This window comes from Massilia sp. KIM (assembly GCF_002007115.1).
In the GTDB taxonomy this organism is placed as follows: Bacteria; Pseudomonadota; Gammaproteobacteria; order Burkholderiales; family Burkholderiaceae_D; genus Telluria.
In genome coordinates this window covers 1,131,875-1,188,423 of record NZ_MVAD01000002.1, presented here as the reverse complement: position 1 = coordinate 1,188,423, position 56,549 = coordinate 1,131,875, and the positions used below count along the sequence as shown (strand labels likewise).

The 56,549-nt window shown below is 66.1% G+C and carries 53 protein-coding genes and 1 pseudogene (2 of these 54 running past the window's edge); 17 read left to right on the top strand and 37 right to left on the bottom strand.

Translation table 11 applies throughout. The features are described from left to right. From B0920_RS20060 to B0920_RS20045, 4 genes are all read right to left on the bottom strand, one after another. On the bottom strand, positions 1–2,643 hold the 5' portion of the coding sequence (locus tag B0920_RS20060) for a response regulator (RefSeq protein ID WP_078034394.1). Its footprint begins 852 nt before the window's first position; the window shows 2,643 of its 3,495 coding nt (coding positions 1–2,643); the start codon lies at positions 2,641–2,643; its stop codon lies off the left edge, out of view. Between the two features lie 141 nt (positions 2,644–2,784). Further along, positions 2,785–3,987: an MFS transporter gene (locus B0920_RS20055; RefSeq protein WP_078034393.1), complete on the bottom strand. Its 1,203-nt coding sequence runs from the start codon at positions 3,985–3,987 to the stop codon at positions 2,785–2,787. Between the two features lie 11 nt (positions 3,988–3,998). After that, a complete protein-coding gene (locus B0920_RS20050; RefSeq protein ID WP_078034392.1) occupies positions 3,999–4,598 on the bottom strand; it encodes an NADPH-dependent F420 reductase in 600 nt (199 codons plus the stop codon). A 28-nt stretch (positions 4,599–4,626) separates the two neighbouring features. Beyond that, the gene (locus tag B0920_RS20045; protein ID WP_078034391.1) at positions 4,627–5,376 is read right to left on the bottom strand and encodes a 3-oxoacyl-ACP reductase family protein; all 750 of its coding nucleotides are present in this window, start codon (positions 5,374–5,376) and stop codon (positions 4,627–4,629) included. Between the two features lie 112 nt (positions 5,377–5,488). On the opposite strand from B0920_RS20045, the gene B0920_RS20040 reads away from it, so the two are divergent. Beyond that, the gene (locus tag B0920_RS20040; RefSeq protein ID WP_078034390.1) at positions 5,489–6,412 is read left to right on the top strand and encodes a LysR family transcriptional regulator; all 924 of its coding nucleotides are present in this window, start codon (positions 5,489–5,491) and stop codon (positions 6,410–6,412) included. Positions 6,413–6,463: 51 nt separating this feature from the next. Here B0920_RS20040 and B0920_RS20035 read toward each other — a convergent pair whose 3' ends face one another. The 7 genes from B0920_RS20035 to B0920_RS20005 form a co-directional block, all read right to left on the bottom strand. Further along, a complete protein-coding gene (locus B0920_RS20035) occupies positions 6,464–9,034 on the bottom strand; it encodes an excinuclease ABC subunit UvrA (RefSeq protein ID WP_078034389.1) in 2,571 nt (856 codons plus the stop codon). Positions 9,035–9,134: 100 nt separating this feature from the next. After that, positions 9,135–10,379, bottom strand: coding sequence for a glycosyltransferase (locus B0920_RS20030; RefSeq protein ID WP_078034388.1), 1,245 nt, complete (start codon positions 10,377–10,379; stop codon positions 9,135–9,137). Continuing rightward, positions 10,379–10,915, bottom strand: a complete 537-nt coding sequence (locus B0920_RS20025; RefSeq protein ID WP_078034387.1) for a pyridoxamine 5'-phosphate oxidase family protein — start codon at positions 10,913–10,915, stop codon at positions 10,379–10,381. Before B0920_RS20025 ends, B0920_RS20030 begins: the two co-directional genes overlap by 1 nt. A 95-nt stretch (positions 10,916–11,010) precedes the next feature. Beyond that, the gene (locus B0920_RS20020; RefSeq protein ID WP_078034386.1) at positions 11,011–11,433 is read right to left on the bottom strand and encodes a MarR family winged helix-turn-helix transcriptional regulator; all 423 of its coding nucleotides are present in this window, start codon (positions 11,431–11,433) and stop codon (positions 11,011–11,013) included. Next, positions 11,426–12,304, bottom strand: a complete 879-nt coding sequence (locus tag B0920_RS20015; RefSeq protein ID WP_078034385.1) for an alpha/beta fold hydrolase — start codon at positions 12,302–12,304, stop codon at positions 11,426–11,428. Before B0920_RS20015 ends, B0920_RS20020 begins: the two co-directional genes overlap by 8 nt. Before the next feature lie 278 nt (positions 12,305–12,582). After that, a complete protein-coding gene (locus B0920_RS20010) occupies positions 12,583–13,053 on the bottom strand; it encodes a DUF1854 domain-containing protein (protein WP_078034384.1) in 471 nt (156 codons plus the stop codon). Continuing rightward, entirely contained in the window at positions 13,054–15,180 is a 2,127-nt protein-coding gene (locus B0920_RS20005) for an ABC transporter ATP-binding protein (protein ID WP_373887905.1), read from the bottom strand. A gap of 452 nt (positions 15,181–15,632) precedes the next feature. On the opposite strand from B0920_RS20005, the gene cphA (B0920_RS20000) reads away from it, so the two are divergent. The 3 genes from cphA (B0920_RS20000) (at position 15,633) to B0920_RS19990 (ending at position 21,349) form a co-directional block, all read left to right on the top strand. Continuing rightward, positions 15,633–17,810 (top strand): cyanophycin synthetase, encoded by a 2,178-nt coding sequence (cphA, locus tag B0920_RS20000; RefSeq protein ID WP_078034382.1) that lies wholly within the window; start codon positions 15,633–15,635, stop codon positions 17,808–17,810. 79 nt (positions 17,811–17,889) lie between these two features. Further along, a complete protein-coding gene (gene cphA, locus B0920_RS19995) occupies positions 17,890–20,472 on the top strand; it encodes a cyanophycin synthetase (protein ID WP_078034381.1) in 2,583 nt (860 codons plus the stop codon). Between the two features lie 49 nt (positions 20,473–20,521). Further along, positions 20,522–21,349 carry a MaoC/PaaZ C-terminal domain-containing protein gene (locus B0920_RS19990; protein WP_229455802.1) on the top strand — a complete coding sequence of 276 codons (828 nt, stop codon included), beginning with the start codon at positions 20,522–20,524 and terminating at the stop codon, positions 21,347–21,349. On the opposite strand, the gene B0920_RS19985 is transcribed toward B0920_RS19990, so the two are convergent. The 3 genes from B0920_RS19985 to B0920_RS19975 all read right to left on the bottom strand — a co-directional run bounded on the left by B0920_RS19985 (position 21,335) and on the right by B0920_RS19975 (position 24,206). Further along, positions 21,335–22,231, bottom strand: a complete 897-nt coding sequence (locus tag B0920_RS19985; RefSeq protein WP_078034379.1) for a pirin family protein — start codon at positions 22,229–22,231, stop codon at positions 21,335–21,337. The genes B0920_RS19990 and B0920_RS19985 overlap by 15 nt on opposite strands. 30 nt (positions 22,232–22,261) lie before the next feature. Continuing rightward, positions 22,262–23,176, bottom strand: coding sequence for a LysR family transcriptional regulator (locus B0920_RS19980; protein ID WP_078034378.1), 915 nt, complete (start codon positions 23,174–23,176; stop codon positions 22,262–22,264). A 391-nt stretch (positions 23,177–23,567) separates the two neighbouring features. Further along, positions 23,568–24,206, bottom strand: coding sequence for a hydrolase (locus tag B0920_RS19975; RefSeq protein WP_078034377.1), 639 nt, complete (start codon positions 24,204–24,206; stop codon positions 23,568–23,570). Positions 24,207–24,407: 201 nt separating this feature from the next. Here B0920_RS19975 and B0920_RS19970 point away from each other — a divergent pair, with 201 nt between their 5' ends. Together B0920_RS19970 and B0920_RS19965 are read left to right on the top strand one after the other, a co-directional pair. Next, positions 24,408–25,289 (top strand): helix-turn-helix domain-containing protein, encoded by an 882-nt coding sequence (locus tag B0920_RS19970; protein ID WP_078034376.1) that lies wholly within the window; start codon positions 24,408–24,410, stop codon positions 25,287–25,289. Between the two features lie 278 nt (positions 25,290–25,567). Next, positions 25,568–26,248, top strand: a complete 681-nt coding sequence (locus tag B0920_RS19965) for a PEP-CTERM sorting domain-containing protein (RefSeq protein WP_078034375.1) — start codon at positions 25,568–25,570, stop codon at positions 26,246–26,248. Between the two features lie 31 nt (positions 26,249–26,279). On the opposite strand, the gene B0920_RS19960 is transcribed toward B0920_RS19965, so the two are convergent. Beyond that, complete coding sequence (locus tag B0920_RS19960) at positions 26,280–26,933, bottom strand: PEP-CTERM sorting domain-containing protein (RefSeq protein WP_179119237.1); 654 nt, start codon at positions 26,931–26,933, stop codon at positions 26,280–26,282. 1,192 nt (positions 26,934–28,125) lie between these two features. Between B0920_RS19960 and B0920_RS19955 the strand changes: the two genes are divergently transcribed. Next, positions 28,126–28,365 (top strand): hypothetical protein, encoded by a 240-nt coding sequence (locus tag B0920_RS19955; protein WP_143745843.1) that lies wholly within the window; start codon positions 28,126–28,128, stop codon positions 28,363–28,365. Positions 28,366–28,800: 435 nt separating this feature from the next. On the opposite strand, the gene B0920_RS19945 is transcribed toward B0920_RS19955, so the two are convergent. The 5 genes and pseudogenes from B0920_RS19945 to B0920_RS26475 all read right to left on the bottom strand — a co-directional run. Then, positions 28,801–29,184 carry a hypothetical protein gene (locus B0920_RS19945; RefSeq protein WP_078034372.1) on the bottom strand — a complete coding sequence of 128 codons (384 nt, stop codon included), beginning with the start codon at positions 29,182–29,184 and terminating at the stop codon, positions 28,801–28,803. Between the two features lie 98 nt (positions 29,185–29,282). Continuing rightward, complete coding sequence (locus B0920_RS25700) at positions 29,283–29,945, bottom strand: hypothetical protein (protein WP_143745842.1); 663 nt, start codon at positions 29,943–29,945, stop codon at positions 29,283–29,285. A gap of 9 nt (positions 29,946–29,954) precedes the next feature. Then, positions 29,955–30,629 carry a hypothetical protein gene (locus tag B0920_RS19940; protein ID WP_078034371.1) on the bottom strand — a complete coding sequence of 225 codons (675 nt, stop codon included), beginning with the start codon at positions 30,627–30,629 and terminating at the stop codon, positions 29,955–29,957. A 158-nt stretch (positions 30,630–30,787) separates the two neighbouring features. After that, entirely contained in the window at positions 30,788–31,330 is a 543-nt protein-coding gene (locus B0920_RS26480) for a tyrosine-type recombinase/integrase (RefSeq protein WP_307188909.1), read from the bottom strand. Positions 31,331–31,510: 180 nt separating this feature from the next. Further along, a pseudogene (locus B0920_RS26475) lies at positions 31,511–31,984 on the bottom strand (alpha/beta hydrolase); the annotation flags it as partial. Positions 31,985–32,348: 364 nt separating this feature from the next. Here B0920_RS26475 and mutS point away from each other — a divergent pair. Beyond that, complete coding sequence (mutS, locus tag B0920_RS19930) at positions 32,349–34,952, top strand: DNA mismatch repair protein MutS (protein WP_229455797.1); 2,604 nt, start codon at positions 32,349–32,351, stop codon at positions 34,950–34,952. After that, on the top strand, positions 34,952–35,917 hold the full coding sequence (locus B0920_RS19925) for a hypothetical protein (protein ID WP_078034369.1): 966 nt from the start codon (positions 34,952–34,954) through the stop codon (positions 35,915–35,917). Before mutS ends, B0920_RS19925 begins: the two co-directional genes overlap by 1 nt. Before the next feature lie 76 nt (positions 35,918–35,993). On the opposite strand, the gene B0920_RS19920 is transcribed toward B0920_RS19925, so the two are convergent. Then, entirely contained in the window at positions 35,994–36,533 is a 540-nt protein-coding gene (locus B0920_RS19920; RefSeq protein ID WP_078034368.1) for a peptidylprolyl isomerase, read from the bottom strand. Between the two features lie 78 nt (positions 36,534–36,611). Here B0920_RS19920 and B0920_RS19915 point away from each other — a divergent pair, with 78 nt between their 5' ends. From B0920_RS19915 to B0920_RS26310, 3 genes are all read left to right on the top strand, one after another. After that, complete coding sequence (locus tag B0920_RS19915) at positions 36,612–37,733, top strand: cupin domain-containing protein (protein WP_078034367.1); 1,122 nt, start codon at positions 36,612–36,614, stop codon at positions 37,731–37,733. A 2-nt stretch (positions 37,734–37,735) separates the two neighbouring features. Next, on the top strand, positions 37,736–38,212 hold the full coding sequence (locus B0920_RS19910) for a hypothetical protein (protein ID WP_078034366.1): 477 nt from the start codon (positions 37,736–37,738) through the stop codon (positions 38,210–38,212). A gap of 280 nt (positions 38,213–38,492) precedes the next feature. Then, positions 38,493–38,774: a hypothetical protein gene (locus B0920_RS26310; RefSeq protein ID WP_078034365.1), complete on the top strand. Its 282-nt coding sequence runs from the start codon at positions 38,493–38,495 to the stop codon at positions 38,772–38,774. Positions 38,775–39,508: 734 nt separating this feature from the next. On the opposite strand, the gene bamC is transcribed toward B0920_RS26310, so the two are convergent. From bamC to B0920_RS19835, 14 genes are all read right to left on the bottom strand, one after another. Beyond that, complete coding sequence (gene bamC, locus B0920_RS19900; RefSeq protein WP_078034364.1) at positions 39,509–40,666, bottom strand: outer membrane protein assembly factor BamC; 1,158 nt, start codon at positions 40,664–40,666, stop codon at positions 39,509–39,511. 40 nt (positions 40,667–40,706) lie between these two features. After that, the gene (gene dapA, locus B0920_RS19895; RefSeq protein WP_078034363.1) at positions 40,707–41,591 is read right to left on the bottom strand and encodes a 4-hydroxy-tetrahydrodipicolinate synthase; all 885 of its coding nucleotides are present in this window, start codon (positions 41,589–41,591) and stop codon (positions 40,707–40,709) included. Between the two features lie 54 nt (positions 41,592–41,645). Further along, entirely contained in the window at positions 41,646–42,227 is a 582-nt protein-coding gene (locus B0920_RS19890; protein ID WP_229455792.1) for a bifunctional 2-polyprenyl-6-hydroxyphenol methylase/3-demethylubiquinol 3-O-methyltransferase UbiG, read from the bottom strand. Between the two features lie 14 nt (positions 42,228–42,241). Continuing rightward, positions 42,242–43,444 (bottom strand): tryptophan--tRNA ligase, encoded by a 1,203-nt coding sequence (locus B0920_RS19885; RefSeq protein WP_078034362.1) that lies wholly within the window; start codon positions 43,442–43,444, stop codon positions 42,242–42,244. Positions 43,445–43,450: 6 nt separating this feature from the next. Then, positions 43,451–44,107, bottom strand: a complete 657-nt coding sequence (locus B0920_RS19880; RefSeq protein WP_078034361.1) for a site-2 protease family protein — start codon at positions 44,105–44,107, stop codon at positions 43,451–43,453. A 112-nt stretch (positions 44,108–44,219) separates the two neighbouring features. Further along, positions 44,220–44,843, bottom strand: coding sequence for an L-threonylcarbamoyladenylate synthase (locus B0920_RS19875; RefSeq protein WP_078034360.1), 624 nt, complete (start codon positions 44,841–44,843; stop codon positions 44,220–44,222). Positions 44,844–44,875: 32 nt separating this feature from the next. Further along, complete coding sequence (gene htpX / locus B0920_RS19870) at positions 44,876–45,751, bottom strand: protease HtpX (protein ID WP_078034359.1); 876 nt, start codon at positions 45,749–45,751, stop codon at positions 44,876–44,878. Positions 45,752–45,858: 107 nt separating this feature from the next. Then, positions 45,859–46,962: a PHB depolymerase family esterase gene (locus B0920_RS19865; protein WP_078034358.1), complete on the bottom strand. Its 1,104-nt coding sequence runs from the start codon at positions 46,960–46,962 to the stop codon at positions 45,859–45,861. A 9-nt stretch (positions 46,963–46,971) separates the two neighbouring features. After that, positions 46,972–47,388 carry a CopG family transcriptional regulator gene (locus B0920_RS19860; RefSeq protein WP_078034357.1) on the bottom strand — a complete coding sequence of 139 codons (417 nt, stop codon included), beginning with the start codon at positions 47,386–47,388 and terminating at the stop codon, positions 46,972–46,974. Between the two features lie 172 nt (positions 47,389–47,560). Continuing rightward, entirely contained in the window at positions 47,561–47,770 is a 210-nt protein-coding gene (locus B0920_RS19855; protein WP_078034356.1) for a cold-shock protein, read from the bottom strand. A 239-nt stretch (positions 47,771–48,009) separates the two neighbouring features. Further along, positions 48,010–48,840: a 3',5'-nucleoside bisphosphate phosphatase gene (locus B0920_RS19850; protein WP_078034355.1), complete on the bottom strand. Its 831-nt coding sequence runs from the start codon at positions 48,838–48,840 to the stop codon at positions 48,010–48,012. A gap of 89 nt (positions 48,841–48,929) precedes the next feature. Next, complete coding sequence (locus B0920_RS19845; protein ID WP_078034498.1) at positions 48,930–49,478, bottom strand: FlgO family outer membrane protein; 549 nt, start codon at positions 49,476–49,478, stop codon at positions 48,930–48,932. 5 nt (positions 49,479–49,483) lie between these two features. Continuing rightward, on the bottom strand, positions 49,484–50,155 hold the full coding sequence (locus B0920_RS19840) for a hypothetical protein (protein WP_078034354.1): 672 nt from the start codon (positions 50,153–50,155) through the stop codon (positions 49,484–49,486). Positions 50,156–50,427: 272 nt separating this feature from the next. Further along, positions 50,428–51,306, bottom strand: a complete 879-nt coding sequence (locus B0920_RS19835) for an alpha/beta fold hydrolase (protein ID WP_078034353.1) — start codon at positions 51,304–51,306, stop codon at positions 50,428–50,430. 154 nt (positions 51,307–51,460) lie between these two features. Between B0920_RS19835 and B0920_RS19830 the strand changes: the two genes are divergently transcribed. Genes B0920_RS19830 through B0920_RS19820 form a run of 3 tightly spaced genes read left to right on the top strand, consistent with a single transcriptional unit; the run spans position 51,461 to position 53,394 of the window. Then, entirely contained in the window at positions 51,461–51,985 is a 525-nt protein-coding gene (locus B0920_RS19830; RefSeq protein ID WP_078034352.1) for a gamma carbonic anhydrase family protein, read from the top strand. A gap of 3 nt (positions 51,986–51,988) precedes the next feature. Continuing rightward, complete coding sequence (gene hslO, locus B0920_RS19825; protein WP_078034351.1) at positions 51,989–52,945, top strand: Hsp33 family molecular chaperone HslO; 957 nt, start codon at positions 51,989–51,991, stop codon at positions 52,943–52,945. A gap of 11 nt (positions 52,946–52,956) precedes the next feature. Continuing rightward, complete coding sequence (locus B0920_RS19820) at positions 52,957–53,394, top strand: thioesterase family protein (RefSeq protein ID WP_179119235.1); 438 nt, start codon at positions 52,957–52,959, stop codon at positions 53,392–53,394. Positions 53,395–53,554: 160 nt separating this feature from the next. Here B0920_RS19820 and B0920_RS19815 read toward each other — a convergent pair whose 3' ends face one another. Beyond that, on the bottom strand, positions 53,555–54,490 hold the full coding sequence (locus tag B0920_RS19815) for a LysR substrate-binding domain-containing protein (protein ID WP_179119234.1): 936 nt from the start codon (positions 54,488–54,490) through the stop codon (positions 53,555–53,557). Positions 54,491–54,558: 68 nt separating this feature from the next. Here B0920_RS19815 and B0920_RS19810 point away from each other — a divergent pair, with 68 nt between their 5' ends. Together B0920_RS19810 and B0920_RS19805 are read left to right on the top strand one after the other, a co-directional pair. Then, the gene (locus B0920_RS19810) at positions 54,559–55,269 is read left to right on the top strand and encodes an NADPH-dependent F420 reductase (RefSeq protein WP_078034349.1); all 711 of its coding nucleotides are present in this window, start codon (positions 54,559–54,561) and stop codon (positions 55,267–55,269) included. 355 nt (positions 55,270–55,624) lie between these two features. Beyond that, positions 55,625–56,131, top strand: coding sequence for a Dps family protein (locus B0920_RS19805; RefSeq protein ID WP_078034348.1), 507 nt, complete (start codon positions 55,625–55,627; stop codon positions 56,129–56,131). Positions 56,132–56,429: 298 nt separating this feature from the next. Here B0920_RS19805 and B0920_RS19800 read toward each other — a convergent pair whose 3' ends face one another. Beyond that, positions 56,430–56,549 carry the 3' portion of a hypothetical protein gene (locus tag B0920_RS19800; RefSeq protein ID WP_078034347.1) on the bottom strand. It continues 150 nt past the right edge of the window, so the window shows 120 of its 270 coding nt (coding positions 151–270); the start codon falls outside the window, past its right edge; it ends in the stop codon at positions 56,430–56,432.

Below are 56,549 nucleotides of genomic sequence, written 5' to 3'. Positions count from 1 at the left end.
CACCGCCTCCAGTTCCTCGCGCGAGGTCGGCTTGAGGGCGTAGCCGATCGCGCCCAGGTGCAGGGCTTCGCCGCCGTTCTCCATGCTCGACACCACGTGCACCGGGATGTGGCGGGTCGAGGGATTGTCCTTGAGCTGCTGGAGCAGGGTCAGGCCCGAACGGTCGGGCAGGCGCACGTCGAGCAGCACGGCGTCGGGCTTCTCCGACACCGCCAGCGCCAGGCCTTCCTCGGCCGTCAGCGCCACCAGGCAGCGGTAGTCCATCTCGCGCGCCAGGTCGTAGAGGATGCGCGCGAAGGGCGGCTCGTCCTCGACCACCAGCACGGTGCGCCTGCCCTCGGCCGCTTCCTGGCGGTCGTCCGGGAAGGACTCGGCCGGCTCGGTCTTGTCGCCCGGCTTGGCGGTTGCTGCGGGCGGCGCGGACGGCGCGGCCGGCGCCGTCGCCAGCGCGGGCGCGACCGGCGCGGCCATGGCGGCTTCGGACGCCGCCCGCGCCAGCGCCGGCATGCCGCCGCGCGGCAGGCTGAGGGTGAACACGCTGCCCTCGCCCGGCGTGCTGGTGACGGTGATGCCGCCGCCCAGCAGGCGGGTCAGGTCGCGCGAGATCGACAGGCCCAGGCCGGTGCCGCCGAAGCGGCGGCTGGTGGTGCCGTCGGCCTGGTGGAAGGCGTCGAAGATCTTTTCCTGCTGGTCGGGAGCGATGCCGATGCCGCTGTCCTGCACGCGGAAGGCCAGGGTATTGTCCGGCCCCAGGGCAACCGACAGGCTGACCGCGCCCCGGTCGGTGAACTTGACGGCGTTCGACAGCAGGTTCTTGAGGATCTGCTCGATGCGCTGGCGGTCGGTGTAGAGGGTGGCCGGCACGTCGGGCGCGATCGCCACCTTGAAGTCGAGCGACTTCTGGCGCGCCAGCGGCTCGAAGGTGCGCGCCAGGCCCTCGACCACGCGCCGCACCGGCACGTCTTCCGGCACCAGTTCCAGCTTGCCCGCCTCGACCTTCGAGATGTCGAGGATGTCGTTGATCAGCTGGAGCAGGTCGTTGCCGGCCGAGTAGATGGTCTGGGCAAAGCGCACCTGCTCCTCGCTCAGGTTGCCGGCGGCGTTATCGGCCAGCAGCTTGGCCAGGATCAGCGAGCTGTTGAGCGGCGTGCGCAGCTCGTGCGACATATTGGCCAGGAACTCGGACTTGTAGCGGCTGGCGCGCTCCAGCTCCAGCGCGCGCTGCTGCAGTTGCTCCTGGGCGGCGGTGAGCGCGGCGTTCTTCATGTCCAGCGCCAGCGCCTGCTCGGCCAGCTGGTCGTTGGTGGTGCGCAGCTCGGCCTGCTGGTTTTCCAGCGCGATCTGGGACTGCTCGAGCGCGCGCGACTGCTCCTCGAGTTCCTCGTTGGCGGTGCGCAGCTCTTCCTGCTGCACCTGGAGTTCCTCGTTGAGGGTCTGGCTTTCTTCCAGCGCGTGCTGCAGGCGCTGGCGGTAGAGCACCGCCGCCATCGAGGAGCCGACCGCGGGCGCGATCAGCTCCATGAATTCGCGGTCGCGCTCGGAGACGGGATGCAGGAAGCCGATCTCGATCACGCCCTTGACCTTGCCGTAGTTGTAGACCGGGGCGATGATCAGCTCGCGCGGCGGGGCTTCGCCCAGCGCGCTTGCCACCTTGATGTAGTCGGGCGGCAGCTCGCGCAGGACGGTGAGGCGGTTCTCGTTGGCGGCCTTGCTGGCCAGCGAGCCGGTCGGCTGGATCAGCTTCGCATGGTCCTCGCCGTCGTAGGCGAAACCGTAGGCGCCGATGCGGCGCAGCACGCCCTCCTCGCTGCGCACGTACATCGCCGCCACCGCGCCGTCCAGGTAGCGGGTGACGTAGTTGAGGACCGCGTCGGCCAGGGGCTCGAGGTTGTGGATGCCGGCGCTGGCGGCAGCCAGCTCGTTCTGGCCGGTGCGCAGCCAGGCCTGGTGGCGCAGCACCTCGTTGTGCTCGGCCTCATGGTCCAGCACTTCGCGGTAGGCGGTCGACAACGCCATCAGTTGGCGGCGGCCGAACATGGCCAGGCCCCCGCCCACCACCAGGCTGAAGGTCAGGAAGGAAAGCACCGACCAGAACACCACCCGCCGCGCCGATTCGTTCCGCTCCTGCAGCAGGCGCGACTCGGTGGCCAGGATGAAGTCGAAATTGCCGCGCATGTCGTCGGTGAGCACCTTGCCGCGCCCGCTGCGCACGGCGTCGACCACGTCGGCCCCCACCCTGCGCCGCGCGATCATCTCGCCGGCGAAGTTCTCCCACTGCTTCTGGGCCGACTGGATGCGGCGCACGCGGTCGAGCTGCACCGGATTGTCCTCGACCAGTTTGCCGAGGGAGGCCAGGCCGGACTGCATGCGCTGGGCCGCCAGCATATAGGGCGAGAGGAAGGCCTCGTCGCCGGCGATCAGGTAACCGCGCATGCCGGCCTCCATCTCGGCCGACAGCCGGTGCACCTGGTTGGCGTTGCCGATCACCCGTTCGGAGTGCTCCACCCAGTTCAGGATATTGATCAGGTAGGCGATGATCGCCACGAAGACGATCGCGCTCATCACGCTCATACCCAGGGGCAGTGCGACGTTGCGGGTCAGGATGCGGCGGAATTCGAGGTTGTCGATGGAAGGTGCGGCCATGCGCTTGGGCTTTTTTGTTAGAAAAAAAATATCCCAAATGTAACACGAACAACACAAAAGACCGCGCACGGCTGGCGTGCGCCTCTCATCCATACGGGGCGGCCGGCGCCGCCGCCCCGGTGCGGGAAACCGCCCGCCGGCCTAGGCGCGGCGGACCCTGCTGCGCCCCGCCGCGGCCATCAGCGCCGCGGTGGCCAGCGCCCCCGCCGCGCCCAGCCACATGGCGCTGTCCAGGCCGACCCGGTCGACCAGGGCGCCGCCGATGAGGGCGCCTGCCCCGATCGCCGCCTGGGCGCTCGAAACGAACACCGCCGACACGCTTTCCAGCCGGTCCGGCGCGGCGCTGAACAGCCAGCTCTGGACCGCGATCGGCAGCATGCCGAAGGCCAGGCCCCAGGCCAGCACCAGCGCCACCAGCACGGCGTGCCCGAAGCCGCCCGCAGCCATCAGGCCGACCGCCACGCCCATCAGGGCCGCGGTGCCGCCCAGGGTGGCGCGGGTGCTGCGCGCGGCGCACCAGCCGGCCAGCAGGTTGCCCACGAAGCCGGCCACGCCGTAGCCGAACAGGATGGGGCTGATGCTGGATCCGTCCACGCCGCGCTCGAGCAGCCAGGGCGCGATATAGGTGTAGGATCCGAACTGGGCCACGAAGATCAGCACGATCGCCGCCAGCCCGAGCTGCACCTTGGGCACGCGCAACACGCCGGCCACGTCGCCCAGGCGCTGGACGGACGCGGGGCGGATCGGCGGCAACGCGCGCACCAGCATGGCCAGCACCAGCACCGACACCAGGGTGGCCGCCCCGAAGGCAAGGCGCCAGCCGGCCATGCCGCCGAGCCAGGTGCCGACCGGGACCCCGGCCACGGTGCCGAGCGAGACGCCGGAAAAGATCAGCGAGGTGGCGCGCGCCCCTTGCGCCCCGGGCCGCAGGCGCGGGCCGAGCGAGCCGCCCACGGTCCAGAAGCCGCCCACGGCCACGCCCATCATCACGCGCCCGAGGATCACGACCGGGAAACTGTCGGCCAGGGCCACGGTCAGGTTGGACAGGGCCAGCAGGGCGAGCAGCGCCCACATCACGTGCCGGCGGTCGAAGCCGCCGGCGAAGGCCACCGTCAGCGGCGCCGCTAAGGCGGCCACGATGCCGGGCATGGTCACCATCAGCCCGGCCTGGCCCGGCGTCACGCCCAGGTCGCGCGCGATCTGGGGCAGCAGGCCGACCGGCAGGAACTCGCTGCTGACCAGGGCGAAGGCGCCGACGCCGATGGCGGCCACCGCCGTCCAGGGCGCGGCCTGCTGGGCCGGCGCGCTGACGGCGGCCGGCTTGTCGAGGAGTGCGGAATCCACGCTGGGCCCCTTTACACGAACTTGACCAGGTTGAGCGCGGTCAGCGGCCCGCCCGGGAACTGGGTCATGCGTCCGCCTTCGACCAGCCCGCCGAGGTCGATGGCGCCGAAGCCGATGCGCTCGACCAGCTGCGCGACCCGAGCCTTGGACGCGGCGTCGTCGCCGGCCAGGAACAGCAGGCGCTGGCCGCCTTCGGCGCGCGGATTGCCGGCCAGGAGGGCCGGGCGCAGGTGGTTGAAGCCCTTGACCAGGCGCGCCCCCGGCGCCATGCGCGCCACCACTTCGCTCGAGCTCAAGCCACCCAGGTCGAAGGGACGGAAGGCCGGCGCCTCGATCGGGTTGTTGGCGTCGACCAGGATGCGGCCCTCCCAGGGACCGAGGCCGTCGAGGGCGGCAGGGATCTTCGACCAGTTCACGGCCAGGAAGACCAGCTCGGCCTGGGCCGCCTCGCGCACCGTGCCGGCGCGCAGGTTGGGGCCGAGTTCCTCGACCAGGGCCGCGAGCGAGGCCGGGCCGCGGCTGTTGGCGATGGTCGCTTCGATGCCCGAGCGCGCCAGGGCGCGGGCGATGGCGGCGCCGATCGCGCCTGCTCCGATGATGCCGATGCTCATGATCTGCTCCTTGCGCGGTAGGGGGGACTCAGGCGGTGAAGCCGCCGTCGACCAGCAGCTCCGCGCCGGTGACGAAGGCCGCTTCCGGCGAGGCCAGGTAGGCCACGGCCGAGGCGATGTCGCTGCCGTGGCCGTAGCGGCCGACCGCGATGCCGGGCTTGACGAAGTCGGCGACGGCGCCGTCGGCCGGGTTCATGTCGCTGTCGGTCGGGCCGGGGTGGACGGTGTTGACGGTGATGCCTTTCGGGCCAAGGTCGCGCACTAGGCCGCGGGTGAAGCCGGCCACCGCGCCCTTGGTCAGGGTGTAGGCCGAGGCGGTCGGAAAGGCCGCGTACTGGACCATTGAGCTGCCGATGTGGATGACGCGGCCGCCCTGCCCCATGTGGCGCAGCGCCTCCTGGGTGGCCACGAACACGCCGGTGACGTTCACCGCCAGGATGCGCTCGAAGTCGGCGAAGGCGATGTCGGTCGGCGCGCCCAGCACGCTGATGCCGGCGTTGTTGACCAGGATGTCGATCCGGCCGAAGCGCTCGGCCACCTGGGTGACGGCGCGGCGCACCGCCTCCGGGTTGCCGGCATCGGCCTGCAGGGCGACGGCCTTGCCGCCTTCGGCCTCGATGGCGTCCACGACCTGTTGGGCCTTGTCGGGCGAAGCGTGGTAGGTGATGGCGACGGTGGCGCCCTCGCGCGCCAGGCGCTTGGCGATGGCGGCGCCGATCGAGCGGCTGCCGCCGGTGACGATGGCGATCTTGTCCTGCAGGGTGGTGGTGGTGTTCATGGTGCTTCCTTTCGTGGTGGGTGGTGGATGGAAGCAGTGTGCGCCGGCGCCGCTCCAAGCGGAACTCGCAAGCGGCTATAATCAGTTTCAAGCAAACGTTGAAAGTCCAGGCATGGAAACCCTGTCGAATCTCGAATCCTTCGTGCGTAGCGCCGAGTCCGCAAGTTTCTCCGCGGCGGCCCGGCGCCTGGCCCTGACGCCCGCCGCGGTGAGCCGCAACGTGGCCCAGCTCGAGCGCAACCTGGGCGTGCGCCTATTCCAGCGCAGCACCCGCGGCCTGACGCTGACCGAGGCCGGCGAGCGCTTCCTGGCTACGGTGGGCGCGGGGCTGGACACGATCCAGGGCGCGATCGCCGACCTCAGCTCCAAGGCAGGCCAGCCGGCGGGCGTGCTGAAGCTGAACGCCGCCCACCTCTTCGGCTGCCAGTACCTGCTGCCCCTGATGCCGGCCTTCCTGGAACGCTATCCGGCGGTGCAGCCGGACTGGCACTTCGACAACCGCCAGGTCGACCTGATCCGCGAAGGCTTCGACGCGGCCGTGGGCGGCGGCTTCGAACTGCGTCCAGGCCTGGTGGCGCGCGAGCTGGCGCGGGTGCACATCGTGGCGGTCGCCACGCCCGAGTTCATGCGCGGCCGCCGCGCCCCGGCCTCGCCCGGCGAGCTGCGCGACATCGAGTGCGTGGTGCAGCGCTCGGTGTTCAGCGGCCGGATCGTCCAGCGCACCCTGCGCCACACCTCCGGCAAGACCGAGCTGTGCGAACAGCAGGCGCGCATGACGGTCAACGATCCCGATGCCATGCTCAACAGCGTCCTGATGCACATGGGGATCGGCCTGATCGCGATGCCGCATGCGGTGAGCCACCTGGAAAGCGGCGCCCTGGTGCGGGTGCTGCCCGGCTGGCACGAGGATGCGGGCGCGATCTCGCTCTACTTCACCAGCCAGAAGCTGCTGCCGGCGAAGACGCGCGCTTTTGTGGATTTCGTCACCGAGCAGTTCCGCGCACGGAAACTGGCGCAGCGTTTCCTGGCGACCTAGCGCGAATGCGCGTGCGTCAGGCGCACCGGCCCGGCGCAATGCAGGCCGATGCTACCTGCTGGCGGCCCCGGTCGAGTTCCGCCCGGCCAGCGCGGCCGCCAGATAGGGCGCGGTCCGGCTTTCCCTGTTCTTCGCCACTTCCTGCGGCGGGCCGCAGGCCACCAGCCGGCCGCCCTGCTCGCCCGCGCCCGGCCCGATGTCGATCACCCAGTCGCTGCCGGCCACCACGCGCATGGTGTGCTCGACCACGATCACCGTGTTGCCGGCGTCGACCAGGCGGTTGAGCTGCACCATCAGGCGGTCGGCGTCGAAGGGATGCAGGCCGGTGGTGGGTTCGTCCAGCACGTACAGGGCCTTGCCGCGGGTGGCGCGCTGCAGCTCGGCGGCCAGCTTGATGCGCTGGGCCTCGCCGCCCGACAGTTCGGTGGCCGGCTGGCCCAGGCGCAGGTAGTCGAGGCCGACCTCGGCCAGCACTTCGAGCGAGCGCTCGACCAGGGGTTCGTCGCGGAAGAAATCGATCGCCTCGCCAACCGTCATGCCCAGCACCTCGGCGATGTTGCGGCCCCGGTAGCTGACTTCGAGGGTCTTGGCGTTGTAGCGCGCGCCGCCGCAGGTGGGGCAAGGCGCGTACACGCTGGGCAGGAACAGCAGCTCGACCATGACGAAGCCTTCGCCGGCGCAGTGCTCGCAGCGGCCCTTGGCGACGTTGAAGGAAAAGCGCCCGGCGTCGTAGCGCCGCCTGCGCGCGTCCGGGGTGGCGGCGAACAGCTTGCGCACCTGGTCGAACAGGCCGGTGTAGGTGGCGAGGTTGGAGCGCGGGGTGCGCCCGATCGGCTTCTGGTCGACCCGCACCAGGCGCCGCACGCCGGCCAGTCCGGCCGCGATGCGGCCCTCCAGCGGCAGCGCTTCCTCGCGCTCGAGGTCCGGCTCGCCCGCCGTCTCTTCCTCTTGCTCCGCGCCATGTCCGAGGGCGGCGCTCACCAGCTCGACCAGCACCTGGCTCACCAGGCTGGACTTGCCGGAGCCGGACACGCCGGTGACGCTGGTGAGCACGCCCAGCGGGAAGTCGACGTCCACGCCGTGCAGGTTGTTGCGCCTCACCCCTTCGAGCCTGAGCCAGCCGCTGGGCGTGCGCGGCGCGCGCGCCGGCGGCGGCGCCTCGCCGAACAGGTAGCGCCGCGTTTGCGAGGCCTCGACCCGGCGCAGGCCTTCGGGCTCGCCGCTGTAGAGGATCTGGCCGCCGCGTTCGCCGGCCAGGGGGCCGACGTCGACCAGCCAGTCGGCCTGGCGGATCACGTCCAGCGCGTGCTCGACCACGAACAGCGAATTGCCGGCCGCCTTGAGCTGGGCCAGCGCCTCGAGCAGGGCTTCGGTGTCGGCCGGGTGCAGGCCGGCGGAGGGCTCGTCCAGCACATAGACCACGCCGAACAGGCTGGAGCGCACCTGGGTCGCCAGGCGCAGGCGCTGCAGCTCGCCCGGCGACAGGGTCGGCGTGCTGCGCTCCAGCGCCAGGTAGCCCAGGCCCAGGCCCAGCAGCACTTCCAGGCGCGCGTGCAGGTCGGCGGCGATGCGGCGGCGCACGATCAGCTGCTCGGCGTGCAGCTGGCCGCCATCCTTGTCCCTGCCCTCGGCGTAGGGACGCAGCAGGCTGGCCAGGCGCTCGAGCGGCATGCGCGAGATCTCGGCGATGTCGACGCCGGCAAAGGTGACCGACAGCGATTCCTTGCGCAGGCGCTTGCCCCCGCACAGCGGGCAGGGCGTGCTCACCATGTAGCGCGCCACGCGCTTCTTCATGGAGGCGCTCTCGGTGTTGGCGAAGGTCTGCAGCACGTAGCGGCGCGCGCCGGTGAAGGTGCCCTGGTAGCTGGGCGGGTCCTTGCGCCGCAGGGCCGCCCGGGTCTCCTTGGGCGTCAGGCCGGCGTACACCGGCACCGTCGGGGTCTCTTCGGTGTACAGGATCCAGTCACGGTCCTTCTTCGGCAAGTCGCGCCAGGGCGTGTCGACGTCGTAGCCCATGGTGACCAGGATGTCGCGCAGGTTCTGGCCGTGCCAGGCCGGCGGCCAGGCCGCCACCGCGCGTTCGCGGATGCTCAGGCTGTCGTCCGGCACCATCGACTCCTCGGTGACGTCGAAGATGCGGCCCATGCCCGAGCAGCGCGGGCAGGCGCCCTGCGGGGTATTGGGCGAAAAGGATTCGGCGTACAGCAGCTCCTGGCCGGGCGGGTAGTCGCCAGCGCGCGAGTACAGCATGCGCAGCGAGTTCGACAGGGTGCTGACGCTGCCGACCGAGGAGCGCGCGGTGGGCGTGCCGCGCTGCTGCTGCAGGGCGACCGCCGGCGGCAGGCCTTCGATCTCGTCGACCTCGGGCACGGGCATCTGGTGGAACAGCCGGCGCGCGTAGGGCGAGACCGATTCCAGGTAGCGGCGCTGGGCTTCGGCGTACAGGGTGCCGAAGGCGAGCGAGGACTTGCCGGAACCGGACACCCCGGTGAAGACCACCAGGGCGCCGCGCGGAATGTCGAGGCTGACGTTCTTGAGGTTGTGTTCACGCGCGCCGCGCACGCGCACGCAGCCTTCGAGGGCGGGCTCGAGCGCGGGGGTGGTCTTCTTCTTGTTGGGCATATGCCCTCCGGCATTGTAACGGTGGCATATTACAGCGCGATCGGGGGAATCTGTCGGTGCGATCACCCACAGTGCCGGGTACCCGGTCGACGATGCGGCGTTAAGCGCTCAGCAGGAATTCCAGGCGCAGGCACAGCGCGGTGGCGTCGGGCGGCGCCGCCAGCCGGGCCGCGACTTCGCTCGCGCGGCGAGCCGGCGCTTCCCTGCCGAGCAGCTCGCGCAGGGCCTGCGTCAGTCGCGCCGCATTCAGGCGCCGGGCGTGCAGGCTCATGCCCACGCCGAGGGCCTCCACCCGCGCGGCGTTGTCGAACTGGTCGTGGGCCAGCGGCACCACCAGCTGCGGCGTGCCGGCCCGCAGCGCTTCCGCCGTGGTCCCGATGCCGCCGTGGTGCACCAGCGCCGCCGCTTGCGGCAACAGGCTGCGCAACGGAACATAGTCCTGCCACAGCGTTCCAGCCGGCAAGACCTCGGGCAACTGCTCCCGGTAAGGCGTCAGGAACACCGCGCGCAGGCCGAGCTCCCGGGCGGCGCTGGCGGCGTCCTCGAAGTAGCGCCGCGCCTGGCGGTTGCCGGTGCCCGGGGTAAATACCACGGGCCGCTCGCCGCTGGCCAGGAAGGCCTCCAGCGCCGGGCTGGGGGCGGCGTCCGGCGCCGGGTCGTAGAGCGGAAACCCGCAGCGCAGGAGCGGGCGCGGCCAGTCCGGCTGGGTCGGCGCGAACCATTCCGGGAACAGGGTGATGGAGAGGTCCGGGATATGGCTCAGGTAGCGGATCAGGTTCTTCACCGGCGGCTGGCCGGCGGCCGCGCGCGCCGCGTTGACGTCCGGCAGCGCCACCGGATCGATCAGGGCAGCCGCGAGACCGCGCCACAGCAGGCGCCGGACTGGGTGCGGCACCCAGGGCGGCACGCGCCAGGGGCCGAGCAGCAGCGGGTCGTGCACGGTCGGCAGGTTGGAGGGCGCCAGATAGGCCGCCGCGATCTTCATCAAAGGCTGGGTGTCGCGGCAGAGCTGGGCCTCGGGCAGGGCCAGCGGATGCACCAGCAGGATGCGCGGCTCGTCCGGATCGAGGGCGTCGACGAAAGTCGGGACTTCGATCATCGCCGGCCGGGTCGCCTTCCAGACCACGGCCAGTCCGCGGGTCGGGTGCCAGAGGTCGGGGTGATCCAGCACCGCCGGGTCGGCCGGCAGGCCGTGGAAGTCCAGACCGGCCTGGCGGACCCAGGGTTCGTGCTGGACCGGCGCCAGGAAGTCGACACGGTGGCCGCGCGCGCGCAGCGTCCTCCCCATCCAGAGGAAGGGAAACAGGTCCCCGGCGGAACCGATCGTGACGACGACAACGTGCATCAGAAAGTCAGGCGGCCCTCGATCGAGTCGTCGAGCGTCTTGCCGACGATGGCGCCCACCGCGACCTTGGCGCCCGCCACCGCGTCGCCGTGCTTGTTGTCCCAGTAGTAGCCGCTGCGCGGGACCACCTTGAGCACGGTGATGCGCGGGTCGTCCTCGCCCTCGGTAAACCAGGTGCGCAGCATGAAGTTCCAGAGCTGCCTGATGCGCGCCTTGTCCTGCGAGACCTCGGCCTGGCCGTCGAGCTCCAGGAAACCGGAATGCTTGCCGGTCTGGAAGTAGAGCTTGACGTTGGGGTCGAGCGCGAGTTCCTGGTTCTTGTGGCTGTCTATGCTGCTGAGAAACCACAAGGCGCCGTTGTCGTCCGCCTCGCGCAGGCTCATGGGCCGCACGCCGCGGCTCGGACCGAGGCTGGCGGCGGTGCAAAAGAAGCAGGTGTCGGCGTCCTGCGCCATGTCCTTCAGGCGCGCGATGGCCTCGGCCCCGCTCAGGTCGCGGCGGTTCAGTTCCGGTTGATTGCGATTGATCGAATCCATGCTCCCGCCTCCCGTGGCCTATGTCCTTGCTTCGACTGTAACGGGAAACCGGTGTTCCGTATGTGCCCGGGCGAACGTTCACGCATGGATCGGGGTCAAAGCCGGGTCGCCTGCTCCAGCCAGCGCGCCACCACGGCCAGCTCCTCCCGGGTGAAGCCCTGGGTCAGGCGTGCGTTCAGTTGCGCCAGGGCGGCGGTCGCCTGGCGGCTGGCCTCCCTGCCCGCCTCGCTCAGCCGCAGACGGGTCAGGCGCGCGTCGTGGGCATCGGCCACCCGCTCGACCAGGCCGGCCGCCTGCATGCGCTTGGACAGGTTGGTGACCGCCGCCGGCGCCACGTCCAGGGCCTGGGCGATCTCGCCGATGGCGGCGTCCTCGCGCGCGCTGAGCAGGAACAGCAGGCCGGCCTGGGCGGCGCTGGCGCCTTCCCAGGCTTCTGGGCGGCCCTCGATCCAGCGCTGCATGACGCGCTGGGCGCGGTTGACCAGGGCGACGAAGCGCGGCTGCTTGTGTTCAGGCATGCTGCGCTTCCTGGCGCGCGGCGCAGTGGGCCAGCAGCCAGTCGGCCGCGTCGGGCCACAAGGCGGCGCTGCCGCGGCGGAACCAGCCCATGTGGCCGATGGCGCGCACGCCGGCGGCGCGCGGATCGACGTGGCGGCGCTCCAGCCGGGCGTTGACCAGGCGCGAGACCAGCATCTCGACCGCCACCGGGTTGGCCCAGGGGTCGTCCGCGAAGCTCAGCACCTGGAGCGGCAGGCGGTTGGCGGCCATGCGCCGGGCCGCGTCCATGGCCGGGTCGTCGAAGAAATAATTCGGGCGCTCGCACCAGCCGGCCCATTGCAGCATCACGCCGCTGGGCAGGTCTTCGCCCAGGCCGAGGCGGCTGCCGGGCATGTAGCCGAGCAGGCGGCACAGCAAGGGGCTGAGGACGCTCAGCACGAAGCGCACCCGCTGGCGCTCGCCCCAGCCGCGCACGGTGCGGGTGGCGCCGGCGTGGGAGGCGACCAGGATGGCGGCGCGCAGCCCGGCGCTGCTCGGGGACAGGGCCAGAGCGTGGCCGCCGATGCTGTGGCCGACGGCGAGCAGCGGCAGGCCGGGGAAGCGCTGCGCGGCCCAGGCGGTGACGGCGGGGACGTCGGCGTCGATCCAGTCGGCCATGGTCACGTCCAGGCCGCGCAGGCTGGACGGGCGCGAGCGGCCGGTGCCGCGGTAGTCGTAGGTGATCACCTGCAGGCCGCGGCTGGCCAGGTAGGTGGCGAAGGCGGTGTAGAAGCCCTGGGTGACGGCGGTGGCGGGGTGGACGATCACGACGCCCTGGGGGTCGGGGACGGTCCAGCAGGTGGCGCCGAGTTCAGAGCCGGCGACGGGGATGGTGATGTCGGTGGTTTGCATGGGCGGGCGCGTTGATCGTTAACGTGTTAACTAACTTAGCATGCGCCTGCGGGGTGGGCAAGTTGGGAATTAGAGGGAGTTGTCGGGTGGGAGGGTGCGTCGGGGTTGGTTGGGGAACTTGGATCCCCGCCTGCGCGGGGATGACGTTGTTTGAGGTGCGCACCGGATCAAGCTACCCGATCTAACCCACACCCACTTCACGTCCGCACCCACTGCACGTCATCCCCGCGCAGGCGGGGATCCAAGTTTGCACGCAGGCCAGCGGCCCGGACTCGACCTCAGAGAAAGCGATCCAGAATCTTCCTGCTGTGCTTGTCAATCCGATACATATCCCGCACCAGGAAATTGATGCCGTGGCTATCCGACACCAGCAGCGAGCTCTCGCCCACCCGCCGGATATCCTCGTCCACCTTGAGCACGAACTCGGTATCCCCCCTGTCCGTCTGCACGAACCAGGTGCAGGGCGTGGCGAAGCTCGATACGTCCTTGATGCGCAGGATCTCGGGAATGAATTCCCGGCCCTCGATCTCTTCCTGGATCAGCCCGCGCAGCTGCGCCGGCAGCGCGTCCAGGTCGTCGATCCAGGCCACTTCCTTGCCGCCGTCGCGCACCAAGGAGATGCCCTTGGTCGGCGCCTGGATCGGAAAGGCGCGCACCGGGATCACGCCCACGTGTTCCTCGCCCGAGTCCAGGGTGATCACCAGCTTGCCGAAGCTGTCGCGCCGCAGTTGAAAATCGATGCCGTTCATTTATGCGTCCTTGTCGTCCATGTCCTGGTCCACGTTGCGCGCCTGCGCTTCGTAGAGGCGGTGGTAAGCGCCTTCGCGCGCCATCAGCTCGTCGTGGCTGCCCTCTTCCACCACCACGCCGCGGTCGAGTACCACCAGGCGGTCGGCCCGGTGCAGGGTCGACAGGCGGTGCGCGATGGCGATCGTGGTGCGGCCCTGCACCAGGTTGTCGAGCGCCTTCTGGATTTCCTTCTCGGTCTCCGAGTCCACCGACGAGGTCGCTTCGTCCAGGATCAGGATCGGCGGGTCGATCAGCAGCGCCCGCGCGATCGAGATGCGCTGGCGCTCGCCGCCCGACAGGCCCTGGCCGCGCTCGCCCACCATCGAGTCATAGCCCTGCGGCAGGCGCAGGATGAACTCGTGGGCATGGGCCGCGCGCGCCGCCGCGATGATGTCTTCGCGGCTGGCGCCCGGCTTGCCGTAGGCGATGTTCTCGGCAATCGTGCCGAAGAACAGGAAGGGTTCCTGCAGCACCAGGCCGATGTGGCGGCGGTAGTCCGCCACCGCGAAGGAACGGATGTCCTTGCCGTCCAGCAGGATCGCGCCTTCGGCCACGTCGTAGAAGCGGCAGATCAGGTTGACCAGGGTCGACTTGCCCGAACCGCTGTGGCCCACCAGGCCGACCATCTCGCCGGCGCGGATCTTGAGCGAGATGCCGCGGTTCACCGCCCGGTTGCCGTAGCGGAAACCGACTTCGCGCAGCTCGATCTCGCCGCTCACCTTGTCCAGCTTGGCCGGGTTGGCCGGGTCGGGCACGCTCGAGACGTGGTCGAGGATGTCGAAGATGCGCTTGGCGGCCGAGGCCGACTTCTGGGTCACCGAGACGATGCGGCTCATCGAATCCAGGCGCACGTAGAAGCGGCTGCTGTAGGCGATAAATGCCGACAAGGTGCCGACGGTAATGTCACCGCGCGACACCTGCCAGATGCCGAAGCACCAGATCACCAGCAGGCCCAGCTCGGTCAGCAGCGAAACGGTGGGCGAGAACAGCGACCACACCTTGTTCAGCTTGTCGTTCACGGCCAGGTTGTGCTTGTTGGCGTCGCGGAAGCGGACCGCCTCGCGCTTTTCCTGGGCGAAGGCCTTGACCACCCTGATGCCGGGGATGGTGTCGGCCAGCACGTTGGTCACCTCGCCCCACACCCGGTCGATCTTCTCGAAGCCGGTGCGCAGCTTGTCGCGCACCACGTGGATCATCCAGGCGATGAAGGGCAGCGGCACCAGGGTCACCAGGGCCAGCCAGGGATTGATCGTGAACAGGATCACGCCCGTCATGATGATCATGAGCACGTCGGACAGGAAGTCGAGCAGGTGCAGCGAGAGGAAGACGCAGATCCGGTCGGAACCGCTGCCGATACGCGACATCAGGTCGCCCGTGCGCTTGCCGCCAAAGAACTCCAGCGACAGGCGCAGCAGGTGCTCGTAGGTGGTCGAGCGCAGGTCGGCGCCGATCCGTTCCGACACCAGGGCCAGCACATAAGTCTTGGCCCAGCCCAGCGCCCAGGCCAGCATGGCCGCGCCGAACAGCCCGCCCATGTACATGTAGACGAGATTGGTGTCGATGCGCTGGCCGTTCTGGTAAGGAATCAGGACATTGTCCAGCAACGGCATCGTCAGGTAGGGCGGAATCATGTGCGCGCCCGTCGAACCCAGCATCAGGATGAAGCCCAGCAGCAGCTGGCCCTGGTAAGGCTTGGCGAAGCGCCACAGGCGGAACAGGGTCCAGGTCGAGGGCGGCGTGTGCAGCACCTTCTCGCAGATCGGGCAGTCCTCCTGGTCCGCCTCCAGCGGGGCCTTGCAACTTGGACAAGTATGCTGCTCCGGCGGCTGCACCGGGATACCGCTGACCACGCTTTCGAGCTGGTCGGCGAAATGGTCGACTACGCGCATCGCGTGCAGGTTCTGGCCGAGGGTGAAGCGCCAGGCGGCCAGCAGGCCGTGCTCGTCCACCAGTTCCAGGTGGCCGACGCCGGCGTGGTCGTGGTGGCGCAGTGCCAGGCCGGCGCGCAGCGGCCAGTCGCGCCACTGGCTGTCGCCGGGGGCGCGGGCCAGCAGGCGGCGGTTGGTGACGGCCACCAGCCCCTTCATGAAACGTAATTTCGCGTCGAGGTCAACCTCGACGCTGGCTAAAACGTTTTCCCCTGGTGCAAGCTGTTTCGTAACGTCACTTTGCCAATGTTCAGGCAAAAAATTGGCAGCTACCGCCAGTGACGACGGACTAGCAAGTTGTTGAGTTGTCATGTATTGCGCCCGAGATCAGGCAAAGTTTCTGGTGAGGGGGAGCAGACGGCCGGCTCGCAAGGCACAAATAGGGCTGTCCAGTGCGTCGCTGCGTGAAACGCTCCACAGAGCGCTATAACGTTCTTGGGTATCCTTTGGATGACAAGGGGCGATACTGGCAGAAAAGGTTGCGGCGCGGTAATCTTCGTTACCGCAGAAGTATACATGATGCGCGCGGCGGACAGCGGCCGGTCGCGCGTTACAGGATAAGGCATTTGTCCAGGTACGCGAACGGGCGTGGCGGACTAAGATATTGTTAAATGACCAAGAAGAACGACATCAAGTTTCTCCGCGTGAGCTACCTGCGCGGACCGAACATCTGGACCTACCGCCCGGTGATCGAGGCCTGGATCGACATCGGCGAGCTCGAGGACTACCCCTCGAACAAGCTGCCCGGCTTCAACGGGCGCCTGACGGCCCTGCTGCCCGGCCTAATCGAGCACCATTGCGGCGTCGGCCACCGCGGCGGCTTCCTCGAGCGCCTGGAATCCGGCACCTGGGCCGGCCACATCCTCGAGCACATCGTTCTTGAACTGCAAAACCTGGCCGGCATGAAGACCGGCTTCGGCAAGACCCGCTCCACCGGCGAGCACGCGGTCTACAAGATGGCCTTCCGCACCCGCGACGAGACGGTCGGCCGCGCCGCCCTGGAAGCCGGCCACCGCCTGCTGATGGCGGCCATCAACGACACTCCCTTCGACCTGCCGGCCACCGTCGCCCACCTGACCGAGCTGGTGGACCGCTACTGCCTCGGCCCCTCGACCGCCCACATCGTGGACGCCGCCACCGAGCGCGGGATCCCGTCGATCCGCCTGACCGAGGGCAACCTGGTCCAGCTCGGCCATGGCGCCGCCCAGCGCCGCATCTGGACCGCCGAGACCGACCGCACCAGCGCCATCGGCGAAGGCATCGCCAGCGACAAGGACCTGACCAAGACCCTGCTCGCCTCCTGCGGCGTGCCGGTGCCGGAAGGCGCGATCGCGCGCAGCCCGGAAGACGCCTGGGACGAAGCCCAGGACATCGGCCTGCCGGTCGCGGTCAAGCCGATCGACGGCAACCATGGCCGCGGCGTCTCGCTCAACCTGATGACGGAAGCCGAAGTCAAGGCCGCCTATGCGATCGCCGCCGCCGAGGGCGACAGCAAGTCGGTGCTGGTCGAGCGCTTCATCACCGGCAACGAACACCGCCTGCTGGTGGTGGGCCGCGAGGTGGTGGCCGCCGCGCGCGGCGAATCGCTGTGGGTGACCGGCGACGGCAAGCAGACCGTGGTCCAGTTGTGCGAGACCCAGATCAACATCGACCCGCGCCGCGGCGAGAGCGAGGAGTTCCCGCTCGGCCTGGTCAAGCCCCAGGAAAGCGAAGAGATCCAGCTCGACCTCAAGCGCCAGGGCCTCACCCCGGACTCGGTGCCCCAGGCCGGCCAGAAGGTGCTGATCCAGCTGAACGGCAACGTCGCCGACGACGTCACCGACCTGGTGCACCCGGAAGTCGCCCACGCCGCCGCCCTGGCCGCGCGCGTGGTGGGCCTGGACATCGCCGGCATCGACCTGGTGTGCGAAGACATCTCGCGTCCGCTGCAGGAGCAGCGTGGCGCGATCATCGAAGTCAATTCCAGCCCCGGCCTGCTGGCCCACATCAAGCCGGCCAGCGGCACCCCGCGCAACGTGGGCAAGGCTATCGTCGCCCACCTGTTCGCGCCCGAGGAAGACGGCCGCATCCCCGTGGTGGGCGTGACCGGCACCAAGGGCGGCAGCCTGATCGCGCGCCTGATCGGCTGCCTGGTCCACATCACCGGCAAGCACGTGGGCGTGGCCAACGGCGAAGGCCTGTACCTGGATGCGCGCGCGGTGTCGAACCGCGATTCCACCGGCGTCGACGCCGGCCAGCGCCTCCTGATCAACCGCACCGTGCAGACCGCCGTGTTCGAGTCGAACGCGCGCTCGATCCTGGCCGAGGGCCTGCCCTACGACCGCTGCACCGTGGGCGTGGTCACCGACATGGACGGTATCGAGGACGTGCACGAGTTCCACATCCGCGACCAGGACGCGATGCGCAACGTGATCCGCAGCCAGGTCGACGTGATCCTGCCGCAGGGCGCGGCCGTGCTGAACGCCGCCGACGAGGCGGTGGCGGCGCTGGCCGAGCTGAGCGACGGCCGCGTGATCTTCTACGCGGAAGACGAGCGCAACGCCATCCTGGCGGCGCACCGCGCGAGCGGCGAGCGGGTGGTGTTCGCGCGTGAAGGCCGTATCGTGCTGGCCGAGGGCGAGCAGGAAACCCCGCTGCTGGAACTGGCGAAGATGAAGCCCTCCACCGTCAAGCACCCCGAAAACGTGCTGGCGGCGGTGGCCGCGGCCTGGGCGCTGGGCGTGCCCTCGGACCTGATCTGCGGCGGCCTGCGCGCTTTTGATGCCACCCCGAAGAAAGCGAATCACTGATAGAACAACGGCCCGGCGCGCCGGGCCATGGCCGGCCCCGCCCACCCGGCGGGGCGGCCCGCGAAAGGACTGACGGTTTATGGAAGTATCACGCGTACGGGCCCTGCGAGGCCCCAACCTCTGGAGCCACCACACTTCGGTGGAGGCGATCGTCTCCTGCACCCCGGAGGAAGAATCGGTCGGCGCCCTGCCCGACTTCGAAAAGCGCCTGCGCGCCCGCTTCCCCCAGATCGGCCACCTGCAGCCGATGGGCCATGACGACAAAATCCCGATGGCCCAGGTGCTGGAACTGGCGGCCCTGGCCCTGCAGGCCGAAGCCGGCTGCCCGGTCACCTTCAGCCGCACCACCGCCACCATCGACCGTGGCATCTACCAGGTGGTGGTCGAATACACCGAGGAAGACGTCGGCCGCCTGGCCCTGGACCTGGCTCAGGAGCTGATCAAGGCGACCCTGGCCGACCAGCCCTTCGACCTGGCCGGCGCCCTGGCCCGCCTGCGCGAACTCGACGAGGACGTGCGCCTCGGCCCCTCGACCGGCGCCATCGTGCAGGCCGCGCTGGCCCGCAACATCCCCTACCGCCGCCTGACCGAAGGCAGCCTGGTGATGTTCGGCTGGGGCAGCCGCCAGCGCCGCATCCAGGCCGCCGAGATCGACGCCACCGGCGCCATCGCCGAGTCGATCGCCCAGGACAAGGAACTGACCAAGAAGCTGCTCGACGCCGCCGGCGTGCCGGTGCCGCACGGCCGCACCGTGAGCGACCCCGAGGACGCCTGGCTGGCGGCCCAGGAGATCGGCCTGCCGGTCGTGATCAAGCCCAAGGACGGCAACCAGGGCAAGGGCGTGACGGTCAACGTCACCACCAAGGAGCAGCTCACCGCGGGCTTCCATGCCGCCAGCGAATTCCGCGACGAGATCATGGTCGAGCGCTACCTGCCGGGCCACGACTACCGCCTGCTGGTGATCGGCGACAAGCTGGTGGCCGCCGCGCGCCGCGATCCGCCCCAGGTGGTGGGCGACGGCAGGCAGACCGTGCGCCAGCTGGTGGAGCAGGTCAACCGCGACCCGCGCCGCGGCGACGGCCACGCGACCTCGCTGACCAAGATCCGCTTCGACGACATCGCCCTGGGCACCCTGGCCAAGCAGGGCCTGAACGCCGAGTCGGTGCCGGCCGTGGGCCAGCGCGTGGTCCTGCGCAACAACGCCAACCTGTCGACCGGCGGCTCGGCCACCGACGTCACCGACGACGTCCATCCGGAAGTCGCGGCGCGCGCCATCGCCGCCGCCCACATGGTGGGCCTGGACATCTGCGGCGTCGACCTGGTGTGCGACAGCGTGCTCAAGCCCATTGAGGAGCTGAACGGCGGCATCGTCGAAGTCAACGCCGCGCCCGGCCTGCGCATGCACCTCTCGCCCTCCTTCGGCAAGAGCCGTCCGATCGGCGAAGCCATCATCGACACCCTGTTCGAGGACGGCGACGACGGCCGCATCCCGGTGGTGGCGGTGACCGGCACCAACGGCAAGACCACCACCGTGCGCCTGATCGCCCACCTGCTCACCGCATCGGGCCTGCGCACCGGCATGACCAACACCGACGGCGTCTACATCGAAGGCCGCCGCATCGACAGCGGCGACTGCAGCGGCCCGCGCAGCGCGCGCAACGTGCTGCTGCACCCGGACGTGGACGCGGCCGTGTTCGAGACCGCGCGCGGCGGCCTGCTGCGCGAAGGCCTGGCCTTCGACCGCTGCCAGGTGGCGGTGGTGACCAACATCGGCGCCGGCGACCACCTCGGCCTGAACTACATCACCACGCTCGAGGACCTGGCGGTGCTCAAGCGCGTGATCGTCCAGAACGTGGCCGACAAGGGCATGGCCGTGCTGAACGCCGCCGACCCGGTGGTGGCGGCGATGGCCGAGGTCACCCGCGGCGACGTCACCTTCTTCGCCCAGGACGTCAACACCCCGGTGCTGTCGATGCACCGCGCCCAGGGCCGCCGCGTGGTGTTCGTGGAGGACGGCCACCTGGTGGCCGCCCAGGGCAAGTTCGAGATGCGCATCCCGCTGTCGGAAGTGCCGATCACCCGCAACGGCACGGTCGGCTTCCAGGTCGAGAACGTGATGGCCTCGGTGGCCGCCGCCTGGGGCGTGGGCACCGCCTGGGACACCATCCGCGCCGGCCTGCGCACCTTCGTGGGCGAAAGCGACAACGCGCCCGGCCGCTTCAACGTGTTCGACTATCGCGGCGCCACCGTGATCGCCGACTACGGCCACAACCCGGACGCCATCGCCGCCCTCAGCAACGCGGTGCAGGGCATGCCGGCCAAGCGCCGCTCGGTGGTGATCAGCGGCGCCGGCGACCGCCGCGACCAGGACATCACGCAGCAGACCGAGATCCTGGGCAAGGTGTTCGACGACGTGCTGCTCTACCAGGACCAATGCCAGCGCGGCCGCGAGGACGGCGAAGTGATCGCGCTGCTGCGCAAGGGCCTGGATGGCGCCACCCGCACCAGCCACGTCGAGGAGATCAACGGCGAGTTCGTCGCGATCGACCGCGCGCTCGAGCGCCTGCAGCCGGGCGACCTGTGCCTGATCCTGATCGACCAGGTCGACGAGGCCCTGGCCCACATCACCAAGCGCATCGCGGAGTCGAAGGCCGCGGCCTGACCCGCCTTCGCCTTTCCCGCCCGGGGCGGAAAGCGTTATCCTTGCGGGGATGAGCTTTCCGCCCCTTCCACATGTGGGCGCGCCCCTGCTGCTGCGCGCCCTGTTCAAGCGTCCTTCGCCCCAGGCCCAGGCCGGGTTCAGCGCCGGCTACCGGCTTGCGCGCATCGACGCCGGCCACGTGCGCCGCTATCGCGCCGCCTTCGGCATCAAGGGCGAGCACCTTCCCCTGCCCTACCTCTACCTGATCGCCCAGCGCGCCCAGCTGGCCGCGATGCTGGACCGTCCGCTGCCCTTCCGGATTCCCGGCCTGATCCACATCGACAACGACTTGCGCCTGCACGCCACGGTCGAGCCGGGGCAAGCGCTGGACCTGGTGACGGAGCTGCGCATGCAGGAGCCCGCGCCCAATGGCGCCGTCCACGCGCTGCTGGAGACGCGCGCGCTGGACCGCGAGCGGCTGGTGTTCAGCTGCGCCAGCACCTACCTGGTGCGGCGCGGCGCCCGCCGCGAAGGCGGCGCGCCCCAGCCCGCCGCGCCGCCCGGCCGCGAGATCGGCCGCTGGCTACTCGCCCCGGACGCGGGCCGGCGCTACGCCGCCCTGTCGGGCGACTGGAACCCGATCCACCTGTGGCCGTGGTCGGCGCGCCTGATGGGCATGCGCTCGCCGATCATCCACGGCGCCCACACGATGGCGGCGGCCTGTGCGCGGATCGAGGCCGAGACCGGGCGCGCGGTCGCGCGGCTGCGCTGCCGCTTCCGCCAGCCGGTCGCGCTCGGGTCCGAGCTGACACTGTTCCTGGACGCCGCGGACGGCGCCTTCGCCGCCGTCTGCGGCGAACGGATCGCCGTCGAGGGCGCGGCGCTAGACGGCGTGTGAGGCCACGGGCGGCGGCGGCGCGTCCGGCAGCGGCACGAACTCCTGGTCGTCCGCATCCGGCAGCTTCATCCGGCCAGCCTTCCAGTCCGCCGCCGCCTGCGCCAGCCGGTCCTTGGAGGACGACACGAAGTTCCAGTACAGGTGGCGCTCGCCGATCGGCTCCCCACCCAGCACCATGACGGTCGCATGCTCCAGCGCGCGCACGCGCGAGGCGCGCTCGCCCAGCACCAGCATGCGGCCGCTCTCGTGGCGCATGCCGCCCACCTCCACCGAACCGCTGGCGACGTAGAGCGCGCGCTCCTTGTGGCCGGCGGGGATGCCGGCGGTCGATCCCGGCTGCATGTCGAGGTGGGCGTAGAACAGCGGCGAATGGGTCGACACGCCCGCCGTCAGGCCGTAGGCGCTGCCGGCGATCAGCTGGCCGCTCACGCCGCCCTCCTGCCACTGCGGCAGGTCGGCGCCGGAGTGGTGCGAGAACGAAGGGGCGATCTCCTCCATCCCGTCGGGCAGCGCGACCCAGGCCTGGATCCCGTGCAGGTGGTCGCCGTGGGCGCGCGCATGCTCGAAGCGCTCGCTGTGCGTGATGCCGCTGCCGGCCGTCATCCAGTTGACCTCGTGCGGGCGCACCGGCAGTTCGTAGCCGAGGCTGTCGCGGTGCATGATCTCGCCGGAGAACAGGTAGGTCACGGTCGACAGGCCGATGTGCGGATGGGCGCGCACGTCGACCTCGCGGCCTACGCCCGGCGCCAGGTCGAGCGGCCCGATATGGTCGAAGAAGATGAAGGGGCCGACCATGCGCCGCTTCGCGTAGGGCAGCACGCGGCCGACCTCGAAACTGTTGCCGAGGCTGCGGCGTCGCTGCTCGATGACCATCTCAATCATGATGTCTTGTGCTCCGTGGTGTGATGAACGTTAAGCCCGGGCGGGCTGGGAATGCGGCCAGTTGCGGGACATGGGCGGATCGGACTCGAAGTAGGCGATCAGGAGCTCGGTCAGGACCCGGATCTTACGCGCCGGATGCTGGCTCGGGGCCCGCACCACATACACGCCCGCCTGTGGTATCGGATAGCGCGTCATGACGGGAACCAGGGCGCCCGAATCCAGGTGCTCGAGCATCAGGCCGACCGGCAGGTAGCCGACGCCCAGTCCCGCCACCGCGGCCGCCACCAGTGCGATGCCGTTGTCCGCCTTGAAGCGCCCCTGGGGGCGGATCGACACGATCCTGTCGCCATCCATGAAGTGCCAGGACTCGGCGGCCTGCATCAGGGCTTCGTGGGCGAGCAGCTGGTCCGGCGTCTCGGGGGCGCCGTGCGCCGCGATATAGGCGGGACTCGCGACCACGGCCCCATGCAGCGGCCCGACGCGCCGCGCCATCAGGTTGGAATCGTGCAGGAAGCCGAGCCGGATCGCGCAATCGTAGCCTTCGGTGACGAGATCGACCAGCCTGTCGCTGTAGCAGGTGTGGATGTGCAATTGAGGGTGGAGCCGCGCCATCTCGGCCAGCACGGGCGCGAAATGGGTCGGCCCGAAGGACAGCGGCACGGCCACGCGCAGGCGCCCGCACAGCTCTCCTTCGGGCACGATGGTTTCCTTGGCCTGGGCGATCTCGGCGCAGGCGCGCGCCGCGTAGTCGCGGAAGGCGGCGCCGGCTTCGGTCAGCGAGGCGCCTCGCGTGGTGCGCGACAGTAGCTGGATGCCCAGCTCCGCCTCGATCCGCGCCAGCCGCCGGCTGACGATGGATTTGGACACGCCCAGCCGGAGGGCGGCCGGCGAAATGCCCCCCGCGTCGGCGACTTCGACGAAGGTCTGCAACTCTTCGATATCCACTACGATGCTCCCGGTGGCGCGGCGCGGCGCGATGAACGATGCACGCCACTATACCGAAGGCCTGCCCAGACGCCGAGGCGCCTGGAGACGGGCGCGGTCACCACGGCCTCCCCCACCAGGACCACGGCGGGTCCCATCGTCCGTCCAGGCTTGCCTCCACCATCCGCTTTCCTTTTCAAGTCCCCGAACGCGCCGCACCGGCCGTCGGGGCGGCGGCGTTCCAGTTCGCGCAACACAGCAAGTCCAGCAACGCTACTAGCGCCTGCCTTGCCAAACCTGCAAAATCGATTGGGTGTTAGCGCTTATACAAGCTCGCTTCACACCCCCTAAACCATTCCGGGCTTCTTCGCCGACGATGATGATTATCCCCGCACGCGCCACCGGTTTTACCTCAGGCATGCGCATGGGTGGCGAGGAGCTGAAGCTCCCACGCGAGCGCGACGGACGCGCCGCCGCCGTTCTCGGCGACGACCCTGGCGATGCCCTCGCCCGTGGGCCGCGCATGGTCGCGCTGCCATTCCGACATCACCGCCATCCAGGTGATCGGCACGCATCCGGCCGCCACCATGCGGCGCACCGCCATGTCGTGGGCTTCCGCCGACACGCCGCCGGAGGCATCGGTGACGATGAAGACGTCGTAACCGTCGGCCAGCGCGTGGATGGCCGGCATCGCCAGGCAGATTTCGGTATAGAGCGCCGCGAGGATCAGTTGCTTGCGACCGCTCGTCCTCACGATCTCGGTCACGCGCGCATCTTCCCAAGTATTGATGAAGGTGCGATTGATCGGCTTTTGTTCAGGGAAGAGATCTTGCAATTCCTTGATGATGTATCCCCCGCGCTCTTCCAGGACCGTGGTCAGCACGGTGGGCACGCCGAAGACCTTGGCCGACTTGGCCAGGCCGACCACGTTATTGATCACCATCGTCGGTTCGTGGCTGTGCAGGGTCGCGAACTGGAAGGGCTGATGATCGATCAGCACCAGGATGCTGTCTTCGGGCCGGAGGAGCGCGTCGAGTCCGTTCTTGCTCATGTTGCTGTCCTTTGTCGTGGCGTGTGAGTGGAGAGGCGTCGAGACAGAACGATAGCAATGCGATATCGCAGCAACAATGTCCGTTCCTGCTGTTGATGGTCCGATCCTGCGCCCGGCTTGCCGGCGCCGGCGGGACTGCCCGAGGGAACACCGTCCGGCGCATGCCGGACGCATCTTGATGAACCAGAGAAGGAGAAGACCATGCGCGCCCAGCCCGCACCACCACGAGCCCTGTCCCCGAACGTCGTCGGCGTGGCGCAGTCGCAGCGCGCATGGCGCGGCGTCAAGCTCGCCGTCACGCGCTACGACTGCGTGGGCGAATGCGTCAGCCTGCTTCCGAATGGGGCCCACCCGCGCCTGAGCGTCGTGCTGGAGGAATCGGGCGGCGTCTGCGAGCCGCGCCTGCAGGCCAGCACGCCCTGCCCGGTCGCCCACGCGCCGCGCCATATGTATTTCGCCCCGGCCGGGCTGGACTTGTGGGGGCATTCGATGAACGCGCGGCGCATCGTCGACGCCGCCTTGGTGTTCGACTTCGATGTCCTGAGCGAATCGATGCAGATGACGATGGACGCCAACAGGGTGAGCGCGCCGCGGCTGCGCTTCACGAACGAGCGGATCTGGAACCTGACCAGGCTGCTGTCGGAAGCGGTCAACCATCCCGATCCGTCGATGCAGCTGTATGGAGACGGCATCATCACCGCCATTACCTCGCAATTGTTTTCGGTATCGCCGGTGAGCGATTACAAGCCCGGCGGCCTGGTGCCCTGGCAGTTGCGGCGGGTGGTCGACTACATGGAGGCGCATTTCCCGGACCGCATCGAGCTGGGAACGCTGGCGGGCATCGTCAACCTGTCGCAGGCCCATTTCAGCCGTGCCTTCAAGACGTCCACGGGACTGGCGCCCTATCAGTGGCAGCTCAATAGCCGGATCCGGCGCGCTCAGACGATGCTGGCCAGTTCCGATCTGTCGCTGGCCGATGTCGCGCAGGCGACTGGCTTTGCCGACACGGTCCATTTCGGACGCACTTTTCGGAAACTCGTGGGCGTTGCGCCCGGGGCATGGCGCGGCGACAGCCGGCGCTAGGAGAGCGAGTTGGATGGGATCGCGGCATCGGCAGGAGCGGCGCGCCGGCCCAGAATGTGGAGGCAAGTGTCGGAGAAATTTACATTCAGGCGAGAAAATGTGAAAGGCCAGGAACTAACTGTTTGTTTTTGTTAGATTATTTCCTAGGGGCACGCTTTGTGCTTGTCACACTCAGGCTCGCCACGCTTCTCCAGAACTGTAGCAGCGCAATATGCCGGCCCCATGCGAGTTCATCATAGGGCCGGGACTCATCCATGTTTTAGGTAAAGAACGACCTTATGAAAACCGTACTCCACGCGCTGCTGGCAGCGATCCTCACTCTCGCTGCGATGTGCCAGCAGGTGTCGGCCGCAGTCATCAACTTCGATTTCGAAAACCTGACCGGCTCGGAAAACCCGACTGCCAACCTTGTCATCGGCGACTTCGTATTTTCTGCGCGCTGCCATTTTCATGTTAATACCCAATACATGGGTGTGCCCTCGCCCTTCGGGAAGTCGCTCACCTTCGATAACAGCGGATGTTATGAAGGCTCGACGTTCGGCTATAACAAGGACTATCTGGGGAAGAGCGAGCTTTTGCCCGATGGCGTCTATTATCCGGGACTCATGTACGTGGCCCGGGTCGACGGTGCGAGCTTCAGCCTGAAGTCGCTGATGTTTACCGCAGGGCTTGACGGCGGCGCCTACTCCCTGAGCTCTTCCAAAGGTGGAACCGCCTATGCCGACTACTACAGCGATCTGTATCAGACGCTCGAGTTCCACGGCCCGCTCTGGACGAATGTCGATTGGCTCGTGTTCGAGACTTCTGGTGGAGACGACCCCGTTGGTTTCGACAACCTCAGCGTCGTTACCAGAGCGGTCCCGGAACCGGGCACCGTATCGCTGTTCGGAATCGCGCTGATTGCGCTCGCCAGCAGGGCCCGAAAAGCACGCCGCCATCGGACGACGGCGCTCAAGTAAGTCCCCGCAAACGCTGGCGGCGCCGCCGACGCTAACGCCGGCGGCGCGCGGCCAGCATACCGGCCAGGCCCAAGGCCAGCAGCCCGAGCGAAGCCGGTTCCGGCACCCGTCCGCCGGGCGTTTCCTCGCCTTCCTCTTCTTCGCCGGCGAAGGTGACGATCAGCTGGGAGAAATAATATTCGAGCGGATCGAGGCGCCTGGTGTCGCCGAGTTCCAGCGTCCACGCGCCGAAAGCGTCGAGCTTGTCGAAGGCGCTCAAGCTGCCGACCGGCTTGAAGCTGCCGCCCTGCACCTGGGTTCCGAGCGGCGCGCCTTCGTCATCGAAAATCAGGCTGACCTGGCCGGCGCCACTGCTGCCCAGGTTAAAGGTGTTCTCCAGCACGAGGTCGACCTTGACGCCGGTCGGGCTGGTCAAGCGCATCACGATCTCGTTCTCGTAGGGCGTGCCGGCGCCGGCGCAGGCTCCGCCAACCGCGCCCAGCACCGGATTGTCGCACTTGGAGAAGGACACCAGGATGTTCAGGTCGGCGATCGTGCCGTGGGTCTTCACGTCCAGGGTGCGGGTGCCGGTGTATTTGTCGAACACGCCGTAGGTATTGTCGCTGGCGATCACCCCGGCCTGCGCGCCGGCCGCGCCGAGGACCAGCGCCATTACCCCGATAGTCTTGCAAATGATGCGTTTCATGTTGTTCTCCCAGATAACCGGGATTGTAAGCAAGAATTGCACCACGGATACTAACATGTCGTCAAATCAATGACTTAGTTCAAGCGTGGTTTTCCGTCTGGCGTCGAGTGTAAAAAAAACCGACACTCAGGCGTGCTGGCTCGCGCGAACCCACCGTGTGCTTTTTGCAGCATCCAGCCGAGTCGATCGCGGTAAAATGGCAAGCCTTGGCTCCGCCGCTACCCGCCGTACCGAATCAACAAGAAATGAACGCTCCCAACGAGATCAAGGCCAGCGCGGTAGAAGAACACACCCCAATAGCCCACTCTGCACCATCGGACGCCCGCTAGATACCTCGGAAGAGCATGCGGGTCGAGCCCATCAAAACAACTCTCGCGTCAACTAACGCGGCCCGCACGCGCTGCATCGTCGTCGAATCGTTGGGTCGACAAAGCCGCAGCTCGTAGCTGGCGGCGACTGCCGCGAGCGAGATTTGCCCTTTCTCACCTCGTTCTGCCTGGATTTCGCAGTCAGACTCACACTTCCCGCAGGTACGCAGAGCTCTAACAATACTGTACATTTTTGCAATTTGTCATGCATATGTACGCAGCCTTTGAATTTGCCTATTACATGTGTTGGCAACGGGCAACACGCATGCAATCTGCGTTGTGTTATTCTAATCACGAGATATAATTGCCCTGATAAAACTTACCCAAGGGCAATTAATGTCATCTACTTTTTCATGCGGCCAATGCCACTTCGAGTGCAGCTATGGCGCCCACGTTTGCCGTGGTTGCGGCGGTGATATCGTCTATGGCGCAACCAGTGAGGAGAAAAAGCAGGGACTGATATTCGGCGCAATCGTCGGCATGGTCTCGGCAATGATCTTGCTGGAATGGCTCCCATCAAAACTAGCCGGCTTATTTGGAGCCACAGCGTCCTTGCTTAACGTTCCATCCGGACTTGCGTTCGTTGGCATCGGGGCTTTAGCTGGCGCGTACCTCGTCAGTCGTGGTGCGACCGGAAAGGTGCGAACGTTCCGCCAACGACGAGTCAGCTAAAAAGGAGTCCACTAAACGCCGGCACTGCCGGCGTTTTCTATTAGAAGAGCCCAGCCGGCTCGGTCACCCTGTCCAAGCTGTAAATAATCAGCTCGGAGCAATCGGCACCGCGGCCGCCGCCGTCGCAGATGTTCATGATGAGGACCGAGACGATGAGCGAGGTGATGCTTCGCGCGCTTCGAAATCTAATCGCGAACGATGGCTATGCGATGACGTTCCATTCGATGAATCAATATCGCGCTGCCCTGGTTCGTCACTTCGACAATGGGACTGACGCCCCCAAAGCGAAGTACAGCCGGCCAGCATTGCTCAGGGATGTGCGTTGTATTCATGCGCTGGCGGGGCGGATCTCGACGTGGATCGACAAGATCAGATCCAGACAAACTCGCTAATAACGGACATGAGCCTACAATGCGCTCGGAACTGATAACACGCTCCCCAGCTGTCTGTCTGGCTGTCGTGCCGCCAGCCACTCAGAGCCAAACACCTGTCGAAGTGCTTGCTAAGTCGATACACCGTCAGCACTTTTGAACGATAGGAGAAAACCGCGAAGCCGCTGTATGTTGAACTGGAAGTGGTTGCCGGTGCTGTAGCGCTAGCAGCAACAACCATTCAACGGTTGGTCCGAGAAAACAATTTCTCTCACCCCCGGCCGCTCTCCGGCCGCCGGGTTGCTTGATTAACAAGAGAAAAAGAGGAATGGGCTGATACTAGACCCGTTTCAGACTTACCCCCCCCCGCATCCAAACACGGGGAGGCGCCAATATACAGGAGCATGAGCACTGCAATAAAAGTTGCAGCTTTTGAAGGCTTAATGCTTAAGGCCCTTATAGCTTACTTGAAATTCCCTCCGCTAGCTCATTAGCTGAAAATCGATTGTTTGCGATCGCCTGCTTCAACATAGTTTTACACTGTCCGGCCGTAAGTCTTTTCGCCTTATCCTCAGACAAAAGCCGCTGTATTATCTTAGCTACGGTTTGCAGGCTATCTAGGTCTAAGTCTGCGATATCTCGGTGACGAGACTTCAGCGCCTCCGGTCCAACAGTCGGGAGGCTTTCCACGACCTTCAGTCCCGCCTCTTGAACAACAGAAAGGGGGATTTCAACGAAGTCGATAGTCGCCGGTTTGTTCGTCGCGGCGAGCATCGCAAGCCTGGCATCGTCAAGATCTTGCTCATCCTTCGCGTACCAAACAGACAGTTCGCTTGCCATAGGCCGAATGCACGATGCGACTACATCTGCTTTGATTCTTGCCCCAATTTTCTCAGATCCAGCCCACTTTGCACGCTCAATCTTTCGAACCAAATAACTCATGCGCCACCAAGATCCTGGATAACTTGATTTCTATATCGGTCCAGCCATGGCCATGGGCACTCGATATCTCGCAGTATCGAAATCCCCTCGGGATGTCCCCACGCTTCATAGACGCGAATCGCTGCTTCTTTAACCTCTACAGAGGGATTAGTTACTGCGGCCACCGCTGTAATTTGACCGAATGGCTTGACTGAGTCGTAACTCATCGCCCCAATTGCGTTTAGCAACGCGACTACCACTGTTGGCTCACCTGCCATTTTTAGGTAGATACTCTGAACAACATTCCCTAGCAACTCTGGATACTCTTTTGCGAAACTGCTCAAATAGCGCTCAGATGGAGGTGTATAACCGTATTCAAAGTGCTCAGATTTTGCAATTTCCGCAAATTTCACTTGGGCATCGACCGAAATCTTATTTCTTCGAAGCGCTGCTTCCGACACGAAACCGCTGCCTTCGTCAACCTCGGAATCAATATTGGAAGTTGCAGTTTGCTGCACACCATAGACATTGATGACTAGCCCAGTTCCGCCGCCAGCGTATCGAACCGGCTCGATCAATCGTATCCTTCTTACATCCGGCTTCAAAAGTCCAGGCGAGATGGTAGTTCCCGTCTTCGCGTCCCGTTGAAAACTATCCACTGAAAAGGATGTCATGTCCATTTTGATCCACTAAAACTGGAAGGAAAGTTTCTGTCGCTCAACAATTGCCGCCATTGCCGCAAGAGCCTCGGCTAAATTCTTCGAGTCGTAGCGTGCCCCAGGCGCGTTTTGCAGGGTGCTAACGTCGTGCATCACCTTGATGCCATTGATTGGGGTTACCTTGTTGTTTACGACCATGGCTAACCCTGGCGCAAGCATTGCTTCGAAACAGAGGTTGTAGTCCATCCCATCTACAGTGACAGGGTTTACCCAGCGAGCCGTCCACTCGATCGAATCTTCACCGCTTTCGGGCAAAAGTTTCCGTCGCACAGCCAGCGTCTTCTCCGGCGTCTCCGCTTGAACGTCTATTTCATGAACGAGGCCTAGACGAGTAAAGGTAAGCGAACTGTCCAACCGCTGTACGTAGGTGACTACTTCCGAAAGGAACGAGTTCAGGTTTTCACTCGACGGCAAAAAGCTAAAAACATCGATGCGGTCATTGCCGAAATGGATCTGATCAGTTCCTCGCACCAGGCTAATTTTCTGTGCAGACAGCCCGTTGGTTGGATCTACGGATGTCACAATCTGGGGGAGGAACCCTAGCGTCGCAAACGCATTGAGCAGCTTTATCGTGGTATCCGGAACGGCTGGGAAGCTGAAGCTACCAAATAGTGCAACCTGATTTTTGAGTGCAGTGCGTTGCATAGAATTTCGAAAATCTCTTAGAGGTTAGGAACGGTACAGTCAATCATCATACACTACGCACCGAACTCCCCTTCTAATGCGCCTCAAGTGGTGGACACAGTCACCCGGAGCCATGCTAGAAGCGAGCCCGATACTAAGCGCGCAACTCATCTAAACCGTTACGCAAGCGAACTGTCACTGCCGGCCAAGGCCTCGTAGTGCTTGCTTAGCCTGCCAAGCCAAAGGCGCCGCTCCTGATCATAGCGATGCAAGTTATACACGCCCTCAATCCCGGACGGCATGTGGCCGAGCACGGCTTCAGCGACATCTGAGTTGCATCCAAGCGCCGTCAGCTGGGTGCGACCAGTGCAACGTAAGTCGTGGACTGACCAGTGCGACACCGGCAGCCTGGCACGCTTATAGTCCGGCCGGGTGGACGCATAGGGCTGGTGCATCCACACCATCGCGCTCACGGTCTCCTGCTCCACGTGTCCACTCTTTCCGGTGGAGGGGAACAAATATCCTTCCCCTACCGCCTGCATCCGCCGGGGCACGATCGCCTCGGCCCGACCAACGAGCGGCACGCGCAGATCGACCGCCTGCTCCCGCCACGAGTTTTTTGTTTTCGCTTTCGGGACAGTCCACCACAGGCCGTCCTTCTCGCGCGTGATCTCTTTGACCTCCATTTCCAGAATCTCGCTGCCCCTCGTACAGGTCCACATGTAGAGAGAGCACGTCCTCAACCAGACGAGAGAAGTTCGGCAGCCAGGTGATCAGCGTTCCTATCTCGGCCGGGCTGAGCACGCGCTTCACTGTGCCGATGCGCTCGCCCTCGCGCACGCGGCCCTTGCTGCGAAGCTTGCCGCGCATAATCTGCCTCCACCAGTTCGGCACCTCGGGATCTAGCCGGCGGAGTCGTGCGCGTATTCCCAGGCAGCACCGAGCTCCATCCTGATCCGACCTGCCTGAACTGGCGTTTGGACATAGGACTGCAGGATGTCGAAGGCAACCGCACGCGTTACCTGGGCAGGATCCATGTTCGCGAAGTCTGGATGATCCGCGAAAACCTTATCGATTGTGCGCCCGGTCTCAGCGATGCCCTTCGGCTGACGGTTCACCGATACGTGCCCCTCAAAGTATGCGCCACACAAGGTCCGAACGGATGCGCGGCGCGCCGCAGCGGCGCGCGCTTGCTTGGCGGCCGCCCTGTCTTGCTCACGCGCTTGACGCCGCACTGCTCCGGGGTCAACGCCGGCCGCGCGAGCGTCCCTGAGCTTCTCCCATTCGACCTCGGCGCGCGCTGGCGACATCTCTGGCCAACTGCCGATCTTCACTTGGCGCATGCCTTGAGCGAGAGGGCTTTTGTAGCGGTAGGTCCACGCTCTACCCTTCGTTTAGACCTCGAGTCGCAAGCCCTGTCAGTCGGAAATGGTAAAGTGTTGACCTGGCTGTAGTAGCTTGGCAGCGCGTGCATCGAATTGCATGTGTGATCTCCGGCGTAACTTTGGCGTAGCTTTCAATGTCCCGCTGGCACGGAGATTGGAATTTTAGCGTAGGTTTCTTTCCGGAACATTGAAAACATACGCCAAACCGTGAAGTGCAGTGACATTTCCCGACACTTTATGACATCAGTAAAAACGCCATACAGTCAAGCGTTAAGCCCAACAAATCATGCACTTAGATAGAGAAATGCCGTTAGATCAACGAGTTACTAGAGAACAAAAAAGTACCCACACGCCAATGATGCAACAATATCTGCGCATCAAGGCCGACTACCCGACCATGCTGGTGTTCTACCGCATGGGCGACTTCTACGAACTCTTCTTCGACGACGCCGAAAAAGCGGCGCGCATCCTCGGCATCACGCTGACCGCGCGCGGCGCCTCGGGCGGCAATCCGATCAAGATGGCGGGTGTGCCCTTCCATTCGCTGGACGGCTACCTGGCCAAGCTGGTCAAGCTGGGCGAATCCTGCGCCATCTGCGAGCAGATCGGCGACCCGGCCCTGAGCAAGGGTCCGGTGGAGCGCAAGGTGGTGCGCGTGGTCACCCCGGGCACCCTGACCGATGCCGACCTGCTGCCGGAAAAGGCCGAGCGTCCGCTGCTGGCCCTGTGCCTGCTCAACGGGCGCAAGACCGTCACCGCCGGCCTGGCCTGGCTTTCTCTCGCGAGCGGCAACCTGCGCCTGATGGAATTCTCGGGCGAGCAGCGCCAGGTCGAGGGCCGCCTGCTGCATGAACTGGAACGCATCGCCCCGGCCGAGATCCTGCGCGCCGACGGCGCCGACCTGTTCGAGGGCGCGCCGGTGGCCCACACCCAGCGCGTGCCCGAGTGGCACTTCGACGTGGTGAAGGGCCACGCGGCCCTGCTCGAGCAACTGGGCGTGGCCACCCTCACCGGCTTCGGCGCGGACGGCCTGGGCGCGGCCTTCGGCGCGGCAGGCGCCCTGCTGCGCTATGCCCAGTCGACCCAGGGCCGCGGCCTGCAGCACGTCAAGAGCCTGGCCTGCGAGAACGAGAACGAATACATCGGCCTGGACGCCGCCACCCGCCGCAACCTGGAACTCACCGAGACCATCCGCGGCCAGGAGTCGCCGACCCTGTTCTCGCTGCTGGACGGCTGCCGCACCGCGATGGGTTCGCGCCTGCTGCGCCACTGGCTGCACCATGCGCGCCGCGACCAGCGCGTGGCCCGCGCGCGCCACGAGGCGATCGAGGCCTTGAGCCAGGCGGACGCCTGCGACAACCTCTCGGCCACCCTGGCCCAGGTGCCGGACATCGAACGCATCACTACCCGCATCGCCCTGCTGTCGGCGCGCCCGCGCGACCTGGCCAGCCTGCGCGACGGCCTCAAGGCGCTGCCGGAACTGCGCCGCCAGGTGGCGCGCTGCTTCATCCCGGGCGACACCTGCCTGCTGCGCGAGGTCCACGAGGACCTGGCCACGCCGGAAGCCTGCCTCGACCTGGTGACCCGCGCAATCATGGAAGAACCGGCCGCGATGGTGCGCGACGGCGGCGTGTTCGCACGCGGCTTCGACGCCGAGCTGGACGAGCTGCGCGCCCTGTCCGAGAACGCCGGCCAGTTCCTGGTCGACCTCGAGACCCGCGAACGCGCCCGCACCGGCATCGCCAACCTGCGCGTCGAGTACAACAAGGTGCACGGCTTTTACATCGAGGTCACCAACGGCCAGGCCGACAAGGTGCCGGACGACTACCGCCGCCGCCAGACCCTGAAGAACTGCGAACGCTACATCACGCCGGAACTGAAGGCCTTCGAGGACAAGGCCTTGTCGGCCCAGGACCGCGCGCTGGCGCGCGAGAAGATGCTGTACGACCAGCTGCTGGCCGACCTGGCCCCGCACATCGCCTGCCTGCAGACCATCGCGCGCGGCCTGGCCCAGATCGACACCCTGGTGGCCCTGGCCAGCCACGCGCAGCGCAACAACTGGTGCGCGCCGCAACTGGTGAGCGAGCCCTGCCTGACCATCGTCGAGGGCCGCCATCCGGTGGTCGAGAACCAGATCGAGCGCTTCATCGCCAACGACTGCCGCCTGTCCAACGAGCGCCGCCTGCTCCTGATCACCGGTCCGAACATGGGCGGTAAATCGACCTTCATGCGCCAGGTGGCCCTGATCACCCTGCTGGCCTACGTCGGCAGCTACGTCCCGGCCAGCGAGGCCGTCATCGGCCCCATCGACCGCATCTTCACCCGCATCGGCGCCAGCGACGACCTGGCCAACGGCCGCTCAACCTTCATGGTCGAGATGACCGAATCGGCCGCCATCCTCAACGGCGCCACCGAGCACTCGCTGGTGCTGATGGACGAAGTCGGCCGCGGCACCTCGACCTTCGACGGCCTGGCCCTGGCCTGGGCCATCGCGCGCCACCTGATCGAGACCAGCCGCAGCTTCACGCTGTTCGCGACCCACTACTTCGAGCTGACCCAGTTGCCCGAGAGCCACCCGAGCGCGGCCAACGTGCACCTGTCGGCGGTCGAGCACAAGGACAGCATCGTGTTCCTGCACGCGGTGCAGGAAGGCCCGGCCTCGCAAAGCTACGGCCTGCAGGTGGCCCAGCTGGCGGGCGTGCCGCCAGCCGTGATCAAGGCCGCGCGCAAGCACCTGGCGCGCCTGGAAGCGCAGGCGCTCGACGCTACGCCCCAGCTCGACCTGTTCGCTGCGCCCGGCGCCGATGCGCCCCAGCTCGAAGAAACGGCGCCGGCAGCCTACGCCTCCGAGCCGGCGGACGACGGCCTGCGCGACGCGCTGGCCGCGATCGATCCCGACGCGCTCACGCCGCGCGAGGCGCTCGAACGGCTCTACGAGCTCAAACGCTTCGCCGCCTGATGCGAACGCCGCGCCCGCCCCTGCTCCTGGCCGGCGCGCTCGCCGCGCTGCTGGCGGCGGCGCCGGCGGCCAGCCGCGAGAAGGACAAGGACAAGAACGACGAGCACGCGCACCGGTTCGCGGTGATCGGCAACGACGCCAAGGCCGGTGGCGAGGACCGCCTCGAGCAGGCGCTCAAGGAGACCTCGGCGAAATCGCTGTCCTTCGTGGTCCTCACCGGCATCAAGGGCGAGAAGGAAGGCTGCGGCGACCGCCTGTACCAGAAGCGGCGCGACCTGATCGAGCGTGCGCGCCGTCCGGTGATCGTCTCGCTGGCGGGCAGCGACTGGACCGCCTGCCGCAATTCGCTCGGCCGCACCAACGCCATCGAGCGCCTGAACCGGCTGCGCGAGCTCTTGTACGGCGAACCGTCCTCGCTCGGGAACGACAAGCTTTCCCTGACCCGGCTGTCGGCCAGTCCGCGCTTTCGCAGCTATGCGGAGAACGCGCACTGGCAAGTCGGGAAGGTCTTGTACGCCACCATCAACCTCCCTGCCGGGAACAACCACTACCTGCCGGCGGCGGGCCGCAACAGCGAGTTCGAGGACCGCACCGTGGCCAACCGCTTCTGGCTCAACCGCCTGTTCGCGATCGCGCGCAGCGACAAGGCGCAGGCGGTGGTGCTGTTCTCGGAAGGCGATGTGCAGCCCTTGCTGCAGGAGCAGAACGGTGGATTGAAAGGGCTGCTGCGGCGCCAGCCGGCGGTCTACGACGGCTTCCAGGAGACGCGCAAGCAGATCCGCACGCAGGCCGCGCGCTTCAAGGGCAAGGTGCTGCTGGTCGATAGCGGAGCCGTCGACGGCAAGCGGCCGAAGATCGCCTGGCGCGACAATATCGGGCAGCTATCGGTCGGCACGGAGGCCGTGGAGGTGAAGGTGAAGCTCGGGAAGGATGCCGAGTTCGAGCTCGGCGACGTCGAGAAGTGAGCGCGCGGCCACGCCGCCCGGCATGGCCGCGATGGGCAGACCGCGATCGCCGGCCGGCAATCGCGTTCGATCGGGATTACTGCAGCGGCTGGCTACGGAAATGGTCGCCCGGCTCGCTGTCTTCCGCGTCATGGCCGTGATGGTGACCGTGCGCGCCATGCACGTGACCGTGCGACACTTCCTCTGCGGTCGCTTCGCGCACGTCGATCACCGACAGCTCGAAGCGCAGCGCCATGCCCGCCAGCGGGTGATTGCCATCCAGCACAACCTTGTCATCCGCGATGTCGGTCACGGTGAAGATGGTCGGCTCTTCGTCGCTGCCCTCCGCCATGCCTTCGAACTGCATGCCGACTTCGATCGGTTCCGGCAGGCGGTTGCGGTCCTCGACCTTCACCAGCGCCGGGTCATAGTCGCCAAAGGCATCGTCCGGCTCGACCTGGATGGTCGACGAATAGCCCGGTTCCTTGCCGTCGAGTTCTTCCTCGATTTTCGGCAGGGTATTTTCGTAGCCGCCGTGCAGGTAAACCATCGGCTGGGCGCCTTCCTCGATCAGGTTGTTCTGGGCGTCCGACAGCTTGTAGTTAACCGTCACGACCGTATTTTTGGCAATCTTCATCGCACATCCTTTCGTTGTAAGGTGCGGATTATACCCCCGATGGAAAGAGCGGCTCGCCCGGGATGGTTATAATGGCGCATGAAAAAAATACAGCTTCTTGGGGATATTACTCCCGCTCAGTTCTTGCGCGATTACTGGCACAAGAAACCGCTTTTGATCCGTCAGGCCATTCCCGGCTTCAAGCCTTTACTCAAGTTCGACAAGCTGGCCGAGCTTGCCAAACTTAATTATGTCGAGTCGCGCCTGGTCACCCAGCGTAATGGCCAGTGGGACATGCAGCACGGCCCGCTCGAGCAATTACCGTCGCGCAGCGAACCCGGCTGGACCATGCTGGTGCAAGGCGTCAACCTGCACGACGAGCGCGCCGACGAACTGCTGCGCCAGTTCCGCTTTGCTCCGGACGCCCGCCTGGACGACCTGATGATCAGCTACGCCAGCGACGGCGGCGGCGTCGGTCCCCACTTCGATTCCTACGACGTGTTCCTGCTCCAGGCCCACGGCAAGCGCCGCTGGAAGATCGGCTCGCAGCAGGACCTGAGCCTGGTCGATGGCCTGCCGCTGAAGATCCTGGCCAACTTCGAGCCGGAAGAGGAATTCGTGCTCGAGCCGGGCGACATGCTCTACCTGCCGCCCCACTACGCCCACGACGGCATCGCCGAGGGCGAGTGCATGACTTATTCGATCGGTTTCCGCTCGCCCTCGTTCCAGGAACTGGGCGAAGCCTTCCTGCAGTTCATGGCCGACTCGATCGACCTGCCGGGCCGCTACGCCGACCCGGGCCTGCAGCCGGCCAAGAACCCGGCCGAGATCCCGAAGGACATGCTGGCCACCGTCACCGAGGAACTCAACAAGGTGCGCTGGGACGAGGAAGACGTGACCGTCTTCCTGGGCGAATACCTGTCCGAGCCCAAGCACAATGTGTTCTTCACCGGCCCGGCCAAGCCGCTCACGGTGGGCCGCTTCATGGAGACGGCGGCCAAGCGCGGCCTCAAGCTGTCGAGCAAGACCCTGATGCTCTACCGCGGCAAGCACGTCTTCATCAATGGCGAGTCCTTCGCCGTCGGCCGCGCCGACAAGGCGGTGCTGGACGTGCTGGCCAATGAACGCCGCCTCGACGGCGCGCAGCTGGCCGATGCCACCGACGACGTGCTGGAAGCCCTGTACACCTGGTACCAGGACGGCTGGGTCGAGCTGGGCTGAGCATGGAAACGGGCGCGATCCGCTTCGATACCCGGGCCGCCCTGGACGAGCAGTTCCGGGCCTGCCTGGCCGCGTCCAGCGTCCGCCTGGACCTGTTCGATCCGGATTTCGCCGTCTTTCCCCTCGGCGCCTCGGAGGTGGACGCGCTGCTGCGCGCCTTCCTGAAGCGCGGCGGCAGCCTGCGCCTGGCCTTGCACGACAGCGCGCACATCGAGCGCCACTATCCGCGCTTCCTGCGCCTGCTGCGCGACTACAGCCACCAGTGCGAATGCCGGCAGACCCCGCGCGCCCTGCGCGAGCTGCGCGATTCATTCTGCATCGGGGACGACAGGCATGTGGTGCGCCGTTTTCACAGCGATCATATGCGCGGCGAAGCGGCCTTCGACGCGCTGGGCGCATGTGAGCTGCCGGGTCAGCGGTTTCTTGCCATTTGGGAAGAGTCGCGGGTGGTACTTCAGGCCACGACGACCGGCCTGTGAGCCAGCTTATCAGTGAAAAATTGCTTTAGAAACAGGGATTTCGGCTTCAGTTGCATCTTGTAACAATATGAAGCTTGGTTCTTCACAAAATACTTTCACTGAGGAATGAGTTCGCTATTGCGATTCAGTAAATTTGGCTATAATATCAGGTCAGGAAGGTTCCGTTGCCGATCTGGCAGTATTGCTATTTCTGAAAGCACGAGAATTCCGCCGAGCAATAATTACCGGTAATTATTATTCGCAACAAGCAGTAATACTTTTGTAAATACTAAGGAAAATCATGAAAAAATCCCTGCTGATCGTTTCCCTGATGGCTGTTGCTCTGGCTGCTTGCAGCAAGAAAGAAGAAGCCGCTCCGGCCGCTCCGGCTGCTACCGAAGCTCCGGCTGCTGCTCCGGCTGCTGACGCTGCTGCTCCGGCCGCTCCGGCTGCTGACGCTGCTGCTGCTCCGGCTGCTGACGCTGCCGCTGCTGCTTCGCAAGCTGCTTCGACCGCTGCTGACGCTGCTGCTGCCGCTTCGGCTGCTGCTTCGGAAGCTGCTTCGGCTGCTGCTACCAAGTAATCAGATTTTTTCTGGTTCGAAGAACCGGCCTGCGGGCCGGTTTTTTTTCGCCTGTACGATTCGTGCTCCACGATGGGCCCGGCGCCTTGTTCCAGCGCTAGCCTTCGAGTCGTGGCCGACGATGGGTTCGGCACCTTATTCCAGCGATAGCCTTGGATACGTGGCCGAGGACGGATTCGGCACCTTATTCCAGCGCTAGCCTTTGATACGTGGCCGAGGACGGATTCGGCACCTTATTCCAGCGATAGCCTTTGATTCGTGGCCGACGACGGGTTCAGCACCTTATTCCAGCGATAGCCTTTGATACGTGGCCGACGACGGGTTCGGCACCTTATTCCAGCGATAGCCTTTGATACGTGGCCGACGACGGGTTCGGCACCTTATTCCAGCGATAGCCTTAATTCGTCATTCCCGCGAAGGCGGGAATCCAAGTTGTTTGCGCTGTCGAGACGCGTGCGCACTTGGATTCCCGCCTTCGCGGGAATGACGTACTGGGGCTGCGGGACTGACGTTTTGGGGCTGCGGGACTGACGTTTTGGGGCCGTGGGACTGACGTTTTGGGACCGTAGGACCGACGTTTTGGGGCCGTGGGACTGACGTCTCTAGGCCGCGTGGATGACGTGTTGAGGGTCCGGGAATGAGGTTTTCGGGTCGTGCGACCCAGGATTCGCGCCAAGGGACCAGGCATAAAAAAACCGGCCCGCAGGCCGGTTTCTCATCGCATCACGCCGCGATCACTTGAGCTCGTCGTTCAGCAGCTTCAGGATCTTGGCCGCGGTCGCCGAGCTGTCCGGCTGACCAGCATTGGTCTGCACCGTCACCTCGCTCACGCTCGCACCCTGCGCGGTCTTGACCAGCACGCGGTAGCGCTGCGCTTCCTTGGCCTTCTCTTCCGAGCTGCCGAAGGTGAACAGGCGCTTGAAGAAGCCATCCTTGTTCTGCGCATCCGGATCGACGTAACGCACGAAGTAGATGCCCTGCACGCGATCGCGGTCCTCGACCGTGAAGCCGACGCGGTCCAGCGCCAGGCCGACGCGGCGCCATGCGCGGTCGAAGCCTTCGTCCACTTCCACCTTGTCGCCCACCAGCTTGGCCTTCTGCGGCGTCAGCGGCGCGTTGGCGACCGTCGCCTCGGCGGTCTTGACGTCCTTGCTGCCGGTCAGGTGCGCCACCATGCGGCTCAAGAACTGCGATTCCAGGCCCGGATCGTTCGGACGCACGGTCCAGACCGTGGTTTCCTTCTGGGCGCCGGTCAGCACCTCTTCGGCGCCACGGTGGCTCACGTAGATCTCGGTCGAGCCATCCGGCAGACGCTCCAGGCGGGTGCGGAACTTGTCGCGCTCGCCGGTCGAATAGGCGCGGTCGAACACCCGGCCCAGGGTGTTGCGCAGGAAGTCCTGCGGGATCTTGGAGCGGTTCTCGACCCAGTTGGTCTCCATCGTGCCAGTGGTCGCCGATTCGCTCTCGATGGCGAAGCCATTGTCTTCCCAGAACTGGCGCAGTTGCGGCCAGAGCTGTTCCGGAGTCTGCTTGACCACCAGCCAGCGCTGGTCGCCGGCGCGCTCGACGCGGATGCCTTCGAGGGTCAGCGGGCCGATCTGCTCGGCGCCGGCAGCCACCGGCGCCACGGTGGCGCCCTGGCTACGCTGCTGCTGGAAGCCCGATGCGGTGGCCACGCCCTTTGCGTCCGGCACCGCGTAGCGGTTGTCGCGTTCCAGCTTGGTCAGGTCGGGCGGCACGTCCAGCGGCGCGGCTTTCTTGGCGCCCCGGTAGTCCACACGGTCCGATTCGAACACGGTGGTGCAGGCCGCCAGGCTGAGCGCGAGCGCGGTGAGCGTCAGCGCGCGAGCGGCGGGAGCGGAAACCAGGGTCGTTTTCTTGCAAATAGTCATGTCGTTCGATGTCTTTACTAGGAAGCCGAAACCTTGCGGCTCAGGACTGCGGGAGAAGGCCGGCGCCGGTCAGGGCGGCGCGCACGGTCTCGTGGAATTGGGCGGACAGCGGGGCCAGCGGCAGGCGCAGGCCTGCAGGCATCTTGCCCATTTCGGCCAGCGCCCATTTGACGGGAACCGGGTTCGGTTCGACAAACAGCTTGGCGTGCAGGTCCAGCACGCGGTCGTTGATCTCGACCGCGCGCGCGATGTCGCCGGCCATGGCGGCCGCGCACAGCTCGTGCATGGCGCGCGGCGCCACGTTGGCGGTGACGGAAATGTTGCCGGCGCCGCCGCAGAACATCAGGGCCATCGCGGTCGGATCGTCGCCCGAGTACACGGCGAAGGACTTGTCCACCGCGCGCAGCAGCTCGATGCCGCGGCCGATGTTGCCGGTCGCATCCTTGATGCCCACGATGTTGTCGATCGCGGACAGGCGCACCACGGTGTCGTTGGCCATGTCGGCGACGGTGCGGCCCGGCACGTTGTACAGGATGATCGGCAGCTCGACGCTTTCCGCGATGGCGCGGAAGTGGCGGTACATGCCTTCCTGGGTCGGACGGTTATAGTAGGGCACGACCTGGAGCGAAGCGTCCGCGCCGACTTCCTTGGCGTGGCGGGTCAGCGCGATGGCCTCGGCGGTCGAATTGCCGCCGGTGCCGGCGATGACCGGGATGCGCTTGGCGACGTGGTCGACCGCCAGCTTCACCAGTTCGCAGTGCTCTTCCGGGGAAACGGTTGCGGACTCGCCCGTCGTGCCGACGATGACGACGCCGTCGGTGCCTTCCGCGATGTGCCAGTCCAGCAGCTTGCGCAGAGAGTCGCGGTCAAGACTGCCGTCTTCGAACATCGGGGTGACGATTGCTACGATGCTGCCCTTAATCATAATCTTTGGACCGTGCCAGTAAATAAAAGCCTGATTGTAGCGGATCGCCCGCCGCTATGGTTCATTCCTGACCACAATATGGTCGAGCCGTGCCTCGGTTTTGGCGTAGGCCGGACCCGCGGCGCATAGGCGCTGCACCTGGGCGGGATGGGGACGCTCGACGTGGCCGTCCTCGTAGGCCAGCACCTGCAGGCCGCCGTGCGCCGCCAGCGCCAGCAGCTCGCCCGGCGCGAGCAGGAAATCCGGATTCGACGGTTTCCCGTAGATCTGGTTCCCCTGGGCGAAGGTTTCGTAGATCAGGATGCCGTCCGGGCGCAGGCTGGCCGCCAGGTGGGCGAACAGCGGCCGGTACAGGTAATTGGTGACCACGATCGCGGCGAAGCGCCCGGCCTCGAAGGGCCAGGGCGAACCGTCTTCCAGGTCGTATTCCATGGTGGCGATGCCGGCGCCGGCCAGCGCCGCCAGGGCCTCCGGCTTGCGGTCGAGCGCCAGCACCGGATGCCCGAGGCCCGCCAGCAGGCGGCTGTGGCGCCCCGTGCCGCAGGCCAGGTCCAGCACTTCGCCCTCTTTCGCCAGCGGCGCGAAACGCGCCACCCAGGGCGAAGGCGGCAGGTTCATCATGTTCACCGGGCTCATTCCCGCTTCCTTGCTCATGTGTAGGATATCCCCATCGCTTCGCGCACGTCGCGCATCGTTTCCTGGGCCAGCTTGAGGGCCCGCTCGCAGCCATCGGCGACGATGGCGCGCACCAGGCTCGGGTCGTCCAGGTAGGGCTGGGCGCGCTCGTGCATCGGTTCCTGTTCGGCCAGCACGCCGTCGACCACCGGCTGCTTGCATTCGAGGCAGCCGATGCCGGCGCTGGTGCAGCCCTTCACCACCCAGTCGCGGGTGGCGGCGTCCGAGTACACCTCGTGCAGCTGCCACACCGGGCAGCGCGCCGGGTCGCCCGGGTCGGTGCGGCGCACGCGCGCCGGGTCGGTGGGCATGGTGCGGATCTTCTTGACCACGCTGGCGCGGTCTTCGCGCAGCGCGATGCCGTTGGCGTAGCTCTTGGACATCTTGCGGCCGTCCAGTCCCGGCAGGCGCGCGGCCTCGGTGAGGCGGGCCTCGGGTTCGACCAGGATGATCTTGCGGCTGCCCTGCAGGTAGCCGAACAGGCGCTCGCGGTCGACGTTGGACAGGCTGCCCGCGTCTTCCAGCATGGCGCGCGCCTGGTCGAGGGCTTCGTCGTCGCCCTCCTGGTGGTAGGCGGTGCGCAGCTCGAGGTAGAGCTTGGCGCGCTTGCTGCCCAGCTTGCGCACGGCGGCCATGGCCTTCTCCTCGAAGCCCTTTTCCCTACCGTAGATGTGATTGAAGCGGCGCGCGATCTCGCGCATCATCTCCACGTGGGGCAGCTGGTCCTCGCCCACCGGCACCATGCTGGCGCGGTAGATCAGGACGTCGGCCGCCTGCAGCAGCGGGTAGCCGAGGAAGCCATAGGTGGCCAGGTCCTTGCCCGCCAGGTTCTCGATCTGGTCCTTGTAGGTCGGCACCCGCTCCAGCCAGCCGAGCGGCGTGGCCATCGACAGCAGCAGGTGCAATTCGGCGTGTTCCGGCACCCGCGACTGGATGAAGATGCTCGCCTGCGAAGGGTCGATGCCGGCCGCCAGCCAGTCGATCACCATGTCCCAGGCGCTGCGCTCCACCACGGCCGGGTCGTCGTAGTGCGTGGTGAGCGCGTGCCAGTCGGCGACGAAGAACAGGCAGGGGTGTTCGGACTGCAGCCGGATCCAGTTCTTCAGGGCGCCGTGGTAGTGCCCGAGATGCAGCGCCCCAGTGGGGCGCATGCCGGAGACGACGCGGTCCGGGTACATGGATCCTTAGCTCAGGAAGATCGTGAGCGGCGCCGCGATCAGGTGGATCAGGAAGCGGCCGACCTCCATCACCGGCACCACCCAGTAGCCCAGCACGCCGACGAAGATCAGCGCCAGCACGATGAAGAAGCCATAGGGTTCGATGCGCGCGAATTTATAGGCCAGGTTGTTCGGCAGGATGCTGGTCAGCACGCGCCCGCCGTCCAGGGGCGGCAGCGGCAGCAGGTTGAAGGCAAAGATCAGCAGGTTGGTGAACACGCCGGCCTGGGCCACCTTGTGCGGGAAGTTCTCCTCGACCTGGAAATAAGCGAGCAGGAGACCCAGCACCAGCCACATGAAGGCCATGATGAAGTTCGCCATGGGTCCAGCCAGGGCCACGAAGGCCATCTGCTTCTTGGGGTTGCGCAGGCGGCTGAAGTCCACCGGCACCGGCTTGGCGTAGCCGAACACGAAGGGCGTGAACAGGTAGAGCGCGATCGGGATGACGATGGTGCCGAGCAGGTCGACGTGGACCAGGGGATTGAGACTCATGCGGCCCTGCGCATAGGCGGTGTTGTCGCCGAAGTACTTGGCGGCGTAGGCGTGGGCGGCTTCGTGCAGGGTGATCGCAAAGAGGACGGGCAGCGCGTAGACTGCGATGTTGCGTATAGTTTCAGGATCCATGAGCGGGATGATAGCAGAGGTGGCGGCCGCGGCCCGGACGGGCGGCGGGACGGCGGGAGCGCGCGCACGCGCTACCCTCAGGTGAAGGCAAGGTCGGCAATCGCAAGTCCGCTCAGAGGCCGAAGGCGGCCGGGTCTCCCCTGCCCTCGCGCACCAGTTCCGGCGCCGGGCCGGTCAGGTCGACCACGGTGGTGGGCTCGAGGGTGCCGGCGCCGCCGTCGATCACCAGTTCGATCTGCTTGGCCAGGCGGTCGCGCACTTCTTCCGGATCGGACAGCATGTGGTCGTCGCCCGGCAGCTGCAGGGTGGTGCCGATCAGGGGTTCGCCCAGTTCTTCCAGCAGCGCCAGCGAGATGCGGTTCTCGGGCACGCGCAGGCCGATGGTCTTGCGCGACGGGTGCGAGAGGCGGCGCGGCACTTCGCGCGTGGCCTCCAGGATCACGGTGTAGGGTCCGGGCATGGTGGCCTTGAGCAGCCGGTACTGCTGGTTGTCGACCTTGGCGTAGAGCGCGATCTCGGACAGGTCGCGCACCAGCAGGGTCAGGTGATGCTTCTCGTCGACGCCGCGGATGCGGCGCAGCTTCTCCACCGCGCCCTTGTCGTCCAGGCGGCAGACCAGGGCGTAGGCCGAATCGGTGGGAATCGCAATGATCCCGCCCGCGCCGACGATCTGCGCTGCCTGCTTGATCAGGCGCGGTTGCGGGTTCTCGGGGTGGATCTGGAAGTATTGGCTCATCGGGCAGCAGCTTCGTTGTCAAGGATGCGACATTATCGCAGCGCCTGGAGGGCGGCGATGCGCTCCTCCATCGGCGGGTGGGTGGAAAACAGCGCGCCCCAGCCGCCGCCGCTGCCGGAAATGCCTGACGCGGCGATCGACTGCGGCAGCGCGCCGGGAGCGAAGCCGCCCAGGCGGGCCAGCGCATGCTGCATCGGCACCGCACTGCCCAGCAGCTTGGCGGAACCGGCGTCGGCGCGGAATTCGCGCTTGCGCGAGAACCAGGCGACGATAATGGAGGCCAGGATGCCGAACACGATCTCGCACACGAACACCGTCACCATGTAGCCGATGCCGGGGCGCTCGCCTTCGCTGCGCAGCAGGACCTTGTCGACGAAGTAGCCGACCACGCGCGCGAAGAAGACCACGAAGGTATTGACCACGCCCTGGATCAGGGTCAGGGTGACCATGTCGCCATTGGCGATGTGGGCGACTTCGTGGCCCAGCACGGCCTCGACCTCGTCGCGGTTCATGCCCTCCAGCAGGCCGGTGGAGACGGCCACCAGGGCGTTGTTCTTGAAGGCGCCGGTGGCGAAGGCGTTCGGCGCGCCCTCATACACCGCGACCTCGGGCATGCCGATGCCTGCCCGCTCCGACAGGCGGCGCACGGTCTCGACCAGCCACAACTCGGTCGAGTTGGCCGGCTGGTCGATGACGCGCGCGCCGGTCGACCACTTGGCCATCGGCTTGCTCAGCAGGAGGGAAATGAAGGAGCCCGTGAAACCGACCACCAGCGAGAACACCGCCAGCGCGCCGACATTGATCCCCTCCCCCGTCACGGCGCGGCCCAGGCCGAGCAGGTTGACGACGAGCGACACCACCAGCACCACGGCAAGGTTGGTGGCAAGGAACAGGACAATGCGTTTCATGGAAAAGCCTCCTGAAGTCGGGTATGACAGGAGGCAAGATAGGGATGCGATATGAAAAAATCAAGGACACATCCTTAGCCAGGCCTTAATCAGGCCTGGATGACAGCTCAGTGCGGCCGTTGGGCCAGGAAGAAGCGCAGCATTTCCTTCGAGGCCGAAGGACCGGCGGCGTCGGTATGCGAGCCGGCCGCGTTGCCGCCCGACCAGGCGTGGCCTGCCCCGTGCAGCAGCCAGTGCTCGGCCACCGGGCGCCCCTCCCCGTCGCGCCAGGACTGCACGGTGCAGCGCCGGCCGGCGTGGTCGTGTCCCTCGGTGTGGCGCTCCAGCCCCGGGCCACGGGCCGCGGTGAACTGGGCCAGCACCGCCTCGCCGTTGGCGGCGTGGACCAGGTGGTCGGCGTCGCCGTGGAACACGATCAGGGGCGGCGCGCTGCGCAGTGGCCGCCACTTGCCGGGCTGCTTCATCGCCTTCAGGCCCGAGATCATGTCCCTGGCGCTGCCTGCCGCCAGGCCCGAGTGCACGCCGACCGCGGCATACAGTTCGGGATATTCGGCGCCGAGGATGGCCGCCATGGCGCCGCCGGCAGACAGTCCGGCCACGAAGACGCGCTCGGGGTCACCGTCATGCTCAGCGAGCACCCGGCGCGTCATGTCGGCAATCAGGGATGCTTCCCCGCTTCCGCGCTGCTGGTGGGCGGTCTCGAACCAGTTCCAGCAGAGCGAGTGGTTGGCCGCGCCGTCCTGCTCCGGGTAGAGCACCAGGCAGCCGTGCTCCTCGGCCAGCCGGTTCATCGTGGTGCCGGTCGCGAAATCGTCCGGGTTCTGGGTGCAGCCGTGCAGCATCACCACCAGCGGACGCGGCCCGCTTGCCGGCTGGGCCGGGACGTAGAGCTTGTAGCGGCGCGTTCCCGCGCCGGAAGTGAAGCTGCCGGCGAGGAAGCGGCCGGGGGCCTGCACCTCGTGCTGCGCGCCGCCGCGCGCCCTGGCGGGGCCGCGCGGGCGGGCGCTCCAGGAGGGCGCCGCATTGAGGTCGACGAAGGGCCGGGGGCCCGGCGACGGCGACGGCGCCGTTGGTGTCGTGGCGCTTTGGGGTAGCAGGCCGGATTCGGCCAGCGCTTTCTGGATCAGGGCGGTGGCTGCGGGCGCGTCCTGCGCCTGTGCGAGCCGCGCCGACTCCACCATCTGCGCGATGAATTGGTCGAGGGGTTTCATGGGTGTCCTTTAGGTATGGATGCGGTCCGCCAGGGCTTGCCTGGTGGCGGGCGCCGCGATGAATGCGCCGAGAACCTGGACCGAAGCGATGGCCTGGCGCGCGAGTTCCGGATCGACGTCGTCCTCGATCACGGCCAGGCCCAGCACATGGATTTCCAGCTGCTGGCCTTCCGCCACCACCTGCTCCAGCTCGCGCCGTGAATAGCGGTACAGGCCCATCACGTAGCGCTTGCGCACGACCGTCTGGCGGATCGCGTCTGCATGCTGGTGCAACAGGTTGCGGATGGCGGTGCGCACGAAATCGGTGCGGTTCGAGTAAAAGCCTTCTTCGACCAGCAAGTCCATCTGGGCCAGGTCGACCAGGCCGACGTTGACAGTGACCTTGTCACTGTCCGGCAATTTCTGTTGTGTTGAAACGAGCTTCATATCCCCTCCTATCCTCCTTACATACTCCAGTTGGAGTATAAAACGGGTATTTCAAGGGCTGGGAGATATTTCTTTTCTGGAGGGCGATGAAAAAAGCCCGCATGCGCGGGCTTCGTCGTGCCGCCTGCCGGCGGCACGGAAAGGGCGGGCGGTCCGTCGCCGGACCACGGCCTCAGATGCTGCGGATGTTGCTGGCCTTGTCGCCCTTGGGGCCACTGGCGCGCTGGAAGGACACGCGCTGGTTCTCCGCCAGGCTCTTGAAGCCTTCGGACTCGATATCCTTGAAGTGGGCGAACAGGTCGCCGCCGCCCTGGTCAGGCGTGATGAAGCCGAAGCCCTTGGAATCGTTGAACCATTTGACGGTGCCGGTTTGAGTAGTCATGTAAATACCTTGAGTAAAGATGGGGGCAATGCTGCCGAAATGCACAGGCAAGCAAGAAGGATGCGACTGGTGGGAATCAAACAGGAGTGCCGAATGGCGAAACGGGAAAGAGACCGACGTTGACGACGTCTTGATGTTGTGCGCGATTGAAGATACAGGACTCAGCGCGATTCACCTAATCATTTCGAAAGTATTTTTCGCGGCCGTGTGCGGATCTTGCGATCCGCACACCCTTGGCCTCAGAACCAGTCGTGCCAGACCGGCGTGAGCCCGGCCGGCAACGGCGGCAGTTCCGCGAACTCCACCCGCGCCTCGCCCGGGGCGTGGAAGTCGGTCCCGCGCGACGCCAGGAAGCCGTAGCGACGCGCCAGCTCGGCATAGGTCGCGTACTGGTCGGGCGTATGGCTGCCGGTGACCACCTCGATGGCGGTGCCGCCCAGCTGGCGGAATTCGTCGAACAGCGCGCCCTGGGCCGTGTCGCTGAACTTGTAGCGCCCCGGGTGGGCGATCACGGGGATGCCGCCGGCGCTGCGGATCCAGCCCACCGCCTGCTCCAGGGTGGCCCAGCGGTGCGGCACATAGCCCGGCTTGCCCTCGGTGAGGTAGCGGCGAAACACCTCGGTGGTCGAGCCGCATACGCCGATCTCGCACAGGTAGCGCGCGAAGTGGGTGCGCGACATCAGGTCGGGGTTGGCGACGTAGTTGAGCGCGCCCTCGTAGGCGCCCGGGATGCCTGCCTTGGCCAGCTGGTCGGCGATTTCGCGGGCGCGACTGTCGCGGCCGTGGCGGGTCGCGGCCAGGCCCTGGACCAGGGTGGGATGGTCCTCGTCGACCTGCAGGCCGACGATGTGCACGGTTTCCCCGGCCCAGGTGACCGAGATCTCGACGCCCGCGACGAAGCGCATGCCGAGTTCGCCGGCGGCGGCGCGCGCGGCCTTGAGGCCGCCGACCTCGTCATGGTCGGTCAGGGCCCAGACGTCGACGCCGCTCTTGCGCGCATAGGCCGCCACCGCGGCCGGCGCGAGCACGCCGTCGGAGACATTGGAATGGCAGTGTAGGTCGACTTTCATGGCAGGGCGAAGCGAAAACGCGTTCTGAAACAACACATTGTACGCGGATTGCCGGCCCTGCGCCGCGCTTTCGCCCGGCCGCGGGGCGCTCAGTAGGGCTGCAGCATGGAGCGGATGGTGCCGCCCTTGGCCAGCACGAAATCGTGTCCGGCAAGCACCAGATTGGTGGTCGGCTGGATGACTTTCATGTTGATGAAGATGGTGTCGCGGGTCTCGGCATAGGAGCCGACCACGACCGCCTGGGCGTTGTGGGTGCTGGCCACGTCGCCGATCTCGCGGGTGAGCATCAGCTCGCCGCCGTTGCGTTTCAGGTAGACGCTGTTGCGCAGCTTCATCTCCAGCATCTTCATGCCGTTCTGGGCCATGCGGGTCGAGATCTGCTCGGACACCAGGCGGCCCAGCATCGAGGTCTGTTCGAGCGCGTCGATGTTGACCACGGTGGCCATGATGAGGGGCTTGTCCTCGGCGAGTTTACCCTTGAGCTGGGCCGCCAGGGCGTCGGCGGCGCGGTAGTTGGCGGCGACGAAGGCGTTGGCGGAGACCGAGCTGTAGTCGGTGTCTTCGCGGGTGCTGGCGCAGCCGCCCAGGAACAACGGCAGCGCGAGCGCGAGGAAGCGGAACGAAGTCGGGAAGCGCATCATGGTCAGCGGTCGCGCACGGCGAAGGTCTTGGTCGGCTGGAAGGCCGCGTCGTAGAGGGCGCGGTCCTGGTCGGTGGTGTAGTAGACCGAGGTGGTGCGCGCGTAGTAGCGCTGGTCGTCGGCCACAGACAGGCTCACCAGGATCTCGGTCTTGGGCGTGGCGCCGGGGGCGAACTGGGCGTGGAACCATTCGTAGGCATCGTGGCCGAAGACGGCGGCCGAGGCCAGCCATTCGGGGCTGTGCTCGATGCTGGTCAGGACCCAGGCGCCCGCCACCAGGGCGCTGCGCTCGCCGGCGTAGCGGTACTGCGGGCGATTGGCCGCGAAGCTCACCACCTGGGTGTCGAATTCGACTACCAGGGCGGAAGGGTCCGGGTGCTTGAGCACCACGTAGCCCTGGTTCACGAGCGCGGTGTTGAGCTGGGAGGCGACGGCCTGGCTGAACGGGGATTTCTGCTGGGGCGAGACGTAGAGCGAACGGCGGGCGTTCACTTTCAGGGTCGGCTCCAGCTGGGTGACCATGTGGCGTGCGATCACGCCCCAATGGGCGGCGGCCTGCAGCTTTTCCTGCTGGGTGCTGGGGAAGTTGGTGGCCACCGGGACCGGGCTGTAGGGGACGGCGCAGCCTGCCATGAGCAGTGCACCGGCGAGCGCGAGAGCGGCTCGAATGGCCATCGTCTATCCTGTTCAGTCAAAAAGCGGCACCAGGGTTTGGTGCGGGTCGGGGAGGACTGTAGCACAGGCGTTGCCTTGGGGCAATTTCACTGAGGGGTGAACGCAACGCTTTAGGGGTGTTCGTGCAACTTGGGTCCCGGCCTTCGCCGGGACGACGTTTACGCTGACGTATCAGGAATCGAGGTGTTGGCCGACCCGCGCCTCCAAACAACGTCGTCCCGGCGCAGGCCGGGACCCAAGTTCCCCCGCGCACCGCCAACGCATTCCTTGCACTACGCCTGCAGAAACTCCTCCACCATCCCCGCCAACACCTCCGGCTGATCGTGATGCAGCATATGCCCCGCCCCCGCCATCATCTTCGCCGTGACCTGCTTCAGATGCCCCATGCGCCGGTCGATCTCCGCCCGCGCCTGCTCCTTCGGCCCCATCCAGCGCCACATCTCGGTCTCTTCCGCCTCCACCCACAGCACCGGCGCCGTGATCGCGCTCCAGCAGGCCATGATCTCGTCCACGTGATACAGCAAGGGCCCGCTCTGCTTGTGCGCCGGATCGCCCAAAATACGCCACTGTCCGTCGGCCTCCTGCGCCGCCCAGTGCCCGGCCAGGAAAGCCGCCCGCTCCTCCGACAGGCGCGGATTGGTCTTGCGCAGGCGCGCCGCCACCTCCTCCAGGCTGGCGTAGCCGCGCATGGTGGGCCGCTCGCGCAGCTCATCCAGCCATTTGGCGACGCGCCCCGGATACTGCGAGGCCCTGGTCGCCGGCAGCCCGAAGCCTTCCAGGTTGATCAGCTTGCCCACCCGCTGCGGCCGCACGCCCGCATACAGCCCGGCGATGTTGCCGCCCATGCTATGCCCGAGCAGATTGACCGCCTCGCCCGGCGCGTAGCGGTCCAGCATCACCTCGAGGTCGGCCAGGTAGTCGGGAAACCAGTAGGTGTCCGAATGCGTGCGCTCGCTCAGCCCGAAGCCGCGCCAGTCGGGCGCGATCACGTGCCAGTCGCGGCGCAGGCAGTCGACCACGAACTGGAAGGACGCCGACACGTCCATCCAGCCGTGCAGCATGAAGAGCTTGGGCGCGCCCTCCTCGCCCCAATGGCGGATGTGGCTGCGCAGGCCGCGGACGGTGAGGAATTCGGAACGGGAGGGTTTCATGCTGCCTCAGAAAAAGAACGGTCGTTCGTATGATTATAAGGGCGATCGGTTGATTTCGCGCGCCCCGGCCCCATCTGGCGTGGATCGCCGCCACGGACGGTGGCGGACGCAGGGGGTAAAATAGCGTTTATCTCCATCTTCCGCGAGCACATCCATGGCGATTTACCAGCTGGGCGAGCATGCGCCCGAGATCGACGCATCGGCCTTCGTGGCCGATTCCGCCACCCTGGTCGGCAAGGTGACCCTCGAGGCGAACGCCACGGTGTGGTTCGGCGCCACGATCCGCGGGGACAACGAGCGCATCACGATCGGCGAGAACAGCAATGTGCAGGAAGGCACGGTGATGCACACCGACATGGGCTACCCGCTCACCATCGGCAAGAACGTGACCATCGGCCACCAGGCAATGCTGCACGGCTGCACGGTGGGCGATGGCTCGCTGATCGGGATCCAGGCCGTGGTGCTCAACGGCGCGAAGATCGGCAAGGGTTGCCTGGTCGGCGCCGGCGCCCTGGTCACGGAGGGAAAGGAATTTCCGGACCACTCGCTGATCCTGGGTTCGCCCGCCAAGGTGGTGCGCACCCTCACGGAAGAAGACGTATCGCGCCTGCAGGCCAGCGCCGCCAGTTACGTGGCGCGCGGGCAGCTCTTCAAGGCGCAGCTTAAGAAAATCGGATAGAGAATGACGACAAACGACACCAGGGACACCCTGCAAAAATTCATCTTCGACAATGCCGCCGTGCGTGGCGAGCTGGTCGAGATTTCCGACACCTGGCGCGAGATCCAGGCGCGCCACGCCTACCCCAAGGCCGTGCGCGCGGTGCTGGGCGAGATGGTGGCGGCCGGCGCCCTGCTGTCGGCGAACCTGAAGTTCAACGGCTCCATCGTGATGCAGATCCATGGCGACGGCCCGGTGCGCCTGCTGGTGGTCGAGTGCGATGCCCAGCTGCGCACCCGCGCCACCGCCAAGCTGGCGCCGGACGCCGACATTCCGGATGACGCCAGCCTGCGCCAGCTCTTCAATGCGCACGGCAAGGGCCGTTTCGTGATCACCCTCGACCCGGCCGACAAGGTGCCGGGCCAGCAGCCCTACCAGGGCGTGGTGCCGCTGGACGGCGAGGACATGGCGACCGTGATCGAGAACTACATGCTGCGCTCGGAGCAGATGGACACCCGCCTGTGGCTGGCCGCCGACGACAAGGTCGCGCGCGGCATGCTGCTGCAAAAGCTGCCGCGCCACAGCGGCGTCGAAGGCCAGACCAAGCAGGCCACCGAGGCCGAAGACCTGGAAACCTGGAACCGCGCCGTCATGCTGGGCAGCACCCTCAAGCGCGAGGAGATGCTCAGCACCGGCATCGAGACCCTGCTCCAGCGCCTGTTCTGGGAAGAGACGATCCGCGTGTTCGATCCGGCGCATCCGCAATTCCACTGCAGCTGCAACCGCGACAAGGTCGGCGGCATGCTCAAGATGCTGGGCAAGGAAGAAGTCGAGTCGGCCCTGGCCGAGCTGGGCACGCTGGGCATCAACTGCGATTTCTGCGGCAAGCACTACTCCTTCGACAAGGTCGACTGCGCCCAGCTGTTCTCGAGCCAGGATCCGGTGCAGACCATGATGCCGGCCAGCGGCAGCACCCACTGACAGGACTGCCGATGCGTGACACGCCCCGTAGCGCCTTTGCCCACTTCCTCGCCATGCCGACGCGCTGGATGGACAACGACAGCTACGGGCACGTCAACAACGTCAATTACTACAGCTTCTTCGACACGGCGGTGAACCGCTACCTGATCGATCAGGGCGTGCTCGACATCCACAAGGACACGACCGTGGGCCTGGTGGTGGAAACCGGCTGTTCCTACTTCAGCTCGATCTCCTTCCCGGATACGGTGCACGCCGGCATCCGGGTCGCCAAGCTGGGCAACTCCAGCGTGCGCTACGAGATCGCGCTGTACCGCAACGACGAGCAACTACCCTCGGCTGCGGGGCACTTCGTCCATGTCTATGTGGACCGGGCGAGCAACCGGCCGACGCCGATCCCTGCGGCGGCGCGGCGGGTGCTGGAGACCCTGGTTCTGCCCCAGAACCCCTGACAGAATCCTCGGTTTGTGTTCATGGCGCCGAGACAATCAGCTACTCCGGGCTGGAACGGTCGGCGTCGGCCACAGGCGGACCTTAGGATGCTTTCCGCGGGGCTGCTGGACTTTGTAAACTTGCCTTGTCCAACCGAAAATCCAAGGCCTCTACTCCCCCTTATTGGCGCAGTTGAGCGACCAGTTGCGCTACCAGGCCAGCAAACCATTGCACTGCTGGATCCGCATTTTTTCTGACGTGCCACAGCAATGCGACATCGAATGTCGGTACCTGGATAGGTGCTTTGCTCAGCTCGAGATCGAATTCCTTGGCATAAATGCGCGCTGCTGTGGCCGGCATGTTGACTACTGATGGGGTGGTGCGCAGCAAGAACGGCATGAGTGGGAAATGGGCGACCGACACGAGCACCGTGCGCGATCGTCCTAGCTCTCGCAGTTGCTCGTCGATCGGACTATGCAAGTGCCCGAGCGGCGACAATAACAAATGCGGATGAGCGACATAATCGTCGAGCGACAGGTCTCCGCGCAGCCCGAGTTGAGTCCGGTCGTACAGCGTCAGGAAGCTTTCCTGGTGGAGCACACGATGGCAGTGCCAGGACTCCAGCTGGTCCGGCATTGCCGTTAACGCCAGATCGCAATCGTCGCGATCGAGCGAATCGAGCGCATGCCGATAGTCGGACGGCCGAACCACCAGCCGGACCTTGGGAGACGCCCGCCGCAGATGCGCGAGGATCAGAGGAACCAATGCCAGTTCAAGGTCGTCCGGAGCGGCGAAACGAAATGTCTTCTCCAGTTTCGACGGATCGAACTGAGCCGGGGTGAACAGGACCTGATGCAGTCTTCCGATCGCAGCTTCGACGACTGGGTACAGTTCCAGTGCACGTGGCGTCGGCTCCATTCCTCCCTTCGCTCTCACCAACAGAGGGTCGTCGAAGAGTTCGCGAAGCCGTCGTAGCGCCATGCTGACCGCCGATGGGCCCAGAAACATGCGGGCAGCCGCCCGCGTCACGCTGCGTTCCCTCATCAGCGCCAGAAAAATCAGGAGGACATTGAGATCGACACCCCTGAATTCATTTTCATTGAATAGATCGTTCATTTTGTTCAATTTGATTATGCAGCGTGCAGCGACGACACTGCAAGCACAGGAGCGCATCTCGGCGCACCATGAACAAGGAGATGAAGATGAAAACGTTTCGTATTGGCATTCTTGGGAGCGGCAACATGGGGCGGACGCTCGGACTGCGCTGGGCTGAAGCAGGTCACGAAGTCTTCTTCGGGTCGCAATTCGAGCATGAACTGGCAACGGTGCGCCAGCACGCTACCGTCCCGGTCAGCACAGGCAGCCTCGACGAAGCTGCCGGCTATGGCGACATCCTGCTATTCACTGCACGAGGCTTGATGCCGTCTCAGCTGATCGACAAGACTTTGGCAAAAGGGAAAATCCTTGTCGATCTCAACAACTTTTCGATACCCGAGGGCTTCAATTATCCGGCCGTTGAGGACTCTCTTGCTGAACGGGCCCAGCGTGATCTCCCGGATGCGCGGGTGGTGAAGGCTTTCAATAATCTTGCGATGGAAGCATATGAACTTCCTGCGGACCAGCTTGAATCGTTATCGGTATCCGCCTTTATCGCCGGCGACGATGCGACAGCAAAAGAAGACGTCGCACAGCTTGCACGTGTTCTCGGTCTGCAACCGATCGATGTCGGACCGCTGCGTCAGGCTCGCCTACTGGAGAGCATGGGCGATCTCATCCGGCTACTGATGGGTGGCAGGCCCGGCTTCGGACCGATGGCTCACCTCTCGATGCATCGCTTGCCTGCTGCATCGGCTACGCGTCTTGGCGGCCGCCAGCCGTCCCTGCTTGACTCCTAGTGCGCAAGCCCGTCGTGAAGAGCAAGCCCGACAAATCCGACTTCGTCCGGATGGCCATCGGCACTCTCGCTGCTGCTGCATCGGCGCTGCGACAGAAAAGCTCGCATCGAAAATGGCGCACTACGTCGCCACTCATGCAGGGGGCATCGAGTTTGTTGGCGGGCATGGCATCCGGGAGACCCGCCTCTCTTCCCCTTGCGGGAGGCAATCCAGGGAAGCCTGCCGACACGCGATTGAACCGGGTCAGCGGGCTACGTCCTCCGGGCTTCGGTGCTAAGCTGTGGCATCTTTGACAGTGTTGCTTTTTCGCATAGCGACCCTATCTGCCCCTTATGCAAACAACGGAGGACCATCTATGAATATCGATATCGGCATCAACCAGGAAGACCGCGCCAAGATCGTCGAGTCGCTGTCGCGCGTGCTCGCGGACAGCTACATGCTGTACCTGAAGACCCACAATTTCCACTGGAACGTCACCGGCCCGATGTTCTCGACCCTGCACGTGATGTTCGAGGAACAGTACACCGAGATGTGGAACGCCCTGGACGACATCGCCGAGCGCATCCGCGCGCTGGGCCACTTCGCGCCAGGCACCTACAAGCGCTATGCCGAGCTGTCGAACATCACCGAGGAGGCCGACGTGCCTTCGGCCAAGGAAATGATCCGCCAGCTGGTGGACGGCCACGAGACCCTGATCCGCACCGCGCGCGAAGCGGTGAAGGTGGCGGACGACCTGGATGACTTCCCGACTGCGGACATGCTGACCACCCGCATGGAAGTGCATGAGAAGAATGCGTGGATGCTGCGTGCCTTCCTGGAGCACGGCGCGGGATCGATGCAGGGTGATGCGTCGTCGGACTGATTCCGACCACTGAACCAAAGACCGTCGTCCCCGCGCAGGCGGGGACCCAAGTTCTGTTCGCGTCAACGAAACGCTAGCAAACTTGGGTCCCCGCCTTCGCGGGGACGACGTTTTGGGGCTAACTATTAGTTCGGTGCCGCTACCAGCTCGGTGTCCGCTACTACTTCGGTGTCCGCTGCTAGTTCGGTGTCCGCTACTACTTCGGTGTCCGCTGCTACTTCGGTGTCCGCTACTACTTCGGTGTCCGCTACTAATTCAGTGTCGGCTATCAGTCGGCGTCGGCTGAAAGCTACGGCGCTCAACCCCGCCCCGACATATGCAGGTCGACCACTTTCATGATCTCCAGCGTCAGGTCCAGGTCGAACTCGCCCGACGCCAGCGCGCCCTGCAGGTGTTCACGGCTCACGCCCACGGCGGC

Coding starts and splice junctions, on each gene's coding strand:
- B0920_RS20050 (WP_078034392.1), bottom strand. CDS start 4,598: ATGAGCATCGGCATCATCGGAGCAGGCGCGATCGGCGCCGCCATCGCC.
- B0920_RS20045 (WP_078034391.1), bottom strand. CDS start 5,376: ATGAACACCACCACCACCCTGCAGGACAAGATCGCCATCGTCACCGGC.
- B0920_RS20040 (WP_078034390.1), top strand. CDS start 5,489: ATGGAAACCCTGTCGAATCTCGAATCCTTCGTGCGTAGCGCCGAGTCC.
- B0920_RS20035 (WP_078034389.1), bottom strand. CDS start 9,034: ATGCCCAACAAGAAGAAGACCACCCCCGCGCTCGAGCCCGCCCTCGAA.
- B0920_RS20030 (WP_078034388.1), bottom strand. CDS start 10,379: ATGCACGTTGTCGTCGTCACGATCGGTTCCGCCGGGGACCTGTTTCCC.
- B0920_RS20025 (WP_078034387.1), bottom strand. CDS start 10,915: ATGGATTCGATCAATCGCAATCAACCGGAACTGAACCGCCGCGACCTG.
- B0920_RS20020 (WP_078034386.1), bottom strand. CDS start 11,433: ATGCCTGAACACAAGCAGCCGCGCTTCGTCGCCCTGGTCAACCGCGCC.
- B0920_RS20015 (WP_078034385.1), bottom strand. CDS start 12,304: ATGCAAACCACCGACATCACCATCCCCGTCGCCGGCTCTGAACTCGGC.
- B0920_RS20010 (WP_078034384.1), bottom strand. CDS start 13,053: ATGAACGGCATCGATTTTCAACTGCGGCGCGACAGCTTCGGCAAGCTG.
- B0920_RS20005 (WP_373887905.1), bottom strand. CDS start 15,180: ATGAAGGGGCTGGTGGCCGTCACCAACCGCCGCCTGCTGGCCCGCGCC.
- cphA (WP_078034382.1), top strand. CDS start 15,633: ATGACCAAGAAGAACGACATCAAGTTTCTCCGCGTGAGCTACCTGCGC.
- cphA (WP_078034381.1), top strand. CDS start 17,890: ATGGAAGTATCACGCGTACGGGCCCTGCGAGGCCCCAACCTCTGGAGC.
- B0920_RS19990 (WP_229455802.1), top strand. CDS start 20,522: ATGAGCTTTCCGCCCCTTCCACATGTGGGCGCGCCCCTGCTGCTGCGC.
- B0920_RS19985 (WP_078034379.1), bottom strand. CDS start 22,231: ATGATTGAGATGGTCATCGAGCAGCGACGCCGCAGCCTCGGCAACAGT.
- B0920_RS19975 (WP_078034377.1), bottom strand. CDS start 24,206: ATGAGCAAGAACGGACTCGACGCGCTCCTCCGGCCCGAAGACAGCATC.
- B0920_RS19970 (WP_078034376.1), top strand. CDS start 24,408: ATGCGCGCCCAGCCCGCACCACCACGAGCCCTGTCCCCGAACGTCGTC.
- B0920_RS19965 (WP_078034375.1), top strand. CDS start 25,568: ATGAAAACCGTACTCCACGCGCTGCTGGCAGCGATCCTCACTCTCGCT.
- B0920_RS19960 (WP_179119237.1), bottom strand. CDS start 26,933: ATGAAACGCATCATTTGCAAGACTATCGGGGTAATGGCGCTGGTCCTC.
- B0920_RS19955 (WP_143745843.1), top strand. CDS start 28,126: ATGAGCGAGGTGATGCTTCGCGCGCTTCGAAATCTAATCGCGAACGAT.
- B0920_RS19945 (WP_078034372.1), bottom strand. CDS start 29,184: ATGGCAAGCGAACTGTCTGTTTGGTACGCGAAGGATGAGCAAGATCTT.
- B0920_RS25700 (WP_143745842.1), bottom strand. CDS start 29,945: ATGGACATGACATCCTTTTCAGTGGATAGTTTTCAACGGGACGCGAAG.
- B0920_RS19940 (WP_078034371.1), bottom strand. CDS start 30,629: ATGCAACGCACTGCACTCAAAAATCAGGTTGCACTATTTGGTAGCTTC.
- B0920_RS26480 (WP_307188909.1), bottom strand. CDS start 31,330: ATGTGGACCTGTACGAGGGGCAGCGAGATTCTGGAAATGGAGGTCAAA.
- mutS (WP_229455797.1), top strand. CDS start 32,349: ATGATGCAACAATATCTGCGCATCAAGGCCGACTACCCGACCATGCTG.
- B0920_RS19925 (WP_078034369.1), top strand. CDS start 34,952: ATGCGAACGCCGCGCCCGCCCCTGCTCCTGGCCGGCGCGCTCGCCGCG.
- B0920_RS19920 (WP_078034368.1), bottom strand. CDS start 36,533: ATGAAGATTGCCAAAAATACGGTCGTGACGGTTAACTACAAGCTGTCG.
- B0920_RS19915 (WP_078034367.1), top strand. CDS start 36,612: ATGAAAAAAATACAGCTTCTTGGGGATATTACTCCCGCTCAGTTCTTG.
- B0920_RS19910 (WP_078034366.1), top strand. CDS start 37,736: ATGGAAACGGGCGCGATCCGCTTCGATACCCGGGCCGCCCTGGACGAG.
- B0920_RS26310 (WP_078034365.1), top strand. CDS start 38,493: ATGAAAAAATCCCTGCTGATCGTTTCCCTGATGGCTGTTGCTCTGGCT.
- bamC (WP_078034364.1), bottom strand. CDS start 40,666: ATGACTATTTGCAAGAAAACGACCCTGGTTTCCGCTCCCGCCGCTCGC.
- dapA (WP_078034363.1), bottom strand. CDS start 41,591: ATGATTAAGGGCAGCATCGTAGCAATCGTCACCCCGATGTTCGAAGAC.
- B0920_RS19890 (WP_229455792.1), bottom strand. CDS start 42,227: ATGAGCCCGGTGAACATGATGAACCTGCCGCCTTCGCCCTGGGTGGCG.
- B0920_RS19885 (WP_078034362.1), bottom strand. CDS start 43,444: ATGTACCCGGACCGCGTCGTCTCCGGCATGCGCCCCACTGGGGCGCTG.
- B0920_RS19880 (WP_078034361.1), bottom strand. CDS start 44,107: ATGGATCCTGAAACTATACGCAACATCGCAGTCTACGCGCTGCCCGTC.
- B0920_RS19875 (WP_078034360.1), bottom strand. CDS start 44,843: ATGAGCCAATACTTCCAGATCCACCCCGAGAACCCGCAACCGCGCCTG.
- htpX (WP_078034359.1), bottom strand. CDS start 45,751: ATGAAACGCATTGTCCTGTTCCTTGCCACCAACCTTGCCGTGGTGCTG.
- B0920_RS19865 (WP_078034358.1), bottom strand. CDS start 46,962: ATGAAACCCCTCGACCAATTCATCGCGCAGATGGTGGAGTCGGCGCGG.
- B0920_RS19860 (WP_078034357.1), bottom strand. CDS start 47,388: ATGAAGCTCGTTTCAACACAACAGAAATTGCCGGACAGTGACAAGGTC.
- B0920_RS19855 (WP_078034356.1), bottom strand. CDS start 47,770: ATGACTACTCAAACCGGCACCGTCAAATGGTTCAACGATTCCAAGGGC.
- B0920_RS19850 (WP_078034355.1), bottom strand. CDS start 48,840: ATGAAAGTCGACCTACACTGCCATTCCAATGTCTCCGACGGCGTGCTC.
- B0920_RS19845 (WP_078034498.1), bottom strand. CDS start 49,478: ATGCGCTTCCCGACTTCGTTCCGCTTCCTCGCGCTCGCGCTGCCGTTG.
- B0920_RS19840 (WP_078034354.1), bottom strand. CDS start 50,155: ATGGCCATTCGAGCCGCTCTCGCGCTCGCCGGTGCACTGCTCATGGCA.
- B0920_RS19835 (WP_078034353.1), bottom strand. CDS start 51,306: ATGAAACCCTCCCGTTCCGAATTCCTCACCGTCCGCGGCCTGCGCAGC.
- B0920_RS19830 (WP_078034352.1), top strand. CDS start 51,461: ATGGCGATTTACCAGCTGGGCGAGCATGCGCCCGAGATCGACGCATCG.
- hslO (WP_078034351.1), top strand. CDS start 51,989: ATGACGACAAACGACACCAGGGACACCCTGCAAAAATTCATCTTCGAC.
- B0920_RS19820 (WP_179119235.1), top strand. CDS start 52,957: ATGCGTGACACGCCCCGTAGCGCCTTTGCCCACTTCCTCGCCATGCCG.
- B0920_RS19815 (WP_179119234.1), bottom strand. CDS start 54,490: ATGAACGATCTATTCAATGAAAATGAATTCAGGGGTGTCGATCTCAAT.
- B0920_RS19810 (WP_078034349.1), top strand. CDS start 54,559: ATGAACAAGGAGATGAAGATGAAAACGTTTCGTATTGGCATTCTTGGG.
- B0920_RS19805 (WP_078034348.1), top strand. CDS start 55,625: ATGAATATCGATATCGGCATCAACCAGGAAGACCGCGCCAAGATCGTC.